Genomic DNA, 57,055 nt, shown 5'->3' with positions numbered 1-57,055 from the left:
CTGCACTCTAAGCATATTCGCCACATCACACCATTCCAGGGCCTTTTTAAGATTGGTTTCTACGCCCACACCTAAAGATTCAATATGTTTTGGCAATAAAGTTTTAGGTCCACAAACCTTCACTTCGGCTCCCTGAAGTTTAAGTGCAAAAATATTTGAAAGCGCTACCCTACTATGCAGAATATCGCCTACAATCACCACTTTTTTACCTTTAACTTCTCCGAGACGTTCTTTTATAGAATAACTGTCTAAAAGTGCCTGGGTAGGATGCTCATGCGCACCATCCCCAGCATTAATAATACTGGCCTTTACGTGGCGGGAAAGAAAAATTCCCGCACCGGGATTAGGATGCCGCATCACTACCATATCTACTTTCATAGATAAAATATTGTTTACAGTATCTATGAGTGTCTCTCCTTTCTTTACTGAAGAAGAGGCCGCAGAAAAATTTACCACATCGGCACTTAAACGTTTTTCGGCAAGTTCAAAAGAAAGTCGGGTTCTGGTAGAATTTTCAAAAAAAAGGTTGGCAATGGTAATATCTCTAAGCGAAGGGACTTTTTTAATGGGCCGGTTAATCACTTCTTTAAAGTGATTGGCAGTTTTAAAAATAAGCTCAATATCTTCTTTGGTTAGATATTTAATTCCCAGTAAGTGATTTACACTTAATTCGCTCATATATTTAGTTATTTAGAAACCAGATAAACCACGTCTTCGCCATCGTTTTCTTTCCAGTTCACTATTACTTTTTCTTCATTTATAGCATCCACCTGTCGCCCATTATAATCTGGCTGAATGGGTAAATGACGGCTAAATCGCCGGTCTATAAAACTTAATAATTCAATTTCGGCAGGCCTGCCAAAAGATTGTACGGCCGTTAATGCAGCTCTTATGCTGCGGCCGGTATAAAGAACATCATCTATAAAAACCACTTTTTTATCTTCAACAATAAAATCAATTTTTGTTTTATTGGCTTCCAGCGGTTTGTCACTTCTTCTAAAATCGTCACGATAAAAAGTAATATCCAGATGTCCGTATTTCAAATTTTCAATCTGGTATTCTTCTTCAAGAATTTTTATAATCCTCCCAGCAAGAAAAACACCACGAGGCTGGATTCCTATAATTACGGTATTTTTAAAATCAGTGTGATTTTCAACTAACTGGCAGGCAAGACGGTGCAGAATAATATTTATTTCAACTGAATTCAGTAGTGTTCTTTGGCCCATAGTTTAGTTGCAAAAAAATAGAAGTTCTATCACAAAAGTAAGCTTTTTTATTTTTTTCTGAAGTTGAATAGACTTCAGTTTTAAATCTTTTTACTGAAGTTTCTAAACTGAATAATTTTTTTATACATCCCTATCTAAAATTCATGTTGAACAATCAACCCTGAAGCTTGTCCAGATTAAATAAAATACTGATTTTCAATAGTTTTACCGCTTAAAATTGAGTAATTTTATAGAACTAAATTTATAAAATTATGTTGGTACAAAGACACGATTACGAAACCGTAAGCCAGGCAATGAATGGTCTTGCTACGCGAGGTTATACTACCGACTTTAAATTAGAGCCGGAAAAGGATAAAATAGTAGATCCACAGCGCTCCCTTGAGCTTTCTCCCGATGATTTTGAAATTGATGAAATCTATCGTTTTGAAGGAATGACAGATCCCGGCGATGAAATGATTGTTTACGCTATTTCTTCTCACAATCATAAAGTAAAAGGCATTTTGGTAAATGCTTTTGGAACTTATTCAGATTCGAATACTTACGATATTGTAAAACGCCTACATAAACATCTTTAAATCTTCCAACCAAGATTCTTTCTGAATCTAATTCCTTAATTTTATAGAGCTATTGAATTTAAATTTTTAGCTCCGGTTTCAGCTGAAATTCTTGAATTTTAGTTTGAGGTTATATTTTACCATTAATTTAACCCAATTTGAAGCTGGTTTTTATTTAATTGAAACAAAAAATTATGGAAGATAAAATACTTGGTTTACACCATATCACCGCAATTGCCGGCAATGCCCAACGCAACTACGATTTTTACACCAAAGTGCTGGGATTGCGAATGGTTAAGAAAACGGTGAATTTTGATGATCCGCAAACCTATCATTTCTACTTTGGCGACAAAGTTGGTTCACCGGGAAGTATCCTGACCTTTTTTCCGTGGACACGTGTGAAACAGGGAAAAAATGGCGTAGGAATGGCTACCGAAATAGGTTATTCGGTTCCGCAAGGCAGCCTTGATTTCTGGCAGAAACGTTTTGAAAAACACGGTGTTGAATTCGGGAAAATCAGGGAACAATTTGGGGAACAGTATTTACCTTTTAGAGATCCCGACGGGCTTAATTTAAAACTAATTGTCACTAAACACAAAGATAACCGAGAGGCCTGGGAAACTGATGAAGTTAAAAACGATGTGGCGTTAAAAGGTTTTCACAGCGTAACCCTTACCCTATTCAACGTTGGTCCCACAGCAAGTATCCTAACCGATATTTTTGATTACGAACTTCAAGAAAAAGCGGGCGAATTCTACAGATATAAAACGAAGGCAGTTGAGAATGCTGCAATAATTGATATTCACGAAGACCCAACTGCCGAACGTGGAATTAATGCCGGTGGTACTAATCATCACATCGCGTTTAGGGTGAAAGATGAAGAAACCCAGATGCGTTTTAGAGAAAAAATTATTCAGAAAGGTTTACAAATCACCGAAAAAATAGATCGGGATTACTTTTTCTCGCTGTACTTTAGAGAACCCGGTGGAGTTTTATTTGAAATCGCTACGGATAATCCCGGATTTACTAGAGACGAAAGCCTGGAGGAACTTGGAACCAGTCTAAAATTACCCGACCAATATGAAGGTTCCCGGGACAGGATAGAAAAACTTTTACCGGAGTTAAAGCATTAGACAAACTTAAAAGACTATCTGAAGATCTTAGATCCTGAAAATAAATTCAGGATGACGTTAGATTCTCAGGTAGTCTTTAATAATAAGGCCAAAAAATCCTTACTCTACCACATACATTTCATTAGAAGCTTTAATATATTCCTGCGGATTAAAAGTAGATTCAAAACTATTTCGCACAACGTTAAGTTTCGTTTTTAGATCGGCGATCTTGGTTTTTAAATATTCATCGTTTTCATATTTCTGAATAAGCGAATCATATTTCTTAAGATTTTCCAGAATTCTAAAAGTAATCGTTCCAAAACGGATCTTTAAATTCTGCACTGCAATCATCTGGTCGTGATAATCTTGCTTCCAGTTTTCGGGATTTTTAGCTTTTTCTTCAGCGATTTTATTTTCAGCAATTTTAGAAATATCTAAAATATATTGGGTCCGTTTTTTAGCATCAGTTTCATTCGTGAAATTACGATCAAACTCATTCGGGTCTATTCCCAGGATTTTTACCAAATTTTCCTGCATAGCCTTCTCCTGGAGCTCTTTTAATTCATCTAGGTTTTTATTTATAGATTCCCACTCCGTTTCTATAAGGTCTTTATCGTGGGTAAATTGCGCCACAGTTGTGGTAAGTTTCAGCATTTCTGTACTTTGCTGTTTCAGTTTTTTATCGCCCCAACCCAGGGAGTTTATAAAGCTACCAATTCCGTCAAAAACAGTCCCGGCAAACATCCCGGTAAACGGCGTGCCTTGCGCAAGGTCTCCAGTAACATTTAAAATATGACTTAAAGCGGAAAGCCTGGCGTCATTTTTCTTTTCATCTTCAACAAACTTTCTAAATTCCCCAAACCATTCCTGGTAACCTTCGTAATGCATAGGGTTGCTTACCTGGTCTAAGGTTGCATAAAATTCACGGGAAGCATTAAAAAGATTTAAGGGTTTAATTTCGCGCTCCATTGAGGCTAAATTAAGCACGGCAGAGCTGTAATTATATTTATAAACGCTAATGGTATTTTTATCAATTTCTTCCTGGCGTTCCTCGAGGAATTTAACACGTTCCAGAAGTTTTTCTACTTTTTCTGAAGAAGAATTAGTGTTCTGAATACTTTCATCAAGATTGCTAATTTTTGAATCTATTTCTTTGATTCTAAATTCGAGATTCTGACTTAACAAACTGCGTTCTCTATTGAGCTCCTGAAGCACTTGCTGGGTTACCGTTTGGTCATCGGCAAAGCTTTGTGCCGAAATATTCTGAAAAAACATACCTGCAACGAGCAGGAAAATAAAACCTAATTTATTCATTATCAATTATTTTAATCAGCTAATTTATTCATATATAACGACTGGAAGTTAATCATATTCTATGCCAGTTCAATTCAAAAATTTAATCCTTGAATTTTCCCAGCCTGAAAAGGATTGGAAAAACAATTTTATTCTGACTTCCAAAAGCGGTTTTAAGTTCATTTTTAATCAAATTTACAGGATTTTCACCAGTTTCTTTTTCATGGTGTTTCACTGCGCTCCAGGTTTCTAAATATCCAATGAGATGCTCAAAACTCCATTGATATTCCTGCTGAAATTCCGGAGTTTCAATTTCGTGAAACGGAAAAGGAATATTTTTATATTTTTCATCTAAATACCGCCTTTCTTCATCCCAAAACGGGCCAATAATATCATTATAAAATTTCCGGATAACTTCATCAGTTTCGGGAGTAGTATTAAATAAGGAGTAACCTATTACCGCAATAATTCCATTGGGTTTTAAAACCCGTTTTGCTTCTTTATAAAAATCTTTAAAATTGAACCAGTGAATGGCCTGCGCTACCGTAATTAGATCAAAAGTATTGTCTTGAAAGTTCGTCTTTTCAGCACCTTGCAGAGAATATTGAATATTATTTTTTTTTACAGCATTTTTTAATTGTTGCTTACTAATATCTGTAGCTTTTACTTTTTGAAAGAATTCAGCTAATTCTCCCGCGACCTGGCCGTTTCCCGTACCGCAATCCCAGGCCGTTTCAGTGTCGGTTAATTTTGCTTGTAAAAATTCATATAACTTCTGCGGATAAGTCGGTCTGAATTTAGCATAAGCAGAAGAGTGCGTTGAAAAATTATCTTTCATAAAAAGCATATTTCAATTAAAAATAAGGAAAATAAAGCCAAAAAAAGAACCGCCTATAAAGACGGTTCTTATAAAATTTTATTCTAAATTTTCTTATTGATCCACTTCAACGGTATCAGGTTCCTGACTATAATCTGCCTCATCTACGGCGCCGGGATTGGCACTCATTGTTCCTTCTTCAGAAGTTGGTGCGTCCATCTCCTCCATTACATCGGCTGCATTATGAAAGAAATTACGTAACTTTTCCTTTGCATCATCGGCTTGCATATCTATTTCCTGCAGTTCGGCTTTTAGTTCATCCACTTCTTCAGAAAGTTCATCGTAAGCGTTTTCCTGGAGTTTTTCAAGCGAAGCAATGGCAGTTTGCAATTGCGCATCCATATTGTCTACAGGTTTACTTAGGCTATCGCCAATAACTTCAAGTTTCTGATCGGCCTGCATACCAAAATCTCTACTTCTCTCTGAAACCGCAGCTGCAAATTTTTGCAAAGCTGTCTCAGGATCAATTTCTTCCTGCATTTCCTCATATTCATCATCTCCATCTACATAGGTAAGATAATCTGCCACCGCATTCCTCTCGTACGCGTAATTAGACATAGTATCTTCTTCAACTTCCATGGTCTGTTCGATTTCTATCTCTGCATCATCGGCTTTTTTATTGCCATCGTTGCAGGCAAATAAAAGCCCGGAAGCCATAACTATAAGCCCGGTTTTCTTAATAAAAGCGGGAGTTTTAAGTGTAGATTTAAAATTCTTTCTCAGTTTCATAGTTTCCTATTTTGGTTGTTTACTTAAAATTAGGAAATAAATGAGAGCTGAGCTTAGCACGAATGATAAACTATTTCTAAAAATTTAGATGAAATTCTAATTTTAGTTAAATTAGAATTGATAAGTGATAAAATGGCAAAATTATCTTAAAAAAATGCGATTTACACATTAAATCTAAAATGCATCACATCGCCATCCTGTACAATATATTCTTTTCCTTCAACCCGCATTTTACCGGCTTCTTTTACTTTGGCTTCGCTTCCAAAACTGTCAAAATCAGCATAAGAAATAACCTCAGCACGAATAAATCCTTTTTCAAAATCGGTATGAATCACTCCGGCGGCCTGTGGGGCTGTAGCTCCAACAGGAATAGTCCAGGCACGTACTTCTTTTACTCCCGCGGTAAAGTAAGTCTGCAGGTTTAATAATTCGTAAGCTCCGCGAATCAATTTGGCAGAACCCGGCTCTTCCAGCCCAATATCCTGAAGAAACATTTGTCGCTCCTCAAAATCATCAAGCTCGGTAATATCAGCTTCAGTTCCTACGGCAAGTACCAGGACCTCAGCATTTTCTTCTTTTACTGCTTCTTTAACGCGATCTACGTGAGCGTTCCCCTCTACCGCCGCATCTTCATCTACATTACAAACGTACATCACCGGTTTATCGGTAATAAATTGAAGCGGTGTTATAAAATCTTTTCTTTCTTCTTCGGTTAAATCTATAGCCCTAACAGATTTCCCAGCTTCCAAACCTTGTTTTACCTTGTTGAGTGCAGTTTCTTCTTTCTGAGCTTCTTTATTCCCGGTACGAGCCGCACGCTTAACTTTTTCCAATTTTTTCTCTGCGGTTTCCAGGTCTTTAAGCTGAAGTTCCATATCTATGGTCTCCTTATCGCGAATAGGATCTATAGAACCATCTACATGTACAATATTGTCGTTCTCAAAACAACGCAAAACATGCAGAATTGCATCGGTTTCACGAATATTACCCAAAAACTGGTTTCCAAGTCCTTCGCCTTTACTGGCTCCTTTTACAAGGCCTGCAATATCTACGATCTCTACTGTGGCCGGTTGCACTTTTTCAGGATTAACCAAACTTTCCAATCGCTGAATCCTTGGATCAGGAACGTTTACAACCCCAACATTAGGTTCTATGGTACAAAAAGGAAAATTCGCACTCTGCGCCTTTGCGTTAGAGAGACAATTAAATAGCGTCGATTTCCCTACGTTTGGTAATCCTACAATTCCGGCTTTCATAGTAATGATTTTTTGCGGCTGCAAATGTACATATTTTCTAGTGTAGCCACTAATTTCTTTTTACCTCTCATTAGTAATTCAGCTCAAATATTCTTTATTTCCATAAAGGCGACATTATTTGTATGTTTATTGCTGTTATATGTTGAAAGATTTTCAGAAGAATTTACTTTGAAATAATCATAAATAGATTTTCCTTCTGAATTGTGTAGAATTAAAATACCTCAAATTGCTATGAAAAAAATTCAAATTTTACTACTTGCGCTCTCACTGAGCCTTGCTGGATGTTATACTGATAGAGACGATTTAGATAACGATGGCAGTAACCCTGAAGTTCCAGAAATACCCCAGGAAACCGAAAATCAGTTTGTTTCTGAAGATGGAGAGGTTTATTCCACAGGACTGGAATGTACCGGAAACGGTACTTACAATGTAAATACTGAAAATCTATTGGAAGGTCTGATGGTTCCCGATACTTTACCAGAAGCTTTTGATCTTTCTGAAAACCTGCCACCGGTTGGCGATCAGGGCGAATTGGGATCTTGTGTATCCTGGGCTACGAGTTATTATTTGAAATCTTTCCAGGAAAAAATAGAATCAGGTTTACAATATTCTGAAGCCAATATTTTTAGTCCCTCTTACACATACAACCAACTCACCACCGATGATTGCGGCGGGACTTCAATTCCTGAAACACTTGCCTTAATAGAAGAACAGGGCGTGGCTCCTTTAGAATTTTTCCCATATACCGCAACTGAATGTGAATCTCAACCCGATGAGGCTGTTATTGCAGCTGCCGCCGAAGCAAGAATATCCGATTTTAAAGGTTTAAGCGGAGAAAATATGCTTGCTGAAATGAAAGCGCTAATTATCCATCAACAGCCTATTGTTATAGGTGCAGTACTTTCTCCTGAATTCGGAAAAACCGATAGTTTTGGCCTTAGCGCCTACCGCACACACACGGTAGATTATGATGATGTCACCTGCCACGCGATGTTAGTTGTTGGTTTTGATGATGAAGTAAATGCTTTCAAAATAGTAAACTCCTGGGGAGAAGGCTGGGGCGACGATGGTTTTGTTTGGATAGATTACCAGGCTTTTGAGAATATTAGTGATGAAGACGCTCCTTTTAAAGTGATTAACCAGGCTTATGTAGCTTACGATCTTTAAGATCGTATAGGTCACTATTTAAAAAATAAGTGTTTTTCCATAATTTAAACGCAACAGGGTTTGTGAATTGTCACTTTGCCCTAACTTTGCAGCTATGGAAAATACCCGGGTTTTACATACGCTTAAAGAATATTTTGGATTTGACAGTTTCAGGCCGCTTCAAAAGAAGATTATCGATTCGGTTTTTGCAGGAAAAGACAACCTAGTGATTATGCCTACCGGTGGCGGAAAATCGATTTGTTACCAGCTTCCGGCAATTTTATTTCCAGAAATTACTTTGGTGATTTCTCCGCTTATCGCTTTAATGAAAGACCAGGTTGACGGGCTCACCGCAAATGGGGTTCCAGCAGCATTTTTAAACAGTAGCCAAACTGAAAGTCAACAGCAGGAGATCTTTAAAAAAATTGATTCCAAGGAATTAAAACTGCTCTACGTTGCGCCTGAAAGTTTACAGTTTGTAGATCGCTTTATGAGCGATGGCAAGATAAGTTTGATCGCGGTTGATGAAGCACATTGTATTTCCAGCTGGGGCCACGATTTTAGACCAGCCTATACTCAACTTGGTTATTTAAAAAACCGCTTCCCCACTACTCCAATGATTGCGCTAACCGCAACAGCGGATAAAGCCACAAGGGAAGATATTTGCAAGCAATTAAATATTCCCAATGCAGAAAAACACATTGCTTCTTTCGACAGGAAAAACCTTAGTTTAGACGTTCGCTCGGGAATTAAACGCTTTGAACAAATCACTAATTTCGCAAAAAACCGAAAAAAGGAAAGCGGGATTATTTATTGCCTAAGCAGAAAAAACACCGAAGAAATCGCTGAAAAACTGCAACGCAAAGGTTTTGAGGCTGAAGCTTATCATGCAGGTTTACCGGCAGAAAAACGTATTGAAATTCAGGATAATTTTATCAACGATAATTCAAAAATTATTTGTGCCACCATCGCTTTTGGTATGGGCATCGATAAATCTAATATTCGGTGGGTAATTCATTACAATATGCCAAAAAACCTGGAAGGCTATTACCAAGAAATTGGTCGTGCCGGGCGAGACGGTTTACCTTCAGATACAATACTTTTCCACAGTTATGCCGATGTAGTACAACTGCAAAAATTTGCTTCAAATTCCGGGAATGAGGAAGTTCAGTTGGCGAAACTGGACCGAATGAAACAATATTCTGAAGCTTTAAGTTGTAGAAGAAAAATCCTACTGAGTTATTTTGGCGAATTAAAACAGGAAGATTGTGGTAATTGTGATATTTGTAAGAATCCTCCCAAGTTTTTTGACGGCACCGTCATCGCACAGAAAGCGCTTTCCTGTATTTTCAGATTAAAAGAAAATGAACCGATTACTGTAGTTATAGATGTACTTCGCGGTTCACAGAACGAATCTGTTTTTAGCAAAAACTATCAGGTAATAAAAACCTTTGGGATTGGGAAAGATATTTCCTGGCATCACTGGCAGCAATATATTATTCAGTTAATCAATCTTGGTTTTGTAGAGATCGCATTTCACCGCGGTAATAATTTACAACTTACCGCACTGGCAAAAAATGTGCTTTTTGAAGGCGAAAAAGTACAGCTTGCTGAAGTTCCAGATCGTAAAAAACTAAAACGCCGAGAAGAAACCGAAGTTTCAGAAAAGGCTTCAGATAATTCTCTGTTCGAGAAATTACGCCAATTAAGGCTAAAAATTGCGAGAGAAGAAGAAATCCCGGCTTACCTCATCTTTAACGATGCTACGTTAAAAGAAATGGAAAAATCCCGTCCAATGACCGATGATGAATTTCTCCAAATCAATGGGGTTGGAAAGCAAAAAATGCTGGATTACGGATATGAATTCATAAAAGAAATCATCGCTTTCAGCAAAGAAAAAAGAACCACTAAAAAACGCAAAAAAGCGAATACTTATAAAGCTACACTCGGTTTATTGAACGAAGGTTTAAACCTCGAAGAAATCGCGAAAAAGCGAGAGCTGGCCATCACAACCATTTATTCGCATATAGCAAAATTGTATGCCGAAAATGAAAATGTAGATCCTATGAAATATATTTCAAAAGCTGATTTTAAAGCTATTGAAAAAGCAAAAGCTGAACTGGAAAATCCCGAAGGTTTAAAACCATATTTCGAGTTTTTTGACGAAGCAATAGATTATGGCACTCTCAGGTTGGCATTGGCTATTTTAGAAAAAGAAGAAGCAAAAATTAATTAATCTAAATGTGTCACGTCGAGCGCAGTCGTGACGTTTGTATTCAACCCTTATATTTCTTGGGAAGTTCATACATTTAGTAGGTTTAAAAATAACTAAACAAGGTTTGGAAACCTTGCAGGTTTCATCTCTTATTTTTATTTTTTCTTAAAAGATTAAAACTTAATAATCTTCGAGCCCAATTTTATTTAAAAGTAATCCGGAAGCCGGCACTATGTAATCCATTTGCATTTCAACGCCCGGTTTTAAACTGTTCTCAATATCCTCCAAACTGAATTCTCCTTTTCCAAGTTGCAATAAAGCGCCCATCATGAGCCTGACCTGGTGTCTCAGAAATCCAGCGCTATGGATATGAAAAATATAAGATTTTACAGGAAAAAAACTGGCATTAATTTCGGTGTTTTCTACTAATTCAGATTTTGTGATCTCCCGCTCAAAAGTACTGTTTTCTGAAACCCGGACGCAGTAATTTCTAAACTGGTGTTTCCCTTCAAAAAGTTTAGCTCCTTTCTTCATCAATTGAATATCAAGATCTAACTGGAAATTAGCCATTAAAGGCGCACAAAAAGGATGGTTCTTTTCTCCAAAACTAAATAGATAAGCGTATTCTTTAAGTTTTGGATGCTGAATAATATTGAATTTTGAATCTACTTCAGCTATAGATAGCGCCCTGATATCCTGGGGTAAATTCAGGTTAAATTCCTTTAAAAATTTATCAAGATCTAAGAGTGGCTTGTAATCTAAAAATAACTCAAACGCAGATTCCTGGGCTGAAACCATAGCATCGGTCCTACTGGTGCCCAAAATTTTAAACTTTTCAGCAGGCATCACATAACGCAAAGTTTTTGTGATTAATTCTTCTACCGTTTTTACATCGGGTTGTTTTTGCCAGCCGTGTAACCGGTAACCTAAATACTGAACCTTAATAAGATAAAAATAGCGTTTGGGTTGCAATTTTCGGTTTTTCGGGGTTAGGTACAATGTTTTTAATATGCCCTTTTCTTGTTTAATTCTTCCATTTCCTTAATCGCTTCAGAAGGAATAACCTTTAGGAAAGATGGGTGCTGCTCTATGGCATATTCGAGTTTGTTTACAATATCTTCAATAGAATCATTTTCATAATCTATCTCGAGCGGCTCCTTAATTTGCATAGTTTGTAAAATACCGCGCTTCTTGATCCTGATTCCTTTTTTATCAAAAGAACGTCTAAAACCATCAATCACAATAGGAATTACAATGGGTTTGTATTGTTTTATAATATGGGCGGTGCCTTTTCTAATAGGTTTAAATGGTTTGGTGGTTCCCTGCGGGAAAGTTATTACCCACCCGTCGTCCAGGGCCATTCCAATATTTTTTGTATCGTCTGGATTTACTTTGCGCTCAACTTCTTCGCCCTTTGCACGCCAGGTTCTTTCTACACTAACGGCACCGGCATAAGCCATAATTCTATAAATTAAACCGGCATTCATAGTTTCTTTGGCCGCTACGTAATAAATATTAAGTTTTGGCTGCCAAATATACCCTATATTTTTAATAGAATCTACCCTCCCGCTTAGACTTGCATTAAACACGTGAAACATTGCGGTTACATCGGCAAAATAAGTTTGGTGATTGGAAACAAAAAGTACATTAGTGTCGGGAAGGTTTTTAATGATATCTGAGCCTTCAATACTCAGTTCATTATAGCCGCGATAACGGCGGTGGCTAAGTAATCCGAAGATACGGATAAGCCACTTTTTTATGAATAAATAATGCCCAAATGGATTTTTCTTAAACAATCCCATAGTTTAAATTTCAGTCCTTACTTGTCCGTATACTTTCAGTTTATTTTGGTTCTGCACCTTTGATAAATAATCTCGGAGCGAACCCACGAATCACTTTTAGAAAATATAATTTAATTCCGAACTAAGCCTCGGAATATTTAACCTCAATTATCGAGTAGAAATTAAGCCGGGCAAATATAGTAATTCTTAGTTTTTAAAAGCTTTTTCTAAAAATTTCCCGAATTTCACTCAACATCATACCCGTAGCTCCCCAAACAATTTGTTCGTTTAATCTAAAGGCAGGAACAATCATATTATTCATATAACTCGTGCTTAATTCCTGTTTTACAAAATTTGAATGATCTAAAAAATGATCTAAATCTACCTCCAAAATACGCTCAACTTCACTTTCCTGCGGAATTAAAACCGGGGTCTCGTCTACCATTCCCATATAAGGCTGTACCCAGAAATTACTCGGCGGAATATATAAACGTGTAAGCTCTCTTATAACTTCAATATTACTCCTTGGAATTCCCACTTCCTCTTCGGTTTCCCGCAATGCGGTTTGTGCCAGGTTCTCATCTTCGGGCTCTACCCGGCCGCCAGGAAACCCAATTTGATTAGAATGAACGCCTTTATAGGTTTTTCTTAGAATTAAAACCAGGTGGGCTTTCCCAAAATTGTTAGGATAAAACACTGCCATAACCCCTGCTTTATTGGGCTTAAGACTATTAATATCAAGATTTCTCATCTCTTCAATACGGTTGCCCGGCACTAATTTATGATGCGCCTTTTCTCCCGGAAGGACAATTTTTTTTAATTTTGGTATCCTGTCTTTAAAATCCTGAAAATCCATGAAAAACTCGCTTGCTTTCGTTTATCTTTTTCTAATTCTTTTTTTTGCAAGTTGTGAAGATAAGGAATCTTCCAGTAAAAATACTTCGGAAAAGCCTTTAGATAAAGAAGAAGTCACTCAGAAAACTTCTAAATTAGATTCTCTTAAAGCGAAATACAGTAAAGCTGAAGAATCATCATACCAAAGCGATTCTATTCAAAGCAACGAAGAGTTTCCTATTGGGCAGGAAGAACTAATCCCTTTTTTAACTCAGTACGGGAAAGAAAATCCTGAAAACCGGGTGAGAATTATTACTAGTTTTGGAAATATTGAAGTAGAACTTTTTAGAGACACTCCCCTGCACCGCGCCAATTTTATAATGCTGGTAAAAGAAGGTTATTTTAACAGCACCTTTTTTCACCGTGTTGCTCCGGGATTTGTGATTCAGGGCGGAAATTCAGATAATGCGGCCACACCCCGAAAACGTTCACAAATTGGAGATTACTTAATTCCCAGTGAATTTGAGGCCGGTCACAAACATACCTACGGTGCTTTTTCAGCAGCAAAGTATAGCGAGCAAAATGTGAGTAAAGCTTCCTCTCCTTTTGAGTTTTTTATCGTAATAAAGGAAAACGGAACTCCGCATTTAAACAACGATCATACCGTTTATGGGCGTGTTACGAAAGGAATGGATGTTGCCGAGAAAATTTCACAGGTTGAAACCGGGCAATCTGAATGGCCAATTGATAACGTTAAAATGGATATTGAAATAATTAATTAGGCTCGCTGAGTGTAATAATTATAATCGGTAATTACCTGCTGAATAAATTCCATTGGCGATTCTTTGGGTTGGGTTTCCAGCAATTCTGATAATTTTTCTGAAAGTGATAAAATAAGTCGGTGATTATGGCTTCTCCTCGCGGTTTGATAAAGGTTTTTGATATTTTGCACATCGGCATCTTTTAAAACACTCACCTGCGGATATTTTGGTTCATAACCTTCAGGTACATCTACGGCAAGACTTCGGTTCAAATTTGTTCTCGGCTTTTCGGAAATTACCGTGGTTTTGGCAGCAAGATCGCCCAAACGTTGTCCCTTTCCGTTTAATAAAATAGTGACAACAGCAATGGCACCGCTACTGATAGAAATATCAATAAATCGTAATAACCACCTGATTATATATTCGGCAAAAGTGGGTCTGCTGCCGTCTAATTTCACTACTCTAATCTGTAAAGCGGCCTTTCCCGGGGTTTGGCCATTATATAAACTTTCCCATAATAAATAATATAGTAGCGAAGGCAAACCCAGAACCAGGTAGTAAATCCATTGCCCTGACGCATCAAGTCCTGTACCGGCAATAGCTAGCGAACTTATAACCATATACAACCCAATTATAAATGCATCAACGATAAAAGCAAGGATGCGATCGCCCACGCTCGCAACATTCTGATTAATACTTATATTTTGAGCGGTTTCAATTTGAAAATTATCCATTTAATATGTTTCTTTGAGTCATAATAGAAAAAACCATGCGAGAGGCTGCATTCGTGAAGCAAAATAAGGATAAATGGCTTAAATTTGAAAGCCTGCTTCAAAATAAAAATAACCTGCGACCAGAGCAGCTCTCCAATATTTATATTGAAATTAGCGACCATTTAAGTTATTCCAGGACGTTTTATCCTAAGAGCAACACTACTACTTATTTAAACCAATTAGCAGCTTCAGCGCATCAAAAGATTTATAAGAACAAGAAGGAATCGCAAAACCGGTTTATCACATTTTTTACGAAAGAATTTCCGATTTTCTTCTATAAGTTTCAGAAACAATTATTACTTAGCTTTTTAATTTTCGCTCTTTTTTCTGCGGCAGGCGCATTTTCAGCAGCATCAGATCATACTTTTGTCAGAAGTATTCTAGGTGATGCGTATGTTAATATGACGCTGCAAAATATTGCTGAAGGCGATCCTATGGCGGTTTACAAAAAAATGTCTGAAACCGATATGTTCCTGGGGATTACCATTAATAATATTCGGGTTTCGTTAATGGCTTTTAGTATGGGAATCCTGGCCGGAATAGGCACGGTGTTTATTTTAATGCAAAACGCGGTGATGTTGGGATCTTTTCAATACTTTTTTTACGATCAGGGTTTACTATGGGAATCGGCCAGAACAATCTGGATCCACGGAACCATAGAAATTTCAGTAATAATTATTGCGGGTTGCGCCGGACTGGTAGTTGGAAAAAGCATACTTTTCCCCGGCACTTTCACCCGCCTGACTTCATTTGTAAAAGGAGTTAAAAACGGACTTAAAATAGTGATTAGTACAATTCCGTTTTTTATCATAGCAGGATTTCTGGAAGGTTTTGTGACCCGACTAACCCAAATGCCCGATTGGCTGGCGATTTTAATTATTGGCAGCTCTTTAGCGCTCATTTTATTTTACTATATCTTTTATCCCATTTATCTATATAAACAACAACAAATTCATGAAACAGGATTACATTGATTTTAAGCAGCAGCGGGAGCTGGGCGATATTATTAGCTATACGTTTAAGTTTTTACGCGAAAATTACAAGGCCTATTTTACCAGCGTAATTAAAATTTCCTGGCCGGCGTTTCTGCTTTTAATCGCGGCCGTAGCCTATTATTCATATACAACAGTAGGAAACTCCTTAATGTTCAATCAGGACGGCGGTTTTTTCATTGGGTTTGGTTTATTAATGATTGGGCTGCTTTTATATTTTTCTGTTATGAATGTGGCGGCATTTCATTTTATAAAATCTTATGTAAACAATGATGGTGAAGCCAGCCACCAGGATGTTAAACAGGGTGTAAAAAAAGACTTAGGAAAAATGTTTGGTCTTGGTGCCGTAACCTGGATTTTGATATTCGCCGGACTTATAATTTTTTTACTTCCGGGAATTTATTTAAGCGTTCCTCTTAGTATAGCGGCCGCGGTACTTGTTATTAAGAGCGACAGTATTGGTGGTAGTATTTCTGAAGGTTTTCACCTGGTAAAAGATAACTGGTGGATGAGTTTTATAAGCCTTTTTCTAATCTGGCTCATCGTGTATATCATAAGCCTAATATTTCAACTGCCGGTACTCATTTACACCTTTGTAAAAATGTTCACTTTAATGGAAGAAAATTCAGCATCCACAACAAATGTAGCCGAGATGTTTGACTGGGTTTATCTTACCTTAAGCATAATTGCATCTGCCATTCAATACCTGCTTTACGCAATTACACCAATTGGTGTTGCCTTTGTTTATTATAACCTTAATGAAATAAAATATTTTACCGGTGCATACGAAAGCATTGAAAACCTGGGTAAAAACGATTAATGTTTAAAATCTTAATTCTTTTCAGTTTTATTTTCTTCGGAAATTTAATTCCGCAGGAAGAAGCAGTGACTGATTCTACGGAAATGATTCAGAATTCTTCTGAAGAAACTCTGGAAGAGGTTGGTTTTGATACTGAAAAAATTGAAAATTATAAAGCTGATAAAGCATTTGATTATCTGGAAAAAATTGAGGAAGATTCCTGGTGGACACGTTTAAAGCGCTGGATTAATCTTAAATGGAACGCCTTTTTGCAATGGCTTTTTGGCGATTATGAAACCAACACTTTTTGGGGTGCTGTGCTTTCAGCTGTACCATACATTTTGCTGATTTTAGTTCTTGGCTTAATCACCTGGCTTTTTATTCGCTTAAATCCCGGAAATGCTGTTATGGCCGAACCTATTACCGGAAAAGTAAATCTTAAAAAAGAAGAAGATATTGTAAAATCAGCTGATATTTCTTCCTTAATTGATGTAGCAATTCGTGACGAAAATTATCGGCTGGCGGTTCGGTATTTATATTTAAAGAGCCTGCGTATACTGGATCAAAAAGAACATATTCAGTATAGATTTCAAAAAACAAACGAAGATTATATCACCGAAATAAACGCACCTGAAATAAAAAATCAGTTCACGAAAATCACACACTTGTACGATTTTATCTGGTATGGAGATTTTGAACTCTCTAAACCGCGTTTTGAGAAAGTAAACCGGGAATTTACCAAAATGGAAAACAACCTAAAAACCGGGAATAATGGGTAAAACTTCAAAACTCTTCTTTGGTGCTTTCCTGCTGTTGGTAATTTTCCTCACTTACCTGGAAGCTACAGAACCGGAACCGGTAAACTGGACGCCCAGCTATATGAGCGATGACAAAATCCCGCTGGGAAGTTTTGTTTTTTATGAAAGCTGGGTAAATACCGAAAAATGGGAGTTTGAAGAAATTGGAGTTCCGCCTTTCGAAAAACTCTCTGATAGCCTGGAGAATGGCACTTATTTTTTTCTGAATAATGCTGTGAATTTTGACCCGGACGAATTGGATAAAATACTTGACTGGGTCTCTAATGGAAATGAATTGTTTATTTCAGCAAGAGGTATAAGTTCGGCCTTGTTAGATACGCTTCATTTAGAAACGAAAGTTTTTATTCCAAAGAATGATCTAAGCTCAAAACCACAGCTGAATTTCAAAAATTCAGCCTTAAAAACTGAAACCGATTTTCAGTTTAAAAATGAATTTTCCTCACTTTTCTTTCATCAAAAAGACAGCGCGAAAATTGAAATTCTGGGTGAGATAAATATCCAGGGAGATGAGAAAAGCAGCCAACCTAATTTTATAAAATCAGATTTTGGGAAAGGAAAAATTTACCTTCACAATACCCCTGAAGCCTTTGGGAATTACTTTTTACTAACTAACCAGAATTATGAGTATGCAGAAAGTATTTTGGCTTACGTTAATAATAAAAATCCCGTATTTCTAGATAATTATTATAAAGCGGGAAAAACCTTTTATTCCTCTCCGCTTTATATTTTGCTCAGCGATAACCGACTTAAATGGGCGTATTATTTTTTACTGGCGGGCTGTGTTTTGTTCATTATTTTTGAAGGAAAAAGAAAACAAAGGGCGATCCCGATAATGAATCCTTTACAAAATCAGAGTTATGAATATTCAAAAACCGTGGGCGATCTTTACTTAGAAGAAAAGGAATACGCAGAATTGATTACGAAGAAAATCAATTTATTTTTTGAATATATTCGATTACAATATAAAATTTCAACCAAGACCATAGACGAAGAATTCCATACCTTACTGGCTGCAAAATCAGGAAATAGTATAGCTTCCGGCAAGGCACTTTTTGCGAAAATCGAGAAGTTTTCAAATAATACAAATGCCGGGAAAAGCGAATTTCAAGAACTTTCTGAGGCAATAAATAATTTTAAATTACATTCTAATGGAAAACCAGGAAAATAAAGAAAATGAATCTATAGATTTTGATAGTCGAATTCCTTTAGACGATCTAAAAGAGGCGGTTTCGAGTTTAAAAAACCAGATGGCTAAAGTAATTGTAGGCCAAAACGATTTTGTAGAATTATTAATCGCCGGCCTGCTTTCTAACGGCCACGTTTTAATTGAAGGCGTGCCGGGCGTTGCTAAAACTTTAACCGCAAAACTATTTGCTAAAAGCCTGGATACCAATTTTAGCAGAATTCAGTTTACACCAGATCTGATGCCGAGTGATGTTCTTGGAACTTCAGTTCTAAATGCCCAAAAAGGAGAATTTGAATTTAAACCGGGTCCTATTTTTTCTAACATTATCTTAATCGACGAAATTAACCGCGCTCCTGCTAAAACCCAGGCGGCTTTATTTGAGGTAATGGAAGAACGTCAAATCACCATAGACGGGTTTCAGCACGATTTAGAAGCTCCTTTTATGGTACTGGCCACACAAAACCCAATTGAGCAGGAAGGAACTTATGCGTTACCTGAAGCTCAGTTAGACCGGTTCTTGTTCAAAATCCAGGTAGATTATCCAAATCTAGAGGATGAAGTTGATATTCTAAAATCTCATCATAACCGCAAAGGTGTGCTGCCTGTTTCGCAAATTGAAGCCGTATTAAATCCGAAAAACCTAAACGAGTTAAAAAACCAGATTCAGGAAATTATCGTTGAAGAAAAACTGATGCTTTATATCGCCAGCATTGTGGGTAAAACCCGTAATCATTCTCACATTTATCTTGGAGCCTCTCCACGGGCCTCTATCGCAGTGATGAATGCTTCTAAAGCTTTTGCTGCTATAAACGGAAGGGATTTCGTAATTCCTGAAGACATAAAAAAGGCTTTAAATCCTGTTCTGGCGCACCGGCTAATTATTAGCCCCGATCGGGAAATGGAAGGTATTACCGCCAAAGAAGTGATAGAAATGATCTCGCAATCTGTTGAAATTCCACGTTAGTGCTCAAATTCTTTAAATCTTTATATCTAAATCAGCGTTTTTTCTATGCGATCTTTGCTATCGCATTACTCTTTCTATTTTCTTATTTCTTTGATTTTCTATACGGATTTACCTGGGTTTTAAGTCTGATTTTTTTGCTTCTGTTTCTCGCCGATTTAGTAAGTCTTTATAAAACCAATCGAATAAATGCTGAAAGAATTCTTCCGCAGAAATTTTCAAATTCAGATGAAAATGAAGTGGAAATCATCCTGGATAACAACTATAACTTCTCGGTTTATACGGAAATTATAGATGAAATCCCTGTGCAATTTCAAAAGCGCGATTTTCTAAAGCAGTTAAAAATAGGTGCAGGTGCTTCTGAAAAATTCAGCTATTATTTACGCCCGGTTGCTCGCGGTGAATATTACTTCGGAAAACTAAATATTTACGTTTTCACCAAAATGGGTTTAGCAAAAAGACGCTCTGTTTTTGGAAATAAACAAATGCTGAAAGTTTATCCTTCTTTTATTCAGATGAAAAAAATGGATTTCCTGGCTATAGATAATCGCTTATCTCAACCCGGTTTAAAGAAAATCAGGAGGATTGGCCATACAATGGAGTTTGAGCAAATCAAGGAATATGTTTCGGGAGACGATGTTCGTACCATAAACTGGAAAGCAACCGCCAAGCATGGCGACCTTATGGTGAACCAGTTTCAGGATGAAAAAGCCCAACCCATCTATTCTATTATAGATACCGGCCGGGTGATGAAAATGCCGTTTAACGGCTTGAGTTTACTGGATTATGCCATTAACAGCAGTCTTGCTTTTTCAAATATAGCACTCAAGAAAAAAGACAAAGTAGGGCTTATTTCTTTTTCATCTAAGATTGAAAATATCCTGAAAGCCAATGCAAAATTGAGTCAGTTGCAGCAAATAATGGAACGTTTGTATAACATCAACACTCAGTTTCCAGATTCAGATTTTAATATGCTTTACAGCAATCTTCGACAACGAATTACCCATCGCAGTTTGCTGATGTTGTATACTAATTTTGAACATATTTCAGCTTTAAAAAGGCAACTCCCCTATTTAAAAGCAATTAATAAAAAACACGTTTTAGTAGTGATCTTTTTTGAAAATACCGAACTGGATAAAATTATAGGTAGCAATCCGGATAATACAACCGATATGGCCCACCAGGTTATTGCTGAAAGTTTTGCGCACGATAAAAAACTAATGGCAGCCGAATTACGACAACACAGGATTAATACTTTACTCACCAAACCTGAAGATTTAAGTATTAATACTATTAATAAATACCTGGAAATTAAAGCCCGCGGAATACTTTAATCAGGTAATCTCAAACAACTACTGTCGTCATTACGAACGGAATGAAGTAATCTTAATGCTCCACCAATTCCAGGTGTCAAACTTCTTTCCGTCTTTTCTCTTTCCTCTTTTTTCTCTTTTCTTTTGAAGAATCTACAATTCAGCATGCAATATTTACAACTCGGTAATAATTTTTAAATAAGCAGAATTAATCAGTTTAGTTTTGAGGCTATAAACCAATAAAAATTAACTAATTATGAAAACAATTGCCATTTTATTTAGTCTGTTTCTTTGCAACCTCGCTTTAGCCCAAACAGAAAAATCCGGGAACATTAGTGTAAGTGTAGATAACCTTTCTACGGAAGAAGGAAAAGTTTATTTCGCACTTTTTAATGAAGATAATTTTCTAAAAAAAGCACCAGTCAAGGGAGAAGTTAGTGAAATTAAAGATGGGGTTGCACAGGTAACATTTAAGGAAGTACCTTCCGGAACCTATGCAATAACCGCCTATCACGATGAAAACGGAAACCAGCAAATGGATTTTGAACCCAATGGTATGCCTAAAGAAGACTATGGGGTTTCTAATAATGAAATGAATTTATATGGCCCTCCAGTTTGGGATGATGCGAAATTCGATTTTGATGGGGAAAGTAAGGAATTTAAGCTTAGATTTTAGTTTAAAAGGATCGGGACTAAGCTTTCGTATAGATAAAATCATATTTATTTAAATTTAGAATAGAAAAAACCAATACATTTGCAGTAATAATAAAGCTTCAAATTATGACGATTACACAACTGCATTATGTATTGGCGGTTGCCGAACATAAGAATTTCACAAAGGCTGCACAAAAGGTTTTTGTAACCCAGCCTACCTTAAGTATGCAAATTCAAAAGCTGGAAGAAGAACTGGATGTACAGATTTTTGACAGGACAAAAAAGCCTATTCAACTTACGGAAACAGGTCAAAAAATTGTGCAGCAGGCTAGAAATATTGTAAATGAAAGTGACCGGATTAAAGATATTGTAGATCAGCAAAAAGGTTTTGTAGGCGGAATTTTCAAACTGGGGGTAATTCCTACGGTTATGCCTACTTTATTACCCATGTTCATCAATAATTTTATTAAGAAATATCCTAAAGTAAAGCTTAAAATTGAAGAGTTAAATACCGAGGCTATAATTGAACGTTTACGAGAAGGACATTTAGATGCTGCAATTGCCGCAACTCCTTTGGAGCTTCAGGGAATTAAAGAAAATGTGCTTTATTATGAACCATTTGTAGGCTATATTCCAAATACTCACAGGCTTCATAAAAAGGAAAAGATTGAAGTTAATGATCTCGATATAGACGATATGTTGCTTCTTGAAGATGGGCATTGCTTTAAAGATGGTATTCTTAACCTTTGTAAATCTTCCAGAAATTATGATGATGACCATTTTCAGCTGGAAAGCGGAAGTTTTGAAACTTTAATAAAGCTAGCCAACGAAGGTTTGGGAATGACACTTCTGCCCTATTTACATACCCTTGATATCAAAGATTCCGAAAAGAAAAATTTGAGGATGTTTAAAGAGCCGGTACCCGCCCGGGAAGTAAGTCTTATTTACAACCGTAGTGAATTAAAAATGCAAATAATTGAAGCTATACAAAGTACCATTGCCGGTGTTGTAAAAGGAGCTATCGCTTTTCACAATGTGAATATTATAAGTCCTGTAAATAAGAAAAAAGAATACGGGGAATAGGTATAAGAACTTCTACTATTCTCTTTTATAAATAAATTAACTGAAAAAATAAAAAGCGGCCCAAAAGCCGCTTTCTTTATGTATTTAGATAGGTTAAACATTGATTAAGTTCCGGATTTTTGCGTGTTAGTGCTATAATCCAGATACGAAGTTCCTCAATCTCATGAGGTAAAAGTCGTTGAAGTGCTTTTTTCACTTCTCTACAAAACAAGATAGGATCAAAACTGACTTTATCCAGTACAGTTTTGGTGTATTCAAACATCGCTCTCGCCATAATTTGAAAGATTTAAATTAGAAGTTAGGTTTAAAAAAGTAGAAATCTTTTAATAGGCTAACGGATTTTTTAAAAGCACTTAAATATAATAAAAAATTTGTAACGATCTTTCAATTTACACCTGTTTAACACTTCTTAAAATCGGCGATCCCCACTAATAACATCTCCTATTCCGCCAAGAATACTACCTTCTCCTTTATCTTTTCCGCCACCCTGCGGTGCAGCCTGCCAAATTCTATTTGCCAGTCTACTAAACGGAAGAGATTGCACGTAAACTGTTCCCGGTCCGGTAAGCGTAGCGAAGAAAAGTCCTTCCCCGCCAAAAAATGTATTTTTAATTCCGCCTACAAATTCAATATCATAATTTATATCCTGGGTAAAACCAATAATACAACCGGTATCTATCTTTAATTTTTCACCGGCAGATAATTCTTTTCTGGCCATTGTGCCACCGGCGTGTACAAAGGCCATCCCATCGCCTTCCAGTTTTTGCATAATAAAGCCTTCACCACCAAAAAAACCGCGACCCAGTTTTTTACTGAATTCTATTCCTACTGAAACTCCTTTAGCGGCACATAAAAAAGCATCTTTCTGACAAATAAACTTATTCCCGTATCGGGTAAGATCTATAGGAATAATTTTCCCCGGATAAGGCGAAGCAAAACTGATTCGCTTCTTTCCTTGAATTTCATTGCTGAAAATTGTCATAAAAAGACTTTCTCCTGTAAGCAAACGTTTCCCGGCACCTAAAACTTTACCCAGGAAACCTTCATTTTCTTTAGAGCCATCGCCAAAAATGGTATCCATTCTAATCCCATCGTCCATCATCATAAAATTGCCGGCTTCAGCAATCACGGCTTCATGAGGATCAAGTTCCAGTTCTACATACTGCATCTCTTCCCCAAAAATCTGGTAATCTATTTCATGTGCATTCATATTATTTTGCTTTTATAGTCCATTCAAACTCAAATACTGCCACTTGCTCGCCGGTATCGTTTATTCCGGTAGATTTCATCCATAAGGTTTGCCCCTCTCCGGTAGCCAGAGTTTTCTCTATAGCTTCGTCTATTAAATGCCCATCGTAACAGTAAAAGGTAATTTTTCCGGTGGCTTTTTTAGTAAATGTGGCTCTATTTTGTGCCACAAGCATAGAAATTTTTCTATTAGACTGTTTTATTTTTCCCATTACCAATGCGCCAGTGCTTAATTCGGCTGCCATTGCCTGCACGGCGAAGTACATGCTATTAAAAGGATTCTGGTTTATCCAATTATGCTTCACATTTACCTTACAGGTATTTTCTTCAATTTCACTTACCCGCACCCCACAAAACCAGGCACTTGGTAGTTTCAGCATTAGAAATTTATTGAGTTTATTCTTACTTAATGTCATTGTTAATGGTTTGTTTTTAATAAATGTATTCAAATTAATCAATATGTCTTCAGAAATAATTTCATAAAAATATGTTAATTTTTAGTACTATGCTTTGCAAAATACCTTCTTTTAACCATATATTTGTAATGTAAATTAATAGGTTATGAACTCAAAGATAGCAAAAGAAGAAAAAACACTGGCCACAATCCTGCATTTATCGGTCTTTAGTAAATTTATTATTCCATTTGGGAATTTTATATTTCCGCTAATATTATGGCTCACTAAAAAGGAAAAACCATTTATAGACGATCACGGAAGGAAGGCAATCAATTTTCAAATTAGTCTCTTTCTCTACACCATTTTAATATTGGCGGTAGGAATTTCAATTATCCTTTTTCAGGCAATACGTTTGGGCGGAGATGTTCCTTTTGCAATAGGACCCGACCATTTTTATATAGACGAAATGGGCCAGGCAATTTCCATAGTCATCACCATTAGTGTATTTGCCATTTTACTTTCGCTATTGTTTTTCATCGAAATCTTCGCAGTGATAAGCGCAAGTATTAAAGCCAGTAATGGAGAAAATTACTCTTTCCCGCTAAGCATCAATTTTATAGGAAAAAGTTCAGATAATCATCATAATAATAACCATCAACAATCAAAAAAAGAACAGTTTAACAACCCTCAAAACGAAACGCTATGAAGATAGAAAACACCAAGGCTCAAATGCGTAAAGGTGTACTGGAGTACTGTATTCTTTCAGTCTTAAAAGATGAAGATGCGTATGTAGCCGAAATCCTGGACACCCTTAAAGACGCTAAATTACTGGTGGTTGAAGGCACTATTTATCCGCTCTTAACCAGGTTAAAGAATGCAGGATTACTCAGTTATCGCTGGGAAGAATCCAGCAGCGGACCACCACGAAAATATTACGGACTTACCGATACCGGGAAACTCTTTCTAAAGGAGCTTACCGGCACCTGGGACGAACTCCAAACCGCTGTAAACGTTGTAACCAATCAAAAAAACAAGAATCATGAATAAGACAGTAAATATAAATCTTGCCGGTATATTCTTTCACATAGACGAAGACGCATATGCCAAACTGCAGCATTATCTTGACGCTATAAAACGCTCTTTCGCTAACACCCAGGGAAAAGATGAAATTATAGCAGATATTGAAGCACGTATTGCTGAATTGTTCAATGAGAAGAAAAAGGATGACCGCCAGGTTATCGGCATAAAAGAAGTAGAAGAAGTAATCACCATTATGGGGCAACCCGAAGATTATATGGTAGATGAAGAGATCTTTGAAGATGAACCGGTGCATACTAAAACCACTAAATCTCCGGGAAAACAACTGTTTAGAGATACCGAACATTCTTATGTAGGCGGTGTTTCTTCAGGACTGGGACATTATTTAGGGATAGATTTTATTTGGGTACGCTTACTTTGGATTTTACTTACCATTTTCTCCAGTGGCGCTTTTATCCTTATCTATATTGCACTTTGGATCTTTGTTCCTGAAGCTAAAACCACGGCCGATAAACTTGCGATGCGTGGAGAGGAGGTCACTATAAGCAATATTGAAAAAAAGATTCGTGAGGGTTTTGATAATGTTACCGGAAAGGTAAAAGATGTAGATTACCAAAAATATGGTAACCAGGCTAAAAGTGGAGCTACCTCTGCAGCCACTGCCATAGGTGATGTCATCGCATTTATTTTAAAGGTATTTGTAAAACTTATTGGAATCATCTTAATCTTATTAGCCGGCGCTTCCTTAATAGGTCTCTTTATCGGATTAGTTACCGTTGGTACATTTGGACTTATAGATGCGCCCTAGACTAGTTATGTAGAAATGGCCGTTAGTGGAGCTCCACTTTGGCTATTATGGTTAATTGCCTTTTTGCTGGCAGGTATCCCATTATTCTTCCTGTTCATTTTAGGCTTAAAAATACTGGTAGGAAGATTAAAATCTATTGGTACTCCGGCAAAACTAGTTCTATTGGGATTATGGCTTCTGGCACTTATAGGTGCTGCAGTAATAGGTATTCAACAAGCAACTCATCGTGCCTTTGATGGGGAACAGGTAATTACCGAAACACTGTCTATATCAGCTAACGACACCCTTTACCTGGCAATGCAGGCCAATCCTAATTACTCATCCAGTATTTACAGAAGTTCAGATTTCAAAATAAAATACGATGATAATGATGAAAAGGTATTGTACAGCTCAGATGTTCGTCTAATTGTAAAGCCTACTAAAGATTCCCTTGCCAAACTGGAAGTAGTTAAGTCGGCAGAAGGTAAAGATTACAAAGAAGCCAGAGAACGCGCTCAGAATATAGTTTACAATACTAATTTCAGTAGAAATGAATTATTGCTGAATAGTTTTTTTACTTCGGCTACAAAATATAAGTACAGGGATCAGGAAGTGAAAGTTACTTTGTATTTGCCAGAAGGTGCCAGTCTCGTAGCAGACGATAATACAAGCTCTTTTCATAGAAATACAGACTACTGGGGAGATATTTTGATAAGTGGTGACGAAGAAAAAGTCTTAAAAATCACTGAAGATGCTGCTATTTGTGAAGATTGCCCGGTAGAAGAATGGGAAACCGAAAGTGAAGATGAATGGGATGAAGACGGTGACTTTAATGCCAGGATAAATTCTGGCGACGAAGAGGTGAATATTCAAATTAACCGCAGAGGGGTAACGGTAGATAAAAAACCGGTTGATAAAGAACAGGAAAATCTTGAAAATGAAGAATTATGATACAATTAATTCTGCACTTACTAATGCTGCTCTTCGGTTTAGGAGAGCCAGCAGAAGAAAATGATCCACTGGTTGAAGATTATATTGAATGTAATGAAGTCTTGACCGAACACTGCACCATAGCTTTCAATGAATGCTAAGCAAGTCTTAAAAGCCTCCCATCCGGAGGCTTTTTTACTATATTTGTTTTAAACCCTTATTTTTTATGAAAAAGATACTACTATTACTAAGCATTTTTATGGCTTTTAGCTGTGGCGCAAAAAAAATAAAAGGAAGCAGAAACGTAACTACCGAAAAAACACGCTTAACAGATTTCCATAGTGTTGATATTGCCGGGGATTTTGAAGTAACGCTCAAACAAGGATCTACCGCGATGATGGAAGTTGAAGCCGATGATAACCTACACCGCATAATAAGAGGCGAAGTTGTAGACCAGGTTTTATATTTAAAGCCTACAAAAAAAATTGGCCGTAGCAAATCTCAGGAAATCTCCCTTACCTATCCTGAAAACCTTCAGAAAATTACGGTTTCGGGCAACACGGAATTAGAAGCAGATGAAGATTTATATTCAGAAGAACTAAAAATCACCACAGCAGATGATGCTGAAGTTTATCTTACCGTAACCGCCACTAAATTTGATCTTTTTAACGAAGGGAAGGCTGACGTAGAATTAAATTTAACTGCAGAAGATGTTTATTTTCAGCTTAACGAGTCCAGCTACATTAAATCTTTGGTAAATGCACCCAGGTTTAAAGTTGATATCTATGAAAAAGCCAGCGCGCGTATTGAAGGGGAAGTTGATGATTTGCAATTACGTTCTGAACATTCTACCAAATTTGACGGTAGAAGATTAAGCGCAAGAACCGCAGTGGTTATTGCTGAAGGAAAATCTAAAAATGAACTTGAAGTGCTTGAAAACCTTACACTTACTGCTAAAAACCGAAGCGAAATGGAACTTTATGGAAATCCAAAAGTAGATTTGGTTGAATTTTCAGAAAAAGCGGTACTTGCGAAAAAGGATTGAGTTATTTAGCCTACATTTAATCCCTATAACTAAAACTATTAACTATGAAAATTGGATTAAAATCAATTTTATTAATTCTGGCATTAAGCCTAAGTTTTGTGTCTTGCAGGGAAGAAGAAGAAAAATCTGAAATTGAACAATTAGCCGGTGAAGAAGATGCCAAGGTGAAAGTAAAAGATGATAAGATTAAAGTAAAAACCGATGATAAAAAGATTAAAATCAAAGAAGATGATGGTGAGGTAACAAAAAAAGTGAAGATAGATAACGACGATAACTAGTTTTATTTCGTATTCCTATCACTCTTACCTCAATCAATTCTAAAAATTGTTTTAAAAGTCCCGTTTTTCGGGACTTTTTTATTGGTATTTAGTATCTTAATTTAAAATTACTACAATGCATAAAAAAGAGATATATACCGCCGGAAAAGAACTCCGGGAAGCCGAAAAAGTATTGGTTTTAATTCACGGCCGTGGCGGCAGCGCTAAAGAATTTCTTTCTTTGGCCAATCAGTTAAACACATCAGATTTTGCAATTTTAGCACCACAAGCTACAGATTTTACCTGGTACCCGAATTCATTTTTAGCTCCATTGGCTCAAAATGAACCCGAATATTCATCGGCTTTAGAAGTTTTAGAAGAACTGCTGGAAGAAATTAAGGAAACGGGTATAGCTTCAGAAAATATCTATTTTGCCGGATTTTCACAGGGCGCCTGTCTAACACTGGAATTTGTAACCCGAAACGCCCAGAAATTTGGTGGAGTTGCAGCTTTCACCGGCGGACTCATTGGCGATAAGATTTATACCGAAAATTATTCGGGTGATTTTAATGGTACCCCAATTTTTATTGGAACTGGCGATCCAGACCCCCACGTTCCAGTTGAGCGAGTAGAAGATTCTGCTGAAATTTTAAGGGAAATGAATGCCAATGTAGAAGTGAAGATCTACCAAAACAGGCCACATACAATTTCAGAATATGAGCTGAAAATCGCTAATAATTTTATTTTTAATTAAGATTAAAATCAATTTTATGAGAAGCATCAAAAAAATACATACTGCGGTAAGTTCGCCTATTGCCGATCTTATTACCTATCGCGCTTTGCCCACAAATTCTATAGATCATATAGATCCTTTTTTATTCTTAAACCACCATGGCTACCAGGAATATCCGGAAAACAATAATGGATTACCTTTTGGACCTCACCCCCACCGCGGATTTGAAACCGTTACTTTTATTTTGAAAGGTGATTTAACCCATAAAGACAGTGGCGGATTTGAAAGCGTGATAAAAGCCGGAGGCGTGCAATGGATGACCGCTGGGAAAGGCCTTATCCACGCTGAAGTTTCTTCAGAAGAATTCAAGAAAAATGGAGGAGAACTGGAAATTCTTCAGCTTTGGGTAAACTTACCTGCAAAATATAAAATGACCGAACCTAATTATGTAGGACTTCAAAAAGAAGATATCCCGCAGTTAACTTTAAATGACGGAGAAGTCAAATTAGCAGCAGTATCAGGAAACTGGGAAGAAAAAAAGGGCGCTTTTAATCCTTTAAATGATATTCAAATGGCTACGTTGGAATTTGCCGAAGGTGGTAAATATTCGGTAGAAATTCCTTCCAAAAGAAATATTTTCTTTTACGTGGTTAAGGGTAAGGTAAATGTAAACGGTGAAGAAGCCAAAATGCATAATCTGGTTGAATTCGCTAATGATGGTGAGAAACTGGAAATTGAAGCTCTGGAAGAAAGCACTTTACTTCTTGGACACGCTGAGCCTTTCAATGAACCCATCGTAGCACAGGGTCCTTTTGTAATGAATTCACAGCAGGAAATTCAGCAAGCTTTTCAGAATTATCAGAATGGTGAATTTGGAAATTGGAATGGTTAATTTCTGCTATTAATATCCTATAAAATAAACTTTTAACTACGTGAAAATAATTTCAACCAATATTGGAAAGCCAACTAAAATAATTTGGAATTCCAAAGAAATACTTACAGGTATATATAAAACAGCTACTGATGAACCTATTTATTTGGCGAAAAATAATGTGATGAATGATGAAGTTTCAGATCGTAAACATCACGGTGGTTTTTACAAGGCCTGCTACATATTTTCTTCAGAACAGTATCCGTATTGGAAAAATCTTTATCCCAATCTTGATTGGAACTGGGGAATGTTTGGAGAAAACCTAACTGTTACGGATTTTGATGAAAGAAAGGTTTTCTTAGGTGATGTCTATAAAGTGGGTGATGCCGTAGTGCAGGTTTCAGATTATCGAGAACCCTGTTATAAACTCGGTTATAAATTTGGAGATCAAAAGATCCTGAAACAATTTATTAAAAGGGGTTTTGCAGGAACCTATTTAAGTGTCCTGGAAGAAGGATTTGTAGCTAATAATGATAAATTCACCTTAATAGAGCGTCCTGATAAGAGTTTAAGTGTGTCTGACCTTTTCCATTTGGTATATGCAAAAGAGAAGAACCGGGACTACCTGCAAATTGCAGCAAATAATAAAGCCCTGGATCCTAAGAAAAGAGCATTGTTGGAGAAGTATATTTGGTAATAAACTTTTAAAACAGCTTCATAAAAAAACCTCCTTAGCCAACTAAGGAGGTTTTTGTTTATGATTAAATATCAGGGATTCCCGTCTTCACAGGAATAGAATTATTTCCCTTCCATTTTATCTTTTAAAGCTTGAAGATCGGCATTAACATCACCAATAGTGGTTTTGTCATTGCTTTGCGAAGCTGCTTTTTTAGCTGCTTGCTTAACGATTTGCTGCTCTTCTTCTTTGTGAATAGCCATATGTGAAGCTACCACTCTTTTGAATTCTTTATTGAATTCAATGATCTGGAACTCTGCAGATTCACCTTTAGTCAATTTGTTACCGTCTTCTTTTTCAAGATGTCTGGTTGGAACAAATGCAGTGATATCTTCGTTAAAGTCTATAGTAGCACCTTTGTCTACGATCTCTGCGATCTCTGCGGTGTGTTTAGTACCAACAGCGAACTCAGTTTCATATTTATCCCAAGGGTTGTCTTCAACCTGCTTGTGACCAAGGCTTAACTTACGTCCTTCAACATCTAATTCAAGAACTACAACCTCAAGCTCATCCCCTACGTTAGTAAATTCTGATGGGTGCTTGATTTTCTTAGTCCAGGATAGATCAGAGATATAGATAAGTCCGTCAATTCCTTCTTCTAATTCTACGAATACACCAAAGTTGGTGAAATTACGTACAATCCCTTTGTGTTTAGAACCAACAGGATATTTAGTAGTAATATCTGTCCATGGATCTGGAGTTAATTGTTTAATTCCAAGAGACATTTTACGGTCTTCACGATCTAAAGTTAAAATTTGCGCTTCAACCTCATCTCCAACATTTACGAAATCCTGAGCTGAACGCAAGTGCGTGCTCCAAGACATTTCAGAAACGTGGATAAGACCTTCAACACCATCGGCTACTTCAATAAATGCACCGTAATCTGCGATTACAACGACCTTACCTTTTACCTTGTCTCCAACCTTAAGGTTTTCGTCAAGAGCTTCCCATGGGTGTTTGCTTAATTGCTTAAGACCAAGTTGGATTCTTGTTTTAGCTTCATCAAAGTCAAGAATTACCACGTTTAGTTTTTGATCAAGCTCAACGATCTCATTTGGATGATTGATACGAGACCAGCTAAGGTCGGTAATGTGAACAAGTCCGTCAACTCCTCCAAGATCAACAAATACTCCGTAAGAAGTAATGTTTTTAACAGTACCTTCAAGTACCTGACCTTTTTCAAGCTGACCGATAATTTCTTTCTTCTGTTCTTCGATATCGGCTTCAATAAGCGCTTTGTGAGAAACTACAACGTTTTTGAATTCGTGGTTGATTTTCACAACTTTAAATTCCATTGTTTTTCCTACGTAAGCATCGTAATCACGGATAGGCTTCACGTCTATTTGAGAACCTGGCAAGAATGCCTCAATTCCAAATACATCTACGATCATACCACCTTTAGTTCTGCATTTTACAAAACCGTTTACGATAAGACTTTCATCGTGAGCTTTGTTCACACGATCCCAGGCCTGGATTACACGAGCCTTACGGTGAGAAAGAATTAATTGTCCGGTTGAATCTTCACGAACATCAATCAATACCTCAACCTCGTCTCCAACTTTAAGATCTGGATTGTAACGAAATTCGTTAAGGGAAATTACGCCTTCACTTTTTGCGTTAATGTCTATAATTGCATCACGATCTGTAATATTAATTACTTTTCCTGTAACAACTTCGTCATTTAAAGTGTCTACGAAATTTTCTGCAACTAATTTCTCAAATTCTTCCAGCTTCTTATCATCAATAGGGTCAATCCCCTCTTCATAATTATGCCAGTTAAATTCTTCAAGAAATTTCTCAGGGTTTTCCTGCTGCTCGGTAGGAGCTGGTTGCGATGATGTAGCCATTCCGGCTACCGGTTGAACTTCAAGATTTTCGTCCTGAACGTCCTGGTTTGTTTTGTCTTCAGCCATTGCTGATAAAAAATTTGTATCCTGTATTCTTCGGAAATATTAAGCAAATAAAACACAGAAGATGTTTATGGTTTGATTTTCAATCCCTTTTGAATTTCCGATTCTTCGCCAAAAAGGGCTGCAAAAATACAACTTATTTTTAAATTCTCAAACCCTGAACAGCTTAAAACAGGATGCTTATTCTTCAATTTTATCCTTGGCTAATTTCAGTACTTTTTTGAATTGTTCTTCTAAATTCATATCAGAATTATCAATTTCTATAGCATCGTCAGCTTTTACTAATGGCGAGTCTTCACGCGTAGTATCAAGGTAATCTCTTTCCTTTACATTTTCAAGAACGTCTTCATATTTCACGTCGTTTCCGCGTTCTTTCAATTCATTATATCTGCGCTCCGCTCTTTTTTCGGTTGATGCGGTCATAAATAACTTAAGATCGGCATCAGGGAAAACCACGGTTCCAATATCGCGGCCATCCATAACCACCGCTTTATTTTTCCCAATTTCCTGCTGAATATCAACGAGCATTTTTCTAACATCCGGGACTGCAGCTACTTTACTAACCTGCTGCGAAACTTCCATCAACCTGATTTCCTTTTCTACATTTTCACCATTTAAATGTACTTCTCCATAACCTACCTCTTTATTAAAAACAAAACTGATATTAATAAATGGCAATTGTCTTAAAATAGTTTCTTTATCAAAATTGGAATCAGTAACTATCATTTTACGCATTAAGTATAAGGTCACCGCGCGATACATAGCGCCGGTATCTACATACACATAACCGAGTTCTGCGGCAAGTTGCTTCGCTACGGTACTTTTTCCGGTGGAAGAATAGCCGTCTATGGCAATCGTTATTTTTTTACTCATAATTTAATTTCAAGGTGGAAGGCAAACTTAGGCAAAGCGATAGTTTTCTGAAACTTTCAATATCAGAATTAAAAAAAGCTGTCTGGAAAATCCGTGAGAACGTCATTTTGTACCGAATCTTCGGGATCAGAATCTAAGAAAATGAGAATTAATCTCATTTTAGAACTGAAACCAGTTCAGGTGGACGAAACCGGATGTCCCCAAACAGCTTTTAAAATTAAAGCGTTTTAGCGTTTTTTACTTTTTCATCTGTAATGGCGAGATCTATAACTTCGCTCATTTCATTTACATAATGAAAAGTAAGTCCTTTTAGATAATCTGCTTTTATCTCTTTTATATCACGTTCGTTCTCTTTACAAAGAATGATCTCTTTAATACGCGCACGTTTCGCAGCAAGAATTTTTTCCTTAATCCCTCCTACCGGAAGTACTTTTCCCCTAAGGGTGATTTCTCCAGTCATAGCGACACTTTTCCTCACTTTTCGCTGTGTAAATAACGAAACCAGAGAAGTAAGCATTGTTATCCCTGCACTTGGTCCATCTTTAGGCGTAGCACCTTCAGGTACGTGAATGTGTACATTGTATTTTTCAAATATAGTAGGATCTAAACCAAGTTCTTCGGCGTTAGACTTCATATATTCCATAGCAATGGTAGCCGATTCTTTCATTACTTTTCCAAGGTTACCGGTAATATTCAGGTTTCCTTTTCCTTTAGAAAGAATAGACTCAATAAATAAGATATCACCTCCAACTTGCGTCCAGGCTAAACCGGTTACCACACCGGCAACTTCATTGTTTTCATATTTATCGCGTTCCAGTCTTGGACTTCCAAGCACTTCTATAACATCTTCGTTGGTCACTTTAACATTATACTCCTCTTCCATCGCAATATTCTTGGCGGCGTGACGAACCATTTTTGCGATCTGCTTTTCCAAACCACGAACACCAGATTCCCGGGTATAACCTTCCACAATTTTCTCTAATTGCGGCTTGGCAATCTTTATATGCTCTTTTGTTAGTCCATGCTCTTTTAATTGCTTTGGAAGTAAATGCTGCTTGGCAATTTCTACCTTCTCCTCTATGGTATAACCGGTAACATTTATAATTTCCATACGGTCTCTAAGTGCCGGTTGAATGGTACTCAAAGTATTGGCCGTTGCAACGAACATTACCTTAGAAAGGTCAAAGCCCATTTCCAGGAAGTTATCGTGGAATTCACTATTCTGTTCGGGATCCAATACTTCCAATAATGCTGAAGAAGGATCACCGGCGTGGCCCATACTTAATTTATCAATTTCATCTAAAACAAAAACCGGGTTGCTGGTGCCCGCTTTTTTGAGCGATTGGATAATTCTACCCGGCATCGCCCCGATATAAGTTTTCCTGTGTCCGCGTATTTCAGCTTCATCGCGTAAGCCACCAAGAGAAACTCTTACGTACTCTCTTCCTAAAGCTTCGGCCATAGATTTACCAAGCGAAGTTTTACCAACTCCGGGAGGTCCGTAAAGACAAAGAATTGGCGACTTCATATCGTTACGAAGTTTCAAAACCGCTAAATATTCTATAATTCGGCGTTTTACATCGTCTAAACCATAATGGTCGCGATCCAGAATTTTCTTTGCTCGTTTTAAATCAAATTTATCTTTACTGAATTCATTCCACGGAAGATCCAAGAACAAGTCTAAATAATTTCGTTGAATTGAATATTCTGCCACCTGCGGATTCATCCGCTGCATTTTAGAAATTTCCTTATCAAAATGTTTTTGAACTTTCTCGTCCCATTTTTTCTTTTTGGCGCGAAGTTTCATCTCTTCAATTTCATCTTCATGAGAAACGCCGCCCAGTTCTTCCTGGATGGTTTTCATTTGCTGATGAAGAAAATATTCACGCTGCTGCTGGCTCATATCACTTTGCACCTTGCTCTGAATATCATTTTTAAGTTCCAGTTTCTGAAACTCCATATTCATATGCCGCAAAGTAGCCAGGGCGCGATCTTTAAGATCGTTGGTTTCCAGTAATTTTTGCTTGTCTTCTACCGCAAGATTCATATTGGAAGACACAAAATTGATTAGGAAAGAAGAGCTTTCTATATTCTTAATCGCGAAAGAAGCCTCGCTTGGAATATTAGGACTTCCCTTTATAATTTGTAGTGCAAGTTCCTTTATAGAATCTATAATCGCAGGAAACTCTTTATTATCAAGTTCCGGTCTTGCTTCAGGAACTTCCTTAATTTTCGCTGTTAGGTAAGGTTCTTCTTTGACAATTTCATCAATTTCAAAACGCTTTTTTCCCTGGATAATTACCGTAGTATTTCCATCGGGCATTTTTAAAACCCTAAGAATACGCGCAACAACACCGGTTGTATAAATATCCTTTGCAGAAGGATTTTCTACTTCTTCATCTTTTTGTGCAACAACCCCGATTATCTTTGAATCGTTGTTTGCTTCATTAATCAATTTAATAGAAGTATCCCTTCCGGCCGTAATTGGTATTACCACCCCGGGAAATAACACTGTATTTCTTAACGGAAGTATTGGTAAAGTTGAAGGCAATTCTTCCCTGTTTATTTCTTCTTCATCCTCTGGCGTCATTAAGGGAATTAAATCTGCATCCTGATCTATATCTTGCAATGACAAACTGTCAAAACTCGTCAATTTAGTTTTAGCCATAATTTATTTTAAGTCAAACTGTCACAAACAGCTTGTGGTTCTTAATCTTTTCTTTTTCTTTAAAGTCTTATGCTCAGTAAACTAAGCTGCTTTTCGTGCAATTTCTACTAGAAGTAGTCAATTCCTGTGCCACCATCTTTTTCAGATTTTTTTTCTGAAAACTGTAACAAATCAAATTCAAAGCTATCTTTAGTATAGAAACAAGATAGTTTTAATTGACACCAACCATCACACATATCAATGATCTTGTTGCACGTTGCCGAAAAAATGACCAGCGTGCACAAATGGAAGTTTACGAGCGCTATTACAAAGCTATGTATAATACTTCCCTGCGTATTGTTAACGATACAGCTGAAGCTGAAGACATTATGCAGGAAGCATTTTTAAAAGCATTTGCAAAGATAGATAGCTTTCAGGGGACTTCCACCTTTGGGGCCTGGTTAAAAAGGATTGTGGTAAACCTAAGTATTAATGCATTCAATAAAAAGGTAAAATTAAACGAAGTAGCCTATAACGATGAGCTGAAGAATGAAATAGATGAAAGTGAAGGAATTATCCTGGAAGAAGATTCTAAAAATGAAAAGGTAAATAAGATTTTAAAAACGCTCAATTCGCTTAAAGAAAATTACCGCGTCGCTTTAACGCTGCACTTAATAGAAGGTTACGATTACGAAGAGATTGGCGAGATATTAAATTTAAGTTATGCCAATTCCCGAACTATGATTTCGAGAGCAAAAGAAAGTTTAAGAAAAAAATTGCTGAAAGATGAAACCGGCATGAGGCCGGACCCAAAAACCGGCAAAGAACCAGGAAAAAATAACTAACCTGTAATGATTTCAGGATTAGTTCAATTTATAAAATTATGAAAAACGATAATACATACGAGCTTTTTAAAGAGCTGGACTTTGACAATAAAGAACCTGCTTCAGGACACAAAACAAGATTTCTGAAAAAACTGGAGGAACAGAATAACCAAACCAAACCATTAGGCAGCAGGCCTCATAAGAGAAGCCTTTGGGCGCCAATGCTATCGGTGGCTGCAATTCTTGCGATAGCTTTTATGGTTTTTACCGGATTTTTTAATGAAAACACACGCGGGAATTCTGGAGAATTAGCAAGTGTTTCTCCTGAAATGAAAGAAACCCAGCAATTTTACACCCAGCTTATAAAAACCGAACTGGCAACTCTTGAAACTGAAGATACCCCTGGAACCGAAGCGATTGTAAAAGATGCTTTGACCCAACTTGAAAAACTGGAAAACGAATACACAAAACTGAAAAAAGATTTACAAAACAGCGGTAAAGATAAACGGGTTATCTACGCGATGATATCCAATTTTCAGCAGAGAATAGATCTATTAAATGAAGTACTTGAACAAATAGAAAATATTAAAACCCTAAAAAAACAGAGCGATGAAAACTATATTTAAAATATTAATGGTGACTATGCTTGTCCCGGCTTTAAGCTATTGTCACGGCGACCTCAACGGCAGGCATACCAAAGAGAAAAAAGTCACAAAATCTTATAATGTGAGCGCTACCGATATGCTGACCATAGATAACAGTTACGGAAATGTAGATATTTCAACCTGGGATCAAAATAAAGTGGTAATAGAAGTCAACATAAAAACTAATGGCGATGATGAGGAAAAAGTACAACAAAAACTAGATGAAATCAGTATAGAATTTAATCAGTCTGCCTCTGGTGTGAGTGCAAAAACTCATTTCACAAGAGAAGATAGATCCTGGTGGAGCTCGCTTTTTAATAGTTCAGGTAATGTAAATATGCAAATCAATTACACCATAAAAGCGCCAGAAAGACATAGTGTAGATATAGAAAACGATTACGGCGGAATTTACATAGACCGGCTCCTGGGGAATGCAAAAATAAGCTGCGATTATGGAAAAATTGATATTGGCGAATTACGTGGAAATTCCAATCTTCTTAATTTTGATTACACGCGTAACAGCCACATAGGTTTCGTGAAAAATGCAGAGATAAAAGCCGACTATAGCGGTTACGAAATTGAAGAAGCCGAAAGACTAAATATTAGTGCCGATTATACCGATTCCAGGATTAAAAAAGTTGCCCAGCTGGATTTTAACTGTGATTATGGTAGTATAAATATTGAAAAAGCGAAAAGAATTGTAGGCAATGGGGACTATCTAAGCACTAAAATAGGCCGTGTTTTTGAATCTCTGGATCTCAACCTCGATTATGGTTCGGCTACTATAGATAAGATCTTAAAAGGAGTTTCTAAAGTAGAGATAAACACCGATTATGCTGGTATAAAACTAGGTTACGACAGAGAACATCCGTTTAATTTTACGGTAAAATCATCTTACGGCAATGCAAAAGGATTGGACGAGATGCAAATTAGAAAACGCCACGACGAGAATACCAGTAAACTTTTTGAAGGCTATCATCTTGAAGAAAATTCAGGTAACAGCATTTTTATCAATACCAGTTATGGAAATGTAACTTTCAACAAACAGTAAAATACCTCAGAGCATTTAAATCTCGATTATCGAGTAACAAAACCGAAAATAATTTTACTCACTTTAAAACAATTCATCAATCATTAAACTTAAATTATGAAAAAACTAATCTTAATTTTATCAGTATTATTTATCGCATCCTCACCAGTCCAGGCGCAATGGTGGGGCAGTAACGAAACCATAAAAGGAAACGGTGAAATGACTTCAGAAAAAAGGAACACCGGCGATTATGACGAAATTACCCTGGTAGGTTCTATGGATGTTGAACTGGTTTCAGGCTCCGAAGGAAATTTAACTGTAGAAGCTGAAAGCAACCTTCAGGAATATATTACTACTGAAGTAAACGGCGGCACCTTAAAAATCTCAATCGAAAAAGGTTATAATTTAAGACCTTCAAGAAATAAAGGCATAAAAGTAACGGTGCCATTTCAAGATTTAGATGCGGTTGAAGTAACCGGCTCCGGAGATCTTTGGAATTCTGCTACAATTACTGCAAGAAACTTCAGCACCAAGCTTACGGGTTCAGGTGATATCAAATTAGACCTGGAAGTTGAAAACCTGGAAGGTGCAGTAACCGGGTCGGGGGATATTCAATTAAGAGGAAAAGCCAGGGATTTTGATTGTAAAGTGACCGGTTCTGGCGATTTTAAAGCGTATGACTTAAGAGCAGAAAATGTTGAAGCTACCGTAATGGGTTCCGGAGATATTCAAATTTCAGCAAATAAGAAGTTGAAAGCCAAAGTAATGGGATCGGGAGATATAAAATATAAAGGAAACCCAGAAAATCAGGATTTTAAAACTTCCGGTTCGGGCTCAATTTCTTCAAATTAATATTCAGAAGAAATAAAACGAAAAAGAAAAATTATTAAATCCTGTCTTTCGAGACGGGATTTTTTATGGGTACCCGCAGCAATAAAATTACTCCTCCAATAAAAAAGATCACTAAAAATAAGATTGAATTTCTAACACTCCCAGTGATTTGAGCTACAATTCCGTACAGGAACATTCCTATTACAATTCCTATTTTTTCAGCAACATCATAAAAACTGAAATAACTCGCGGTATCTATCGCATTTTCCGGAAGCATCTTAGAATAAGTAGACCGCGAAAGCGACTGAATCCCGCCCATAACTAAACCTACCGAAGCCGCAGCTACATAAAATTGTTGCGGACTCACGATAAAAAAAGCATAACCACAGATGGCGATCCAGATTAAATTTATGAAAATAAGGACTTTAATATTTCCGAATTTTATCGCCAGCCTCGAGGTCAAGGTTGCGCCCACTACAGCCACCAGTTGAATTAATAAAATACTTATAATTAATCCCGTTGTTGCGTCCTGCTCCCCCCACTCTAATTCTTCTATTCCAAAATAAGTTGCTACCAGCATAATGGTTTGTACCGCCATACTGTAAACAAAAAACGCGGCTAAATATCGCTTCAGTTGAATATTGTGTTTCAGGGTAATCCATATTCCACGAAGTTCCCTGAAACCATTAAAAAGAACATTTTTAGTAAAAGCGGCCTTCTTATTTCCTTTAGGTAGATAGGCATAAGTATATTGGCTAAAACCAATCCACCATACACCGGTTAAAACAAAAGATAAACGTGTGGGTAAAGCTTCACTTTCAAAACCAAATGTTTCAAAATTAAGAATCATTAAAAGGCAAATCACCAGAAGGATCACACTACCAATATAACCCAGGGAGAAACCCTTCGCGCTAACTTTATCCTGCTGATTGGGAAAAGCAATATCTGGCAAGTAGGAATTATAAAATACCAAACTTGCCCAAAAGCCTATAAGCGCAAGAAAATAGCACAATAGGCCAAACCAGAGAAATTCGAGACTAAACCAAAAAAGACCTATACAGGAAAGCGCTCCCAAATAGCAGAAAAACTTTAAAAAATTCTTCTTATTTCCCACATAATCGGCAATACCGGATAAAAACGGACTTAAAACAGAAACCACTAAAAACGCAGCTGCTGTAACATAACTTATTAAAGAATCGTTATTAATACTAAAACCAAGAAAGTCTACGGTATCGTCCAGGATGGTACCATCTTCATCTTTTACAATGGTAAGTGCTCCATAAAAAATAGGAAAAATAGCGGAAGAAATTACGAGACTGTAAACCGAGTTCGCCCAGTCATAGAAAGCCCAGGCATGTAATAATTTTTTATGCCCTTTGGGAAGTTTATTCATTTACGCAGAATATTTTAACGAGCCCTAAAATAGAAAAAGCTGCCTTAAAAGACAGCTTTTTCATATAATTTATATGTTATATTCTATTGAAAACTGGTAACACCGTACTTCTTAGCTTCGGCCTCAGCTTCAGGAGCCCATTTCTCCAGGTTATTAATCCTGGTCTGGTTAGCAGGGTGAGTACTTAAAAACTCCGGTGGAGCCTGGCCATCACTTTGTGCCGCCATTCTTCTCCATAAATCGGCAGCTTCGTAAGGATCATATCCGGCAATTGCCATTAAGGTTAATCCAATTCTATCGGCCTCGGTTTCGTGGCTTCGGCTAAAAGGAAGCATTACTCCAACTTGAGTTCCCAAACCATAAGCTTGTGCAAATATTTGTTGGGTTTCCTGGCTTCTACCACTTACGGCTACTGAACCTGCCACTGCACCAAGTTGTTGCAACTGGGCAGCACTCATTCTTTGTGCACCGTGATCGGCAAGGGCGTGGGCGATCTCATGAGCCATAACTACAGCTACCCCGGTTTCGGTTTCAGCTACCGGTAAAATTCCGGTAAAGAAAACTATTTTTCCCCCTGGCATTGCAAATGCATTTACCGCATCATCTTTTACAAGATTATATTCCCATTTAAAATCTTCTAAAAATCCCTGGTACCCATTAGCATTAAGATATCTCTCTGCGGCAGTTTCAATTTTACTTCCAGTACGTTTAATCATTTGTGCCTCAGCGGTACCGGTTACAACTTCATTTTCAGACAAGAATTGATCATATTGCTGAAAAGCAGCAGGAAATAACTGATCGTTAGAGACAAAATTCAAATTCTTTTCTCCGGTAAAGGGATTGGTTTTACAAGCTATCACGAGCAGTAAAACCGCAATCACGCTAATTGTCTTTTTAAGTTTCATATGTTTTGGTTTAGTTTTGTTAAAATTACAAAAGCATTGAATGCTTGTTTATCGCTTTAAGCATCATTTAACAGTTTACACTTTTCAAAAATGATACCACAAAGAGAATTATCCCGTAGATAGGCATTCCTTCTACCGTATGACATTTAGGAAATATGTAAATTGCGGTTTAATTACCCAAAATTAAAGATGAATAAAAAACAAAAAGATCAAATCCCGGTACAAAGATTACTTGTGCCAAATTATATTAGATATACCGGTAACGTACTCTCTAAACTTTCGCCTTTTGTGGCCAGCAGGTTTGCGGGGCAACTTTTCTTAACCCCGTTTAAATATAAGCTGCCAGAACGGGAAAAAAATATGGATGAGCTTTCTAAACAATATCGGGCAGAAATCCCAAAAACCAGCCGTGAAATTGTGGTATATGAATATGGTGAAAGCAAAAAGAAAATTTTATTGGTGCACGGTTGGAGTGGTCGCGGTACCCAGTTAGCCAAAATAGCTGAAACTTTAAAGGCTGAAGGTTATAGTACCATTAGCTTTGATGCTCCTGCCCACGGTAAAGCTCCGGGTAGGAAAAGTATGATGCTGGATTTTATAGATTCCATTCAGTTTTTAGATGAAAAATATGGTCCTTTTGAGGCTGTTATTGGTCATTCCCTGGGCGGAATGGCTACACTAAGAGCCGTAAAAGAAGGTTTAAATACCAAAAAACTAGTAATTATAGGGACAGCTAACAGTATTACCCATATAACCCGTGAATTTGCACAAAACCTTAAAATGAACCGCAAGGTAGCCGATAAGATGAAAGCTCATTTCGATAAAAAATTCGATATTGATATGGATAGTTATTCTGGGGCAATTTCGGCTAAGGAAGTAAAGATACCTACTCTTGTTGTTCATGATGAAAATGACGTAGATGTTGAAATATCTTCAGCTTACGATATCCACGAGGCATTAGAAAACAGCGAACTCTTTATCACAAAAGGTTTGGGACACCGCCGTATATTGGGTGATTCTAAAGTAATTAACAAAATCACAACGTTCATCGCGGTATAATCTTTGTACTTTTAAAAGAAAAAACCCATCCGGGTTTTCAAGATGGCTATTTTTTTTTCTAAATAAAAAGCTATTTAAACTTAAAAAAACAATGAAAAAGATAATACCAATTTTACTCGCAGTTTTTGTGATGAGCTGCCAGGGTAATGCTCAAAAAGATCAGGAAAAGGACCAGCAAAAAAAAGAGGAATTTGAAGTTTCCAAAACCGATGAACAATGGAAAGCCGAATTAAGCGATGCTGAGTATAAGGTTTTAAGAAAAGCGGCTACAGAACCTTCATTTTCGAGCCCTTTAAACGACATTGAAGAACAGGGAACCTTTGTATGCGCCGCCTGCGGAAATGAACTCTACAAAACCGAACATAAATTCATGAGCGGTACAGGCTGGCCAAGTTTTGATCGCCCTATTAAAGGCGGTGTGGCTTATGGTACCGATTCTAAATTAGGTTACCAAAGAAACGAAGTACACTGCGCTCGTTGCGGTGGGCATTTAGGCCACGTTTTTGAGGACGGGCCAAAAGAAACCACCGGCAAAAGACATTGTATTAATGGGATTGCGATGGATTTTGAACCAGAAGAAAAATAGATTTTCGTTTTCACGGAAATAATAAAATAATTTAAGATTTCCAGCATAATTTTTCCCGTTTTTTTCGGGACGGAAATAACAAAAAAATTAAGAATGAAAAAGTATAGTATAGAAAAACCTGAAACCGAATGGAAAGAACAACTTTCTGAAGAACAATTTCGGGTATTGAGAGAGAAAGGAACAGAAGCACCACACACCGGGAAATACAATATGCATTTTGAAGATGGTGAGTATTTTTGCGCCGGTTGTGGTGAAAAATTATTTGACAGCGAAGCCAAGTTTGAAAGTGGCTGCGGTTGGCCCAGTTTTGATAAAGCTATAGAAGGAAAAGTGGAATACGTACAGGATAAAACCTTTGGAATGATTAGAACTGAAATTCTATGTGCTAGCTGCGGAGGACATCTTGGCCACGTTTTTGATGATGGACCTACAGAAACCGGCCAGCGCTACTGCGTAAACTCGGCCAGTATTAATTTTAATAAATAACAACCTAACACCTATGATTATGAAAAAACTATTTTCAATTTTATTTATGACCACGTTTTTATTTGCAGCCTGTGAAGGAGATCAAGGCCCTCAGGGACCTCCAGGTCCTCCTGGTGAAAACGGCGTTGATATTGTTGGCATCAGTTATGAATATGATGTAGAGTTTCAATACGTTGAAGACGATAATATTTATTTTTCCTTATTGGAATTTCCAACAACTGAAAAACCCTCAGATGCTATTTTAGTTTATAGACTGGAAACAATTGAAGGAGTAGAAACCTGGAATTTAATTCCCAAAAGCTATTTTTTCAATGAAGGCATTCTACAAATTTCTTCAAATCATACCGATCAGGATGTTGAGTTATTAATTGAAGCTGATTTTGATTTAGAGAATCTAGATGCTTCCTTCACTTCAAATCAATATTATAGAGTTGTAGTGGTACCGTCAGACTTCGAGCAAAGTACAGGAGTTGATACCTCAGATATAAACGCGGTTATGAACGCACTTGATCTAAAAGAAAGTGATGTGAAAAAAGTAGGAAGTCTTAAGTAAGACTAACTTTTATTCAAAACAGACCTCACAGATTTAAAACCTGTGGGGTCTTTCTTATTTAAGAAATTTGTTGTGTCAATTCTAAATTTTAAATGACTCCAAATCTTCTTCAAATTAACCATTAAATTAAACCTGATTTATTTTCTATTTTCTTTGCAACTATACTCATAGCGAAAACTTTCAGTTTAAATGTTTATTCCTTAAATTCGCAACTTCAGTCGCTAAGCGAGATTTAAAATTAGTCCTGAAGTATGCCTTTTTCATTACAATCTGGCTTGCCTCGGGAGAATAACTAAGCATTATAAAAAATTCCGAATATGAGTAAATACGATATCATTGTTTTAGGTAGTGGCCCGGGAGGTTATGTAACCGCCATTAGAGCTTCACAACTAGGTTTTAAAACCGCAATTATAGAAAAAGAAAGCCTTGGAGGTGTTTGTTTAAACTGGGGGTGTATCCCAACCAAAGCCCTTTTAAAGAGTGCCGAGGTTTTTGATTATCTGAAACACGCCGAAGATTACGGATTAAGTCTTGAAAAAGCCGATAAGGATTTTTCAAAGGTCATAAAACGTAGCCGCGATGTGGCTGCAGGAATGAGTAAAGGGGTTCAGTTCCTAATGAAAAAGAACAAAATTGACGTAATTGAAGGCTTCGGGAAATTGAAATCCGGGAAGAAAGTCGCTGTTACAGATAAAGACGATAAAACCAAAGAATATCAGGCTGATAATATTATTGTGGCTACCGGGGCTAGATCTCGCGAATTGCCAAACCTTAAACAAGATGGTAAAAAAGTAATTGGCTACCGTGAAGCAATGAGCCTGGAAAAACAACCAGAATCTATGATCGTGGTTGGCTCTGGTGCTATTGGCGTTGAGTTTGCTCATTTCTATAATGCTATGGGAACTGAGGTGACCGTGGTAGAATTTTTACCAAACGTGGTGCCTTTGGAAGATGAAGAGATCTCCAAGCAATTTGAGCGCAGCATGAAAAAAGCGGGAATTAAAGTAATGACCAATTCTTCGGTAGAAAGTGTAGATACTTCAGGTAAAAAAGTAAAAGCCAAGGTGAAGACCAAAAAAGGCGAAGAAACCCTGGAGGCTGATATCGTACTTTCTGCAGTTGGAATTAAAACCAATATTGAAAATATAGGTCTTGAAGATCTTAAGATCAAAACCGATAAAGATAAAATTGTTGTAGACGATTTTTATAAAACCAATGTAGACGGGATTTATGCAATTGGAGATGTGGTGCACGGCCCTGCGCTGGCACACGTTGCTTCTGCAGAAGGAATTCTTTGTGTTGAAAAAATCAAAGGAATGGACGTTGAGCCATTAGACTACGGGAACATTCCCGGTTGTACTTATGCAACTCCTGAAATCGCATCGGTTGGAATGACTGAAAAGCAGGCAAAGGAAGCCGGATACGAACTTAAAGTTGGTAAATTCCCATTCTCTGCTTCAGGAAAAGCAAAAGCTGCAGGAAAATCGGAAGGATTCGTAAAAGTAATCTTTGACGCTAAATACGGCGAATGGTTAGGTTGCCATATGATTGGCGCCGGAGTAACCGATATGATTGCTGAAGCGGTTCTTGGACGTAAACTGGAAACTACAGGCCACGAAGTATTAAAAGCTGTTCACCCTCACCCAACAATGAGTGAAGCGGTAATGGAAGCTGTTGCTGCTGCTTACGATGAAGTAATTCATATTTAAGAAGCATAAATTATAAAAACAAAATCCCCGAAACAATTCTGCTTCGGGGATTTTGTTGTTTGTTAAGCCCGTCATTACGAACGCAGTGAAGTAATCTCTAAATTTATTTACTATCATCTTTAGACGGCCACGTCAGCTATTACCTCCTCACAATGACACAAATTGTTAGTTTACCGTTTAAGAAATCACTTCAACAACTTAAGAAATCACTTCAACAACAAATCACAATACACAAAACTGGTATCCCAGGATTTTTGATCTTCAGAAAAGCAATTATTGTCTGATTCGTCTACGGGTTTGTAAGATTTCTCAACCATCTCCCCTTTTTCAAATTCAATGGGCTTCTTAAAAATGGGTCCGTCGAAAACAAAAGTGTGAAATTCGCCATTTTCGCCACACTGGTCTACATTCGGCGGTAAATCGTTTAAAAAGCTTGGGTCTATAATTCTTCCGCAGAAAGATTTATCGAGTTTATCGGTGTTTACGCATACTACGATCGCTTTAAATCCGTTGGCAATAAATTCCTTTAAAAGCGCCTTTGTATTTTGTTTCCAAAGCGGAAACACTGCCTTTACTCCTATTTCTTCTAATTGCTTTTCACGATAATCCTTTAGATCTTCCAGAAAAATATCTCCAAAAATGCTATGAGTAAAACCTTCATCTAAAAGCTTGTTGGTTTCTATTTTCATTACCTCATTATAATCTTCCATAGAAACCTCTCCGTGCAATTCTATCTGCTGAAGTGGCAGGTTTAAATATTCTGCCTGCTTTAGGAGTAATTCTATTCGCACACCGTGCATAGAGATTCGGTTAAATTCCGTATTTACCGTAGTAACTAATTTTTGCACCGAATATTCTCCTTCCTGCTGAATTTTGTATAGCGCTAGTGCGGCATCTTTTCCACTACTCCAGTTTAGATAGGCTCTTTTCATTATTTTTTATTTAAAAAACTTTGAATAGCCAAATCATATCCTAAAAGTCCGAAACCAAGAATTACCCCTTTAGCGTTAGGTGCGATATAAGACTTATGCCTGAATTCTTCCCGGGAATGGGTATTAGAAATATGCACTTCTACTACCGGAGTTTTTATGCCTTTAACCGCATCTCCCAATCCAACCGAAGTATGTGTGTAAGCGGCTGCATTTAAAACAATCCCGTCAAAATCTTTATCGGCTTCGTGAAGTTTATTGATGAGCTCCCCTTCTACATTGTTTTGGTAATAAGAAAGTTCGGTTTTTTGAAATTTAAACTGAAGTTCAGAAAAATAGGTGTCAAAACTTTTATTTCCGTAGGTATCAGGTTCACGGGTGCCCAAAAGGTTTAGGTTGGGACCGTTAATAATCATTATTTTCATTTTTTACCGCTTAGTTGGTTATACCCGTAAAGGTAAAAAATAAGATATAGTTGATCTATAAAAAACCCTTCAGAAAAAAGAAAGATCCTTTTAGGGAAATTCAATTTTTAAGAAGGGTAATTTCTGGTTGATTAATTTTAGTTACAATCCGAATTCAATTCCCAGGTTTATGGCACCAAAGCTACCGTCATCTGCGCTAATTCCGGTATAAGATCCTACAAGGCCTATAATTCCGAAATTATAACCTACTTGTGGCCGATAATAAAAGCCACCATCGTTACCATCATTTAAACCTACCGCATAGCCTAAATCGGTTCCGAAAAAGAAACCTCTTACGAGTGAAATACGTCCTGATGCGGAGATAGGGAGAAATGCAGGGTCGTCTACTTCAAAGCCTCCAAAATTATCTTCTTCCATAAAAAATTGGGTATAGCCTATTTTAGGACCTATATATAGCATATCTGCCACGCCAAGCAAATAAGCTAAGTCTGCCCCTGCCTGGAAATTACTAACTTCTTCTATATCTCCAACTGGTAAGCCAACATTTGCGCCAATTCTTAATCCGCTTTGTGCCTGCATAACAGTGGCCCCCAATAAAGCAAAACAAATAACAAGTACTAGTCGTTTCATAATTATACATTTTTGGTTACTTACGTAAAGTTATTGTAAGCAGCAATTAGTACAAACATTAGTAGCGAATTACAGGATTTCAGGTATAAAAAAAACGGGAACCATTAAGTTCCCGCTTTCTATTCATAGGTGTTAATATGCTGTATTAAAACATTAGTCCAATACCTGCCTGGATCCCGTTATTTTTAATAGCATCGTCATCCCAGTTATCGCTATCAAATACATCTGTAAATCCTTGAGTATATCTCGCAGATAAGAAGAACCCGTTGTTAAATTTGTAAGAAGCACCAATTGCCCCTCCAAATTCAAAAGTACTTCCGGCTTCAGTATCAAATTCTGCATCACCCATACTACTTTCAAAGTCATACTCTTCTTCTACCAAAAAGTTAAAAGAAGGCCCTGCTTCGATTGATAATCCATCAATAAGATAGATCTTAGCTAAAACAGGTACTTGAATATAATCAAGCTGATACTCTCCATTAAAATTCTGTCCGGCGAAAGTTCTATTTGCTTCCAGTCCCTGAGTTGCATAAAGCACCTCTGGCTGAAGGGAAAAACGTTCGCTTAAAGGAATTTCAGAAAGTAAACCTAAGTGAAATCCTGTTCGGCTTTTCTCATCCTCAAATCCGTCTGAAGACATATTGGTGAAATTTACACCACCTTTGGCTCCAAAATACACGAATTCCTGTGCGCTTGCCGCGGTAGTAAAACCAAATACGGTAATTAATGCAATTAAAATCGACTTTTTCATTACTTTCATTTTTGTTAGTGTTACAAGGGCAAATGTAGGAACAGGCTTCTTAATAAAATGTTATGTAAGCCTAAAGTATTACTAAGATTAAGGCAAATTGTTTATTATCTTTAACGTATGAAATGGGCCTCTGCATTACAGGATTATTGTAACTATCTTCGCATAGAACGCGGACTCTCAGATAACTCCATTACCAATTACAGGCTGGATGTTGTGAAACTTATTAACTTTTTAAGCGTTAAAAATATAGAAGTTTCACCTATTCAAATTTCAGAAGAAATCTTACAGCAATTTATTTATGAAATTGCCGGCGATGTTAATGCCCGTTCCCAATCACGCATAATTTCTGGTTTACGCGGATTTTTTAATTACCTGGTTTTTGAAGATTACCGCAAAGACAATCCTTTAGACCTCATAGAATCGCCTAAAATAGGCCGAAAATTGCCTGATACCATTTCTACTGAAGAAATAGACCTGCTTATCGCAACTATAGATCTGAGCAAGGCTGAAGGGGAACGTAACCGTGCCATCCTTGAAACTTTATACGGGTGTGGCTTGCGAGTTAGCGAACTTACAGAATTAAAGATTTCAGATCTTTTCTTTAAAGAAGGCTTTATAAAAGTAACCGGTAAAGGAAATAAGCAACGTTTTGTACCGGTTTCAGAATACACACAGAAGTATATCAATATTTATAAAGACGAGGTTAGAATTCATCAAAAGATCAATAAAGATGCTTCTGATACCTTATTTTTAAACCGAAGAGGCAACCCGCTCACCCGGGCAATGATCTTTACTATTATAAAAAGACTTGCCGAAAAAGCCGGAATTCAGAAAAAGATAAGTCCGCACACTTTTAGACATTCATTCGCAACACATTTACTGGAAAACGGGGCCGATTTACGCGCTATTCAACAAATGTTAGGTCACGAAAGCATTACCACTACTGAAGTGTATATGCACGTAGACCGAAAACATCTTAGAGAAGTTATGGAACAATTTCACCCAAGGCGATAACTTATATTAAAGTTCGGTTAAACAGGTTTCAAATCATCAAAAAGCCTGTATTTATTATTATTTTAAGGCCATTGTATTTTAAAAATTGCGAAGAAAAATTTAAACCAATTCAAAAATGAAAACATTAAAATTTAAGAATGGCGATGAGATGCCGGCCATAGGATTAGGTACATGGAAATCTGGAAAAGATGAAGTGAAAAATGCGGTAAAAATCGCATTGAATAACGGTTACAGACATATAGACTGCGCCGCCACTTACGGCAATGAAGACGCTGTAGGTGAAGCATTCGCTGAGGTTTCTTCTGAGGGAAAGATAAAACGGGAAGAGGTATGGATTACTTCAAAACTTTGGAATAACGCCCATAAAAAAGAAGATGTGATTCCTGCATTGAAAAAAACACTGAAAGACCTGCAATTAGATTATTTAGATCTTTATCTAATTCACTGGCCGGTGGCATTTAAACCCGAGGTGGATTTTCCCCAAAACGATGACCAATATTTATCATTAGAAGAAGTACCACTAATTGAAACCTGGAAAATGATGCTTGAAGCCAAAAAACAAGGTTTGGTAAAGCATGTTGGGGTTTCAAATTTCAGCACAATGAACCTGGAGGGATTAATGGAAGAAACTTCAGACTATCCAGAAATAAATCAGGTAGAATTACATCCTTATTTGCAGCAAAATGAATTATTGCAATTTTGCAGTAAGCATAATATTCACCTTACGGCTTTCTCTCCCCTGGGAAGCGGCGACCGTCCTGATGGAATGAAAGCTAAAGACGAACCTTCATTACTTGAAAACCCGGTAATAAAAAAGATTGCTAAAAAACACGGGGCAAGTGCAGGCCAGGTATTAATAAAATGGAATGAAATGCGCGGAACCGCGGTAATTCCAAAGTCTACCAATGAAGAAAGGATTATTGAAAATCTTGCCAGCGCCGGACTTAATTTAAATGAAGAAGATTTAGAAAAAATTGCTGCTTTAGACGAACATTACCGGTATGTAACCGGCGAATTTTTTGTCACCAAAGGAAATTCTTACGAGAATATCTACGATGATGATGATTATAAAGCTTAATTAGTTAAAAGTAAAAAGGGTGTCTGGAAGCTTTTACACCGTCACCCTGAACTGGTTTCAGAGGGTCTAACATCTTAGATTCTGAAATAAATTCAGAATGACGTAAATAAGGATTTCCAAACACACTTTGTATAAGGTATTTTTAAATATTATCTAATATATCTACTTAGCAATATTTACTGCCCTGGTTTCTCTAATAACAGTCACTTTAACCTGACCAGGATAAGTCATATCGGTTTGGATTTTCTGTGAAATTTCAAAAGAAAGATTTGAAGCTTTTTCATCGTTTACTTTCTCGCTTTCCACAATTACTCGTAGTTCACGTCCTGCCTGAATAGCATAGGCTTTCTTAACACCACCAAATCCAAAAGCAATTTCTTCAAGATCTTTTAAACGCTGAATATAAGAATCAAGCACTTGTCTTCTCGCTCCCGGTCTTGCGCCGCTAATAGCATCACAAACCTGAACAATTGGAGAAAGCAAAGAATTCATTTCTATCTCGTCGTGGTGAGCACCGATAGCATTACAAACTTCCGGTTTTTCCCCGTGTTTCTCGGCCCATTGCATTCCAAGGATCGCGTGAGGCACTTCTGTTTCGGTTTCCGGCACTTTACCAATATCGTGGAGTAATCCGGCACGTTTGGCCAATTTAGGGTTAATTCCAAGCTCAGAAGCCATCACTCCACAAAGTTTAGCAACTTCCCTGGAGTGTTGTAATAAATTTTGTCCGTAAGATGAACGGTATTTCATTCGGCCGACTAACTTGATTAATTCAGGGTTTAAACCGTGAATTCCAAGGTCAATGACCGTACGTTTTCCAATATCAATAATTTCCTCGTCAATTTGCTTACGGGTTTTCTTAACGATCTCTTCAATCCTGGCAGGGTGAATCCTACCATCAGTTACCAGTTTATGCAACGATAATCGAGCAACTTCCCTTCTAACAGAATCAAAACAGGAAAGTATAATAGCTTCCGGAGTATCATCAACAATAATCTCTACACCGGTAGCGGCTTCCAGTGCCCTAATGTTTCTACCTTCACGACCAATAATTCTACCTTTTACATCATCACTCTCAAGATTGAACACAGAAACGCAATTCTCAATGGCTTCTTCAGTTCCTATACGCTGGATGGTGTTTATAATAATTTTCTTGGCTTCCTGCTGTGCGGTAAGTTTAGCTTCTTCTATGGTATCCTGGATCAGGGCCATAGCATCTGTTCTTGCACTGTCTTTTAGCGCTTCAGAAAGTTGTGCCTTGGCTTCATCAGCAGAAAGACCGGAGATCACTTCTAACTGCTGAATCTGGCTGTTGCGAAGTTTATCAATTTCATCCTGTTTCTTTTCAAGATATTCTACACGCTGATTATAATCGGCTAATTTATCTTCGTAATCTTTATTGAGTTTCTTGTTTTTAGAAAGTTCTCCCGAAACCTGTGATTCCTTATCCCTGATGCGTTTTTCGGCATCATTCATCTTTTTGTCACGATTAAGAATTACTTTCTCGTGCTCAGATTTTAATTCAATGAATTTCTCTTTGGCCTGAAGTATCTTATCTTTCTTGATACTTTCTCCTTCAGATTTTGCTTCTTTAAGAATATTAGCCGCAGTTTTCTTGGCGTTCTTAATGGTTTGTGAAGCTCTCTTTCGCTCCAACTGCTTGGCAATGGCAAATCCAATTGCTATACCAACTACCCCAATAACTATATTTAATAATATCTCCATATTTAAAATTTATGTATAAAAAAAGCCTGTATTAGATAGGTTTTTGGATTAAACTCCTTAAAAACAAGTTTAGGGCTAACAAGCTGATCAAGAATCCGCTCATCCCGAAAAACGGGAGCGGCGCGCTTTTACAACTTAGACTCACCCTCTTTAAAGAATCTCTGTTGAGTTTATCAAAATATCACTAATACAGGCAGTAACCTTTATTTATTTAAAGAACGTTTATGACACCAAGTGCTTCTGCAGCAAATCGTTAAGCGATTTTAATTTATCTTCTGCTTTAAGCGAATCGGTAGATCTTTCTATATCTTTTTGCTCGGTTTGGGCGGCAAATTGTAAAGCACACATTGCTAATACATCCTGCTTATCCCGCACGGCATAACTTTGCTCAAATTGCTTAATCATAGCCTCAATTTTCTTCGCCGCCTTGCGTAAACCTTCCTCCTGTTGGGGATTTATAGTTAAAGGATACACACGATCTGCAATAGAAAGTTTTATTTTAAGTTTATCGGCCATATTTATTATTCAGATAATTGAACAATGCATTGATCAATTTCTCTTATTAAGCTGTTTAATTTAAGCTTGGTTTCTGTTTTGAATTCTGTACTGCCCAGCATTGCATTGGCGGCTTTGAGGTTTTGAATTTCCTGATTAGAGCCTTCAATTTTTTGGGTTAATCTTAGATTTTCTTCTTTAACAGCGCTCATTTCTTCCTCTAAAGAACGGTGATTCTGCTTTAAATTTTCGTACTTATGAAGCAGTTTACTAATCCTATTCTCAAGGCTATCAACGATTTCTGTCAATTCACTCATAAAAGCCAAATGTAATGCTTATCCCCACAAAGTTAACATTCGCGCTCTAATATGCCAATTGTTTTTTCGTCTATTTTTAAAAATCGGCAGGACTATTGCTAAGTTTCTAAGCACTAAGGCTTTAATTTTTGGTTAAACTTTGATTAACTTTACCGCCAGGTTATACCCCAAATAAAAAATTAATATGAAATCTATTTTAGCTGTAATCCTTTTATTCTTTAGCACTGCAATCCTCGCCCAGGCGCAGCTTCCGCAAGATTATTTTCAGAAACCACTTGAAGTTCCACTTGTTCTTTCGGGTACTTTTGGGGAATTAAGATCTAATCATTTTCATAGTGGATTGGATATTAAAACCCAGCAAAGACAAGGCTTAAATGTAGTTGCTTCGGCTAAAGGATATGTTAGCCGAATTAATATTCAACATTATGGCTACGGAAAAGCACTTTATATACAACATCCTAACGGCTATACCACTGTATACGCCCATTTAAAAGAATTTTCGCCTGAAATTGAAGCCTTTGTAAAAAAGCGGCAGTACGCTAACGAAACTTACGAGATAGAGCTTTTTCCTGAAGCGGGGGAATTACAGGTTGAAGCCAACGAACTAATCGCGTTTAGCGGTAATACAGGCGGCAGTGGCGGCCCTCACCTGCATTTTGAAATTCGGGATGGGAGCCAACGCCCTATGAACCCAAAAATGTTTGGATTTAATATTAAAGATAATCGTGCCCCGATAATTGACGGAGTTTATGCCTATCCTTTAGACGAAGAAGCGCACGTAAATAATTCACGGGAACGACAAAAAATAAACCTTACCCCACTCGAAGATGGAACTTATATTGCAAATGAAATAGATGCTTGTGGAAATATTGGTTTTGGAGTTTCATCGGTAGATCAGCAAGATGGAGCACCTAACCGAAATGGAGTTTATCATATTGAAGCTAAGCTAAATGGAGATCGTGTATTCACCTTACCCTTTAAGCGCTTTTCTTTTGCTGAAACCCGTCATCTTAATCAGTTAATCGATTATGAATATTATAGTAAAAACCGAAAACGTATTCAAAAACTCTTTGTTGAAGACGGAAATCCGTTAAGTCTTTATGAAGATGTAGTAAATAAAGGAGAGCTACATATTCAGGATAGCCTTAATTACAACTACACGATTAAGGTGAGCGATTTTGCCGGAAACCAGCGAGTGATACGGATTCCTATCCAGGGCATGCAGCGCAACGATATTCCGCCTAAAAAAGAAGATAAAACCGATTACTTTGCTCAGGCAAATCAGCCCTTCGCTGCCGAAGCTAATGGCATGGACATTTATATTCCAAAAGGAAGTCTTTATAATGACACCTACCTGGATATTGAATTTAGAGAAAATAAAGTGAAAGTGCATCACGACCATACTCCTCTTCATAAAAATATCACAGTAGGTTTTGATGTAAGCGAATATACAGCTGAAGAAAAAGAAAAACTTTTTATCGCGAGATTAGGATATGGAAACAGGCCCACTTATTCTTCAACTTACAAAAAAGCAAACCGCTTTACCACCGGTACAAGAAATTTTGGAGAATATACCCTTGCATCAGATGTTACGCCGCCAAAGATATGGCCTACCAATTTTAGCGATGGTCAGTGGATTTCCAGCAATAATACTTTACAGGTAAAAATAAGCGATGACCTATCCGGCATTAAAAGCTACCGGGCAACGGTAAATGGGAAATTTATCCTAATGGAATATGAATATAAAAACAACACGCTAACCCACGATTTTAGCGATGCTGTTGTAACCGATACCGAAAATCAGTTAAAAATTATTGCAACCGATAATGTTGGGAATAGCAATACTTATGAAGCTACCTTTTTTAGGAAAACTTCTTAAATTGAAAGGAGAATGAAGGTTTATATTATCTTAATTTAAAGGATATGGGTTTTGGAGGAAGTTCAAGCGGTGCCAATGTAATTTTTAAAAATAATCGTCGAGAAAGAAAATCGAAAACCGATAAGTTTCAAAAGTCTACCGGCTCAGGAATTAAGGGGATTAAATCTGAAGAAGTAAATTCAGCTGAAATCCTTGAAATAAGAAGGAAGATAAGACTGGAGAATAAAAGAAGACAGCGGAAATTATTGATATTCTCCACTGTCTCTATATTGATTTTTATAATAATATTTTGGAAAGTAATGTTCTAATTAAAAAACGAGCATTTAACCTCTCCTCCACTTACTGGTTTCCTCAAAAACGTGTTCCAGGATTTTTTTATCATCTTCTGAAAATTCTACGTTTCGGCGGTTCAATACAATTTCAGCCACTTCAAAAGCTTTTTGGGTTTTGTAAACCGTCATCCCGGCACTGCCACCCCAACTGAAACTGGGTACAAAATTTCGTGGAAATCCTGCCCCAAAAATATTTGCACTCACGCCAACCACAGTTCCGGTATTAAACATCGTATTTATTCCGCATTTACTGTGATCGCCCATCATCAATCCGCAAAACTGTAATCCCGTTTTAGCAAAACCTTCAGTCTCGTAATCCCAAATACGCACTTCAGCATAATTATTTTTCAGGTTGGAATTATTAGTATCAGCACCCAAGTTGCACCATTCCCCTAAAACTGAATTTCCTAAATATCCGTCGTGACCTTTATTAGAATTCGCGAAAAGCACAGCATTGTTTATCTCGCCACCACCACGACATCCAGGACCAAGTGTAGTGGGACCGTAAATTTTAGCACCCATTTTCACCAAAGCACCTTCGCAAACCGCGAGGGCCCCTTTTATAAGGCTTCCTTCCAGTACTTTTGCATCTTTCCCGATATAAATTGGACCGGACGAAGCATTTAACGAACAATTCTCCACCTCGGCTCCTTCTTCAATAAAAATCCTTTCCGGGTTTTTCACATAATTAGAATCGTGAATAGGTTGGGATTGTCGGTCTTTGGTTATAATTTCAAAATCAGCTTCAATGGCCTCCCCGTTTTTTGAAAAAATATCCCAGGAATTATTTATTTGAATTACTCCATCGGCCAACTCTTTTTGCTCATAATCACCTAAAGCCACTTCCTGATCTTTATAAGCGTGAAAAGCGACAATATCTTCCTTATGAAAAATTGCCTGGTTAGGCTTTAGATTTTGTAATTGTTGTAAAAATTCAGGATTTGGAAGAAAAGAAGCATTTATCATTATGTTTTCTTCCAGTTCTACCATAGGCCATTTTCCGGCTAAATAATCTTCAGTAACTGTAGAAGTGGTAGATTTTAAAAGGAATTCCCATTTTTCCCGAATTGTAAGAATACCAACTCTAATATCGGCTACAGGCCGCGTAAAGGTAAAAGGGAGTAAGCGGTTCCTGGCAGAACCGTCAAATAATATATAATTCATCCGCACAAATTTAGGCTTCAAAAATACAAATAAACTCACTTGACGCAAGTTTAGGAGGTTTTAACTTGAAAAATGAAGCAAAAAATAACTCCCTTCTTTTAGAAACTTTTATTAAACCCCCTCTTAATTGTAGATATTCTAAAGTCACGATCGGGTAGAAAGGTAAGGATTATTTCCCTACCTGTCCTCCCACACCACCCAGCATACGGTTCCGTACTGGGCGGTTCCCTAATTTACGTTCTAACTTTAAGGTAATAGTCCAGAAGAGAAGTGTAACCAGCCTGTCTCAGTCTGTGGATGGTAATAGTCCTTTTGAGGATAAAGCTGTTAGCTGTATGCCAGTAGCTTTTCCTCGTGTTGGCATATTCCCACGCTTTCCACTTGTTCAGGCCAAGCTTGATAAGCATCTTTCCTTTCGTGCGGATGCGTTTCCATTGTTTCCAGATACACATCCTTAGACGTC

At 37.2% G+C, this 57,055-nt stretch carries 59 protein-coding genes, 1 other RNA gene and 1 pseudogene (1 of these 61 cut by a window edge); 34 read left to right on the top strand and 27 right to left on the bottom strand.

All coding sequences use genetic code 11. The features are described from left to right. A protein-coding gene (locus B5X53_RS16890) for an aspartate carbamoyltransferase catalytic subunit (RefSeq protein WP_079714402.1) crosses the window boundary here: on the bottom strand, positions 1-678 show its 5' portion. Its footprint begins 252 nt before the window's first position; the window shows 678 of its 930 coding nt (coding positions 1-678); the start codon lies at positions 676-678; its stop codon lies off the left edge, out of view. Positions 679-686: 8 nt separating this feature from the next. Continuing rightward, entirely contained in the window at positions 687-1,226 is a 540-nt protein-coding gene (gene pyrR, locus B5X53_RS16885; RefSeq protein ID WP_079714401.1) for a bifunctional pyr operon transcriptional regulator/uracil phosphoribosyltransferase PyrR, read from the bottom strand. Between the two features lie 251 nt (positions 1,227-1,477). Between pyrR and B5X53_RS16880 the strand changes: the two genes are divergently transcribed. Both B5X53_RS16880 and B5X53_RS16875 read left to right on the top strand, forming a co-directional pair. After that, positions 1,478-1,801 (top strand): phosphoribosylpyrophosphate synthetase, encoded by a 324-nt coding sequence (locus B5X53_RS16880; protein WP_079714400.1) that lies wholly within the window; start codon positions 1,478-1,480, stop codon positions 1,799-1,801. A 173-nt stretch (positions 1,802-1,974) separates the two neighbouring features. Continuing rightward, on the top strand, positions 1,975-2,913 hold the full coding sequence (locus B5X53_RS16875; protein WP_079714399.1) for a ring-cleaving dioxygenase: 939 nt from the start codon (positions 1,975-1,977) through the stop codon (positions 2,911-2,913). A gap of 99 nt (positions 2,914-3,012) precedes the next feature. On the opposite strand, the gene B5X53_RS16870 is transcribed toward B5X53_RS16875, so the two are convergent. From B5X53_RS16870 to ychF, 4 genes are all read right to left on the bottom strand, one after another. Then, positions 3,013-4,206, bottom strand: a complete 1,194-nt coding sequence (locus B5X53_RS16870) for a hypothetical protein (RefSeq protein ID WP_079714398.1) — start codon at positions 4,204-4,206, stop codon at positions 3,013-3,015. Positions 4,207-4,288: 82 nt separating this feature from the next. Continuing rightward, positions 4,289-5,023: a class I SAM-dependent methyltransferase gene (locus B5X53_RS16865; protein WP_079714411.1), complete on the bottom strand. Its 735-nt coding sequence runs from the start codon at positions 5,021-5,023 to the stop codon at positions 4,289-4,291. A gap of 93 nt (positions 5,024-5,116) precedes the next feature. Further along, entirely contained in the window at positions 5,117-5,791 is a 675-nt protein-coding gene (locus B5X53_RS16860; protein WP_079714397.1) for a hypothetical protein, read from the bottom strand. Between the two features lie 161 nt (positions 5,792-5,952). Beyond that, positions 5,953-7,047, bottom strand: coding sequence for a redox-regulated ATPase YchF (gene ychF / locus B5X53_RS16855; protein ID WP_079714396.1), 1,095 nt, complete (start codon positions 7,045-7,047; stop codon positions 5,953-5,955). 231 nt (positions 7,048-7,278) lie between these two features. On the opposite strand from ychF, the gene B5X53_RS16850 reads away from it, so the two are divergent. Together B5X53_RS16850 and recQ are read left to right on the top strand one after the other, a co-directional pair. After that, positions 7,279-8,214, top strand: coding sequence for a C1 family peptidase (locus B5X53_RS16850; RefSeq protein WP_079714395.1), 936 nt, complete (start codon positions 7,279-7,281; stop codon positions 8,212-8,214). 94 nt (positions 8,215-8,308) lie between these two features. Next, entirely contained in the window at positions 8,309-10,429 is a 2,121-nt protein-coding gene (gene recQ, locus B5X53_RS16845) for a DNA helicase RecQ (RefSeq protein ID WP_079714394.1), read from the top strand. A 159-nt stretch (positions 10,430-10,588) separates the two neighbouring features. Here the strand turns inward: recQ and B5X53_RS16840 are convergent, their stop codons facing one another. The 3 genes from B5X53_RS16840 to B5X53_RS16830 all read right to left on the bottom strand — a co-directional run bounded on the left by B5X53_RS16840 (position 10,589) and on the right by B5X53_RS16830 (position 13,045). Then, entirely contained in the window at positions 10,589-11,380 is a 792-nt protein-coding gene (locus B5X53_RS16840; protein WP_079714410.1) for a tRNA pseudouridine synthase A, read from the bottom strand. A gap of 32 nt (positions 11,381-11,412) precedes the next feature. Continuing rightward, positions 11,413-12,210 carry a lysophospholipid acyltransferase family protein gene (locus B5X53_RS16835; RefSeq protein WP_079714393.1) on the bottom strand — a complete coding sequence of 266 codons (798 nt, stop codon included), beginning with the start codon at positions 12,208-12,210 and terminating at the stop codon, positions 11,413-11,415. Between the two features lie 193 nt (positions 12,211-12,403). Continuing rightward, positions 12,404-13,045 carry an NUDIX hydrolase gene (locus B5X53_RS16830; RefSeq protein ID WP_079714392.1) on the bottom strand — a complete coding sequence of 214 codons (642 nt, stop codon included), beginning with the start codon at positions 13,043-13,045 and terminating at the stop codon, positions 12,404-12,406. Here B5X53_RS16830 and B5X53_RS16825 point away from each other — a divergent pair. Beyond that, a complete protein-coding gene (locus B5X53_RS16825) occupies positions 13,044-13,805 on the top strand; it encodes a peptidylprolyl isomerase (protein WP_079714391.1) in 762 nt (253 codons plus the stop codon). The two genes, B5X53_RS16830 and B5X53_RS16825, sit on opposite strands and share 2 nt — an antisense overlap. Here the strand turns inward: B5X53_RS16825 and B5X53_RS16820 are convergent. Then, entirely contained in the window at positions 13,802-14,518 is a 717-nt protein-coding gene (locus B5X53_RS16820) for an RDD family protein (RefSeq protein ID WP_079714390.1), read from the bottom strand. The genes B5X53_RS16825 and B5X53_RS16820 overlap by 4 nt on opposite strands. A 35-nt stretch (positions 14,519-14,553) precedes the next feature. Here B5X53_RS16820 and B5X53_RS16815 point away from each other — a divergent pair, with 35 nt between their 5' ends. The 8 genes from B5X53_RS16815 (at position 14,554) to B5X53_RS16780 (ending at position 22,363) form a co-directional block, all read left to right on the top strand. Then, positions 14,554-15,531: a stage II sporulation protein M gene (locus B5X53_RS16815; protein ID WP_079714389.1), complete on the top strand. Its 978-nt coding sequence runs from the start codon at positions 14,554-14,556 to the stop codon at positions 15,529-15,531. Then, positions 15,512-16,369: a hypothetical protein gene (locus tag B5X53_RS16810; RefSeq protein WP_079714388.1), complete on the top strand. Its 858-nt coding sequence runs from the start codon at positions 15,512-15,514 to the stop codon at positions 16,367-16,369. Before B5X53_RS16815 ends, B5X53_RS16810 begins: the two co-directional genes overlap by 20 nt. Further along, positions 16,369-17,127 carry a hypothetical protein gene (locus B5X53_RS16805; RefSeq protein WP_079714387.1) on the top strand — a complete coding sequence of 253 codons (759 nt, stop codon included), beginning with the start codon at positions 16,369-16,371 and terminating at the stop codon, positions 17,125-17,127. The genes B5X53_RS16810 and B5X53_RS16805 overlap by 1 nt, the downstream gene beginning before the upstream one ends. Then, on the top strand, positions 17,120-18,334 hold the full coding sequence (locus B5X53_RS16800; RefSeq protein ID WP_079714386.1) for a DUF4350 domain-containing protein: 1,215 nt from the start codon (positions 17,120-17,122) through the stop codon (positions 18,332-18,334). The genes B5X53_RS16805 and B5X53_RS16800 overlap by 8 nt, the downstream gene beginning before the upstream one ends. Continuing rightward, positions 18,315-19,316, top strand: a complete 1,002-nt coding sequence (locus B5X53_RS16795; protein ID WP_079714385.1) for an AAA family ATPase — start codon at positions 18,315-18,317, stop codon at positions 19,314-19,316. The genes B5X53_RS16800 and B5X53_RS16795 overlap by 20 nt, the downstream gene beginning before the upstream one ends. After that, entirely contained in the window at positions 19,316-20,647 is a 1,332-nt protein-coding gene (locus B5X53_RS16790) for a DUF58 domain-containing protein (RefSeq protein ID WP_079714384.1), read from the top strand. Before B5X53_RS16795 ends, B5X53_RS16790 begins: the two co-directional genes overlap by 1 nt. A 235-nt stretch (positions 20,648-20,882) precedes the next feature. After that, on the top strand, positions 20,883-21,302 hold the full coding sequence (locus tag B5X53_RS16785) for a DUF2141 domain-containing protein (RefSeq protein WP_079714383.1): 420 nt from the start codon (positions 20,883-20,885) through the stop codon (positions 21,300-21,302). A gap of 104 nt (positions 21,303-21,406) precedes the next feature. Continuing rightward, positions 21,407-22,363 carry a LysR substrate-binding domain-containing protein gene (locus B5X53_RS16780; RefSeq protein ID WP_079714382.1) on the top strand — a complete coding sequence of 319 codons (957 nt, stop codon included), beginning with the start codon at positions 21,407-21,409 and terminating at the stop codon, positions 22,361-22,363. 76 nt (positions 22,364-22,439) lie between these two features. On the opposite strand, the gene B5X53_RS16775 is transcribed toward B5X53_RS16780, so the two are convergent. The 3 genes from B5X53_RS16775 to B5X53_RS16765 form a co-directional block, all read right to left on the bottom strand. Next, positions 22,440-22,637 (bottom strand): hypothetical protein, encoded by a 198-nt coding sequence (locus B5X53_RS16775; RefSeq protein ID WP_075327206.1) that lies wholly within the window; start codon positions 22,635-22,637, stop codon positions 22,440-22,442. 135 nt (positions 22,638-22,772) lie between these two features. Continuing rightward, positions 22,773-23,573: a TIGR00266 family protein gene (locus B5X53_RS16770; protein ID WP_079714381.1), complete on the bottom strand. Its 801-nt coding sequence runs from the start codon at positions 23,571-23,573 to the stop codon at positions 22,773-22,775. A gap of 1 nt (position 23,574) precedes the next feature. Continuing rightward, positions 23,575-24,027 (bottom strand): DUF4442 domain-containing protein, encoded by a 453-nt coding sequence (locus B5X53_RS16765; RefSeq protein ID WP_079714380.1) that lies wholly within the window; start codon positions 24,025-24,027, stop codon positions 23,575-23,577. 145 nt (positions 24,028-24,172) lie between these two features. Between B5X53_RS16765 and B5X53_RS16760 the strand changes: the two genes are divergently transcribed. The 9 genes and pseudogenes from B5X53_RS16760 (at position 24,173) to B5X53_RS16725 (ending at position 30,364) form a co-directional block, all read left to right on the top strand. After that, complete coding sequence (locus B5X53_RS16760; protein ID WP_079714379.1) at positions 24,173-24,712, top strand: DUF4870 domain-containing protein; 540 nt, start codon at positions 24,173-24,175, stop codon at positions 24,710-24,712. Beyond that, a complete protein-coding gene (locus B5X53_RS16755) occupies positions 24,709-25,053 on the top strand; it encodes a PadR family transcriptional regulator (protein WP_075327210.1) in 345 nt (114 codons plus the stop codon). The genes B5X53_RS16760 and B5X53_RS16755 overlap by 4 nt, the downstream gene beginning before the upstream one ends. Continuing rightward, a pseudogene (locus tag B5X53_RS19555) lies at positions 25,046-26,065 on the top strand (PspC domain-containing protein); the annotation flags it as partial. The gene B5X53_RS16755 and the pseudogene B5X53_RS19555, both read left to right, overlap by 8 nt. Before the next feature lie 84 nt (positions 26,066-26,149). Further along, entirely contained in the window at positions 26,150-26,782 is a 633-nt protein-coding gene (locus B5X53_RS19550; RefSeq protein ID WP_394341610.1) for a hypothetical protein, read from the top strand. 205 nt (positions 26,783-26,987) lie between these two features. Further along, the gene (locus B5X53_RS16745) at positions 26,988-27,806 is read left to right on the top strand and encodes a GIN domain-containing protein (protein WP_079714378.1); all 819 of its coding nucleotides are present in this window, start codon (positions 26,988-26,990) and stop codon (positions 27,804-27,806) included. Between the two features lie 44 nt (positions 27,807-27,850). Continuing rightward, positions 27,851-28,084, top strand: a complete 234-nt coding sequence (locus B5X53_RS16740) for a hypothetical protein (protein ID WP_079714377.1) — start codon at positions 27,851-27,853, stop codon at positions 28,082-28,084. Between the two features lie 115 nt (positions 28,085-28,199). Beyond that, a complete protein-coding gene (locus B5X53_RS16735) occupies positions 28,200-28,817 on the top strand; it encodes an alpha/beta hydrolase (RefSeq protein ID WP_079714376.1) in 618 nt (205 codons plus the stop codon). Between the two features lie 16 nt (positions 28,818-28,833). Beyond that, entirely contained in the window at positions 28,834-29,688 is an 855-nt protein-coding gene (locus B5X53_RS16730) for a pirin family protein (RefSeq protein WP_079714375.1), read from the top strand. Positions 29,689-29,728: 40 nt separating this feature from the next. Next, complete coding sequence (locus tag B5X53_RS16725; protein ID WP_079714374.1) at positions 29,729-30,364, top strand: MOSC domain-containing protein; 636 nt, start codon at positions 29,729-29,731, stop codon at positions 30,362-30,364. Positions 30,365-30,465: 101 nt separating this feature from the next. Here B5X53_RS16725 and rpsA read toward each other — a convergent pair whose 3' ends face one another. From rpsA to lon, 3 genes are all read right to left on the bottom strand, one after another. Beyond that, positions 30,466-32,316 carry a 30S ribosomal protein S1 gene (gene rpsA / locus B5X53_RS16720; protein ID WP_101023057.1) on the bottom strand — a complete coding sequence of 617 codons (1,851 nt, stop codon included), beginning with the start codon at positions 32,314-32,316 and terminating at the stop codon, positions 30,466-30,468. A gap of 177 nt (positions 32,317-32,493) precedes the next feature. Further along, on the bottom strand, positions 32,494-33,186 hold the full coding sequence (gene cmk / locus B5X53_RS16715; protein ID WP_079714373.1) for a (d)CMP kinase: 693 nt from the start codon (positions 33,184-33,186) through the stop codon (positions 32,494-32,496). A 217-nt stretch (positions 33,187-33,403) separates the two neighbouring features. Next, positions 33,404-35,854, bottom strand: coding sequence for an endopeptidase La (lon, locus tag B5X53_RS16710; RefSeq protein WP_079714372.1), 2,451 nt, complete (start codon positions 35,852-35,854; stop codon positions 33,404-33,406). Positions 35,855-36,069: 215 nt separating this feature from the next. On the opposite strand from lon, the gene B5X53_RS16705 reads away from it, so the two are divergent. The 4 genes from B5X53_RS16705 (at position 36,070) to B5X53_RS16690 (ending at position 39,183) form a co-directional block, all read left to right on the top strand. After that, positions 36,070-36,678, top strand: coding sequence for an RNA polymerase sigma factor (locus B5X53_RS16705; protein WP_079714371.1), 609 nt, complete (start codon positions 36,070-36,072; stop codon positions 36,676-36,678). A gap of 38 nt (positions 36,679-36,716) precedes the next feature. Further along, entirely contained in the window at positions 36,717-37,283 is a 567-nt protein-coding gene (locus tag B5X53_RS16700) for a hypothetical protein (RefSeq protein WP_079714370.1), read from the top strand. Then, positions 37,267-38,352, top strand: coding sequence for a hypothetical protein (locus tag B5X53_RS16695; RefSeq protein WP_079714369.1), 1,086 nt, complete (start codon positions 37,267-37,269; stop codon positions 38,350-38,352). Before B5X53_RS16700 ends, B5X53_RS16695 begins: the two co-directional genes overlap by 17 nt. 96 nt (positions 38,353-38,448) lie before the next feature. Continuing rightward, the gene (locus tag B5X53_RS16690; RefSeq protein ID WP_079714368.1) at positions 38,449-39,183 is read left to right on the top strand and encodes a head GIN domain-containing protein; all 735 of its coding nucleotides are present in this window, start codon (positions 38,449-38,451) and stop codon (positions 39,181-39,183) included. 34 nt (positions 39,184-39,217) lie between these two features. Here the strand turns inward: B5X53_RS16690 and B5X53_RS16685 are convergent, their stop codons facing one another. Together B5X53_RS16685 and B5X53_RS16680 are read right to left on the bottom strand one after the other, a co-directional pair. Continuing rightward, positions 39,218-40,555 (bottom strand): MFS transporter, encoded by a 1,338-nt coding sequence (locus B5X53_RS16685; protein WP_079714367.1) that lies wholly within the window; start codon positions 40,553-40,555, stop codon positions 39,218-39,220. Positions 40,556-40,638: 83 nt separating this feature from the next. Beyond that, complete coding sequence (locus B5X53_RS16680; RefSeq protein ID WP_079714366.1) at positions 40,639-41,460, bottom strand: M48 family metallopeptidase; 822 nt, start codon at positions 41,458-41,460, stop codon at positions 40,639-40,641. A 189-nt stretch (positions 41,461-41,649) separates the two neighbouring features. Between B5X53_RS16680 and B5X53_RS16675 the strand changes: the two genes are divergently transcribed. The 5 genes from B5X53_RS16675 to lpdA all read left to right on the top strand — a co-directional run bounded on the left by B5X53_RS16675 (position 41,650) and on the right by lpdA (position 45,853). Continuing rightward, a complete protein-coding gene (locus B5X53_RS16675) occupies positions 41,650-42,519 on the top strand; it encodes an alpha/beta fold hydrolase (protein ID WP_079714365.1) in 870 nt (289 codons plus the stop codon). 91 nt (positions 42,520-42,610) lie between these two features. Then, entirely contained in the window at positions 42,611-43,105 is a 495-nt protein-coding gene (gene msrB / locus B5X53_RS16670) for a peptide-methionine (R)-S-oxide reductase MsrB (RefSeq protein ID WP_079714364.1), read from the top strand. A gap of 93 nt (positions 43,106-43,198) precedes the next feature. Further along, positions 43,199-43,591: a peptide-methionine (R)-S-oxide reductase MsrB gene (gene msrB / locus B5X53_RS16665; RefSeq protein WP_079714363.1), complete on the top strand. Its 393-nt coding sequence runs from the start codon at positions 43,199-43,201 to the stop codon at positions 43,589-43,591. A gap of 19 nt (positions 43,592-43,610) precedes the next feature. Beyond that, positions 43,611-44,144: a hypothetical protein gene (locus B5X53_RS16660; protein WP_143533273.1), complete on the top strand. Its 534-nt coding sequence runs from the start codon at positions 43,611-43,613 to the stop codon at positions 44,142-44,144. A gap of 317 nt (positions 44,145-44,461) precedes the next feature. Beyond that, on the top strand, positions 44,462-45,853 hold the full coding sequence (lpdA, locus tag B5X53_RS16655) for a dihydrolipoyl dehydrogenase (RefSeq protein WP_079714361.1): 1,392 nt from the start codon (positions 44,462-44,464) through the stop codon (positions 45,851-45,853). Between the two features lie 206 nt (positions 45,854-46,059). Here the strand turns inward: lpdA and B5X53_RS16650 are convergent, their stop codons facing one another. The 4 genes from B5X53_RS16650 to B5X53_RS16635 form a co-directional block, all read right to left on the bottom strand. Continuing rightward, positions 46,060-46,785, bottom strand: a complete 726-nt coding sequence (locus B5X53_RS16650) for a Dph6-related ATP pyrophosphatase (protein ID WP_079714360.1) — start codon at positions 46,783-46,785, stop codon at positions 46,060-46,062. Further along, positions 46,785-47,207, bottom strand: coding sequence for a type II 3-dehydroquinate dehydratase (gene aroQ, locus B5X53_RS16645; RefSeq protein WP_079714359.1), 423 nt, complete (start codon positions 47,205-47,207; stop codon positions 46,785-46,787). Before aroQ ends, B5X53_RS16650 begins: the two co-directional genes overlap by 1 nt. 141 nt (positions 47,208-47,348) lie before the next feature. Next, on the bottom strand, positions 47,349-47,837 hold the full coding sequence (locus B5X53_RS16640) for a hypothetical protein (protein WP_079714358.1): 489 nt from the start codon (positions 47,835-47,837) through the stop codon (positions 47,349-47,351). A 145-nt stretch (positions 47,838-47,982) separates the two neighbouring features. Further along, positions 47,983-48,588, bottom strand: a complete 606-nt coding sequence (locus tag B5X53_RS16635; protein WP_079714408.1) for a porin family protein — start codon at positions 48,586-48,588, stop codon at positions 47,983-47,985. 117 nt (positions 48,589-48,705) lie between these two features. On the opposite strand from B5X53_RS16635, the gene xerD reads away from it, so the two are divergent. Then, the gene (xerD, locus tag B5X53_RS16630) at positions 48,706-49,602 is read left to right on the top strand and encodes a site-specific tyrosine recombinase XerD (protein WP_079714357.1); all 897 of its coding nucleotides are present in this window, start codon (positions 48,706-48,708) and stop codon (positions 49,600-49,602) included. A gap of 115 nt (positions 49,603-49,717) precedes the next feature. Continuing rightward, positions 49,718-50,680, top strand: coding sequence for an aldo/keto reductase (locus B5X53_RS16625; protein WP_079714356.1), 963 nt, complete (start codon positions 49,718-49,720; stop codon positions 50,678-50,680). A 162-nt stretch (positions 50,681-50,842) separates the two neighbouring features. Here the strand turns inward: B5X53_RS16625 and rny are convergent, their stop codons facing one another. The 4 genes from rny to B5X53_RS16605 all read right to left on the bottom strand — a co-directional run bounded on the left by rny (position 50,843) and on the right by B5X53_RS16605 (position 53,217). Continuing rightward, on the bottom strand, positions 50,843-52,405 hold the full coding sequence (gene rny, locus B5X53_RS16620) for a ribonuclease Y (protein WP_079714355.1): 1,563 nt from the start codon (positions 52,403-52,405) through the stop codon (positions 50,843-50,845). Between the two features lie 50 nt (positions 52,406-52,455). Then, a non-coding RNA gene (gene ssrS / locus B5X53_RS16615) (6S RNA) lies at positions 52,456-52,575 on the bottom strand. 52 nt (positions 52,576-52,627) lie between these two features. Next, complete coding sequence (locus B5X53_RS16610; protein ID WP_079714354.1) at positions 52,628-52,921, bottom strand: cell division protein ZapA; 294 nt, start codon at positions 52,919-52,921, stop codon at positions 52,628-52,630. Positions 52,922-52,926: 5 nt separating this feature from the next. Continuing rightward, complete coding sequence (locus B5X53_RS16605) at positions 52,927-53,217, bottom strand: hypothetical protein (RefSeq protein ID WP_079714353.1); 291 nt, start codon at positions 53,215-53,217, stop codon at positions 52,927-52,929. A 184-nt stretch (positions 53,218-53,401) separates the two neighbouring features. Between B5X53_RS16605 and B5X53_RS16600 the strand changes: the two genes are divergently transcribed. After that, positions 53,402-55,096 carry a M23 family metallopeptidase gene (locus B5X53_RS16600; protein WP_079714352.1) on the top strand — a complete coding sequence of 565 codons (1,695 nt, stop codon included), beginning with the start codon at positions 53,402-53,404 and terminating at the stop codon, positions 55,094-55,096. 323 nt (positions 55,097-55,419) lie between these two features. Here B5X53_RS16600 and B5X53_RS16590 read toward each other — a convergent pair whose 3' ends face one another. Beyond that, positions 55,420-56,592 (bottom strand): GlmU family protein, encoded by a 1,173-nt coding sequence (locus tag B5X53_RS16590; protein ID WP_079714350.1) that lies wholly within the window; start codon positions 56,590-56,592, stop codon positions 55,420-55,422. Positions 56,593-57,055 lie beyond the last annotated feature (463 nt).

This window comes from Salegentibacter salinarum, from assembly GCF_900168115.1.
GTDB classification, from domain to species: domain Bacteria; phylum Bacteroidota; class Bacteroidia; order Flavobacteriales; family Flavobacteriaceae; genus Salegentibacter; species Salegentibacter salinarum.
Note: the sequence above shows the minus strand (reverse complement) of the source record. Positions and strands in the feature narration are given on the sequence as shown.

What these genes read in the sequence shown, in the direction of transcription:
- B5X53_RS16775 (WP_075327206.1), bottom strand. Translation starts at nt 22,637, where the DNA reads ATGGCGAGAGCGATGTTTGAATACACCAAAACTGTACTGGATAAAGTC.
- B5X53_RS16745 (WP_079714378.1), top strand. Translation starts at nt 26,988, where the DNA reads ATGAAAAAGATACTACTATTACTAAGCATTTTTATGGCTTTTAGCTGT.
- B5X53_RS16760 (WP_079714379.1), top strand. Translation starts at nt 24,173, where the DNA reads ATGAACTCAAAGATAGCAAAAGAAGAAAAAACACTGGCCACAATCCTG.
- B5X53_RS16795 (WP_079714385.1), top strand. Translation starts at nt 18,315, where the DNA reads ATGGAAAACCAGGAAAATAAAGAAAATGAATCTATAGATTTTGATAGT.
- B5X53_RS16610 (WP_079714354.1), bottom strand. Translation starts at nt 52,921, where the DNA reads ATGGCCGATAAACTTAAAATAAAACTTTCTATTGCAGATCGTGTGTAT.
- B5X53_RS16850 (WP_079714395.1), top strand. Translation starts at nt 7,279, where the DNA reads ATGAAAAAAATTCAAATTTTACTACTTGCGCTCTCACTGAGCCTTGCT.
- B5X53_RS16785 (WP_079714383.1), top strand. Translation starts at nt 20,883, where the DNA reads ATGAAAACAATTGCCATTTTATTTAGTCTGTTTCTTTGCAACCTCGCT.
- B5X53_RS16830 (WP_079714392.1), bottom strand. Translation starts at nt 13,045, where the DNA reads ATGGATTTTCAGGATTTTAAAGACAGGATACCAAAATTAAAAAAAATT.
- B5X53_RS16675 (WP_079714365.1), top strand. Translation starts at nt 41,650, where the DNA reads ATGAATAAAAAACAAAAAGATCAAATCCCGGTACAAAGATTACTTGTG.
- B5X53_RS16735 (WP_079714376.1), top strand. Translation starts at nt 28,200, where the DNA reads ATGCATAAAAAAGAGATATATACCGCCGGAAAAGAACTCCGGGAAGCC.
- B5X53_RS16600 (WP_079714352.1), top strand. Translation starts at nt 53,402, where the DNA reads ATGAAATCTATTTTAGCTGTAATCCTTTTATTCTTTAGCACTGCAATC.
- B5X53_RS16770 (WP_079714381.1), bottom strand. Translation starts at nt 23,573, where the DNA reads ATGAATGCACATGAAATAGATTACCAGATTTTTGGGGAAGAGATGCAG.
- B5X53_RS16835 (WP_079714393.1), bottom strand. Translation starts at nt 12,210, where the DNA reads ATGGGATTGTTTAAGAAAAATCCATTTGGGCATTATTTATTCATAAAA.
- rpsA (WP_101023057.1), bottom strand. Translation starts at nt 32,316, where the DNA reads ATGGCTGAAGACAAAACAAACCAGGACGTTCAGGACGAAAATCTTGAA.
- B5X53_RS16825 (WP_079714391.1), top strand. Translation starts at nt 13,044, where the DNA reads ATGAAAAACTCGCTTGCTTTCGTTTATCTTTTTCTAATTCTTTTTTTT.
- B5X53_RS16800 (WP_079714386.1), top strand. Translation starts at nt 17,120, where the DNA reads ATGGGTAAAACTTCAAAACTCTTCTTTGGTGCTTTCCTGCTGTTGGTA.
- B5X53_RS16605 (WP_079714353.1), bottom strand. Translation starts at nt 53,217, where the DNA reads ATGAGTGAATTGACAGAAATCGTTGATAGCCTTGAGAATAGGATTAGT.
- lon (WP_079714372.1), bottom strand. Translation starts at nt 35,854, where the DNA reads ATGGCTAAAACTAAATTGACGAGTTTTGACAGTTTGTCATTGCAAGAT.
- B5X53_RS16635 (WP_079714408.1), bottom strand. Translation starts at nt 48,588, where the DNA reads ATGAAAAAGTCGATTTTAATTGCATTAATTACCGTATTTGGTTTTACT.
- B5X53_RS16875 (WP_079714399.1), top strand. Translation starts at nt 1,975, where the DNA reads ATGGAAGATAAAATACTTGGTTTACACCATATCACCGCAATTGCCGGC.
- B5X53_RS16755 (WP_075327210.1), top strand. Translation starts at nt 24,709, where the DNA reads ATGAAGATAGAAAACACCAAGGCTCAAATGCGTAAAGGTGTACTGGAG.
- B5X53_RS16590 (WP_079714350.1), bottom strand. Translation starts at nt 56,592, where the DNA reads ATGAATTATATATTATTTGACGGTTCTGCCAGGAACCGCTTACTCCCT.
- B5X53_RS16730 (WP_079714375.1), top strand. Translation starts at nt 28,834, where the DNA reads ATGAGAAGCATCAAAAAAATACATACTGCGGTAAGTTCGCCTATTGCC.
- B5X53_RS16680 (WP_079714366.1), bottom strand. Translation starts at nt 41,460, where the DNA reads ATGAAACTTAAAAAGACAATTAGCGTGATTGCGGTTTTACTGCTCGTG.
- B5X53_RS16695 (WP_079714369.1), top strand. Translation starts at nt 37,267, where the DNA reads ATGAAAACTATATTTAAAATATTAATGGTGACTATGCTTGTCCCGGCT.
- B5X53_RS16690 (WP_079714368.1), top strand. Translation starts at nt 38,449, where the DNA reads ATGAAAAAACTAATCTTAATTTTATCAGTATTATTTATCGCATCCTCA.
- B5X53_RS16820 (WP_079714390.1), bottom strand. Translation starts at nt 14,518, where the DNA reads ATGGATAATTTTCAAATTGAAACCGCTCAAAATATAAGTATTAATCAG.
- B5X53_RS16865 (WP_079714411.1), bottom strand. Translation starts at nt 5,023, where the DNA reads ATGAAAGATAATTTTTCAACGCACTCTTCTGCTTATGCTAAATTCAGA.
- ychF (WP_079714396.1), bottom strand. Translation starts at nt 7,047, where the DNA reads ATGAAAGCCGGAATTGTAGGATTACCAAACGTAGGGAAATCGACGCTA.
- B5X53_RS16880 (WP_079714400.1), top strand. Translation starts at nt 1,478, where the DNA reads ATGTTGGTACAAAGACACGATTACGAAACCGTAAGCCAGGCAATGAAT.
- lpdA (WP_079714361.1), top strand. Translation starts at nt 44,462, where the DNA reads ATGAGTAAATACGATATCATTGTTTTAGGTAGTGGCCCGGGAGGTTAT.
- B5X53_RS16650 (WP_079714360.1), bottom strand. Translation starts at nt 46,785, where the DNA reads ATGAAAAGAGCCTATCTAAACTGGAGTAGTGGAAAAGATGCCGCACTA.
- msrB (WP_079714363.1), top strand. Translation starts at nt 43,199, where the DNA reads ATGAAAAAGTATAGTATAGAAAAACCTGAAACCGAATGGAAAGAACAA.
- msrB (WP_079714364.1), top strand. Translation starts at nt 42,611, where the DNA reads ATGAAAAAGATAATACCAATTTTACTCGCAGTTTTTGTGATGAGCTGC.
- aroQ (WP_079714359.1), bottom strand. Translation starts at nt 47,207, where the DNA reads ATGAAAATAATGATTATTAACGGTCCCAACCTAAACCTTTTGGGCACC.
- B5X53_RS16860 (WP_079714397.1), bottom strand. Translation starts at nt 5,791, where the DNA reads ATGAAACTGAGAAAGAATTTTAAATCTACACTTAAAACTCCCGCTTTT.
- B5X53_RS16805 (WP_079714387.1), top strand. Translation starts at nt 16,369, where the DNA reads ATGTTTAAAATCTTAATTCTTTTCAGTTTTATTTTCTTCGGAAATTTA.
- recQ (WP_079714394.1), top strand. Translation starts at nt 8,309, where the DNA reads ATGGAAAATACCCGGGTTTTACATACGCTTAAAGAATATTTTGGATTT.
- B5X53_RS16625 (WP_079714356.1), top strand. Translation starts at nt 49,718, where the DNA reads ATGAAAACATTAAAATTTAAGAATGGCGATGAGATGCCGGCCATAGGA.
- B5X53_RS16765 (WP_079714380.1), bottom strand. Translation starts at nt 24,027, where the DNA reads ATGACATTAAGTAAGAATAAACTCAATAAATTTCTAATGCTGAAACTA.
- B5X53_RS16740 (WP_079714377.1), top strand. Translation starts at nt 27,851, where the DNA reads ATGAAAATTGGATTAAAATCAATTTTATTAATTCTGGCATTAAGCCTA.
- cmk (WP_079714373.1), bottom strand. Translation starts at nt 33,186, where the DNA reads ATGAGTAAAAAAATAACGATTGCCATAGACGGCTATTCTTCCACCGGA.
- B5X53_RS16685 (WP_079714367.1), bottom strand. Translation starts at nt 40,555, where the DNA reads ATGAATAAACTTCCCAAAGGGCATAAAAAATTATTACATGCCTGGGCT.
- xerD (WP_079714357.1), top strand. Translation starts at nt 48,706, where the DNA reads ATGAAATGGGCCTCTGCATTACAGGATTATTGTAACTATCTTCGCATA.
- B5X53_RS16660 (WP_143533273.1), top strand. Translation starts at nt 43,611, where the DNA reads ATGAAAAAACTATTTTCAATTTTATTTATGACCACGTTTTTATTTGCA.
- B5X53_RS16870 (WP_079714398.1), bottom strand. Translation starts at nt 4,206, where the DNA reads ATGAATAAATTAGGTTTTATTTTCCTGCTCGTTGCAGGTATGTTTTTT.
- B5X53_RS16640 (WP_079714358.1), bottom strand. Translation starts at nt 47,837, where the DNA reads ATGAAACGACTAGTACTTGTTATTTGTTTTGCTTTATTGGGGGCCACT.
- pyrR (WP_079714401.1), bottom strand. Translation starts at nt 1,226, where the DNA reads ATGGGCCAAAGAACACTACTGAATTCAGTTGAAATAAATATTATTCTG.
- B5X53_RS16780 (WP_079714382.1), top strand. Translation starts at nt 21,407, where the DNA reads ATGACGATTACACAACTGCATTATGTATTGGCGGTTGCCGAACATAAG.
- B5X53_RS19550 (WP_394341610.1), top strand. Translation starts at nt 26,150, where the DNA reads ATGCAGGCCAATCCTAATTACTCATCCAGTATTTACAGAAGTTCAGAT.
- B5X53_RS16700 (WP_079714370.1), top strand. Translation starts at nt 36,717, where the DNA reads ATGAAAAACGATAATACATACGAGCTTTTTAAAGAGCTGGACTTTGAC.
- rny (WP_079714355.1), bottom strand. Translation starts at nt 52,405, where the DNA reads ATGGAGATATTATTAAATATAGTTATTGGGGTAGTTGGTATAGCAATT.
- B5X53_RS16815 (WP_079714389.1), top strand. Translation starts at nt 14,554, where the DNA reads ATGCGAGAGGCTGCATTCGTGAAGCAAAATAAGGATAAATGGCTTAAA.
- B5X53_RS16810 (WP_079714388.1), top strand. Translation starts at nt 15,512, where the DNA reads ATGAAACAGGATTACATTGATTTTAAGCAGCAGCGGGAGCTGGGCGAT.